At 58.4% G+C, this 57,361-nt stretch carries 53 protein-coding genes, 2 pseudogenes and 1 riboswitch; of the genes and pseudogenes, 29 read left to right on the top strand and 26 right to left on the bottom strand.

The window, feature by feature from the left end; genetic code table 11:
- Positions 1-54: 54 nt before the first annotated feature.
- From AABE10_RS32605 to AABE10_RS32575, 7 genes are all read left to right on the top strand, one after another.
- A complete protein-coding gene (locus tag AABE10_RS32605) occupies positions 55-1,215 on the top strand; it encodes a toll/interleukin-1 receptor domain-containing protein (RefSeq protein WP_342937222.1) in 1,161 nt (386 codons plus the stop codon).
- 2 nt (positions 1,216-1,217) lie between these two features.
- Entirely contained in the window at positions 1,218-1,880 is a 663-nt protein-coding gene (locus AABE10_RS32600) for a hypothetical protein (RefSeq protein WP_342937221.1), read from the top strand.
- Between the two features lie 196 nt (positions 1,881-2,076).
- Positions 2,077-2,544, top strand: a complete 468-nt coding sequence (locus tag AABE10_RS32595; protein ID WP_073426886.1) for a TIR domain-containing protein — start codon at positions 2,077-2,079, stop codon at positions 2,542-2,544.
- Positions 2,484-3,170 carry a hypothetical protein gene (locus AABE10_RS32590; RefSeq protein WP_428983422.1) on the top strand — a complete coding sequence of 229 codons (687 nt, stop codon included), beginning with the start codon at positions 2,484-2,486 and terminating at the stop codon, positions 3,168-3,170. The genes AABE10_RS32595 and AABE10_RS32590 overlap by 61 nt, the downstream gene beginning before the upstream one ends.
- Positions 3,171-3,173: 3 nt before the next feature.
- Positions 3,174-4,313, top strand: a complete 1,140-nt coding sequence (locus tag AABE10_RS32585; RefSeq protein ID WP_342937220.1) for a nucleoside triphosphate pyrophosphohydrolase family protein — start codon at positions 3,174-3,176, stop codon at positions 4,311-4,313.
- Positions 4,310-4,972, top strand: coding sequence for a uracil-DNA glycosylase (locus AABE10_RS32580; protein WP_342937219.1), 663 nt, complete (start codon positions 4,310-4,312; stop codon positions 4,970-4,972). Before AABE10_RS32585 ends, AABE10_RS32580 begins: the two co-directional genes overlap by 4 nt.
- A 106-nt stretch (positions 4,973-5,078) precedes the next feature.
- Positions 5,079-5,459 carry a hypothetical protein gene (locus tag AABE10_RS32575; RefSeq protein ID WP_342937218.1) on the top strand — a complete coding sequence of 127 codons (381 nt, stop codon included), beginning with the start codon at positions 5,079-5,081 and terminating at the stop codon, positions 5,457-5,459.
- 870 nt (positions 5,460-6,329) lie between these two features.
- Here AABE10_RS32575 and AABE10_RS32570 read toward each other — a convergent pair.
- Positions 6,330-6,806: a hypothetical protein gene (locus AABE10_RS32570; RefSeq protein ID WP_342937217.1), complete on the bottom strand. Its 477-nt coding sequence runs from the start codon at positions 6,804-6,806 to the stop codon at positions 6,330-6,332.
- Between the two features lie 604 nt (positions 6,807-7,410).
- Here AABE10_RS32570 and AABE10_RS32565 point away from each other — a divergent pair.
- From AABE10_RS32565 to AABE10_RS32535, 7 genes are all read left to right on the top strand, one after another.
- A complete protein-coding gene (locus AABE10_RS32565) occupies positions 7,411-8,154 on the top strand; it encodes a hypothetical protein (RefSeq protein WP_342937216.1) in 744 nt (247 codons plus the stop codon).
- 117 nt (positions 8,155-8,271) lie between these two features.
- Positions 8,272-9,600 carry a caspase family protein gene (locus AABE10_RS32560; RefSeq protein ID WP_342937215.1) on the top strand — a complete coding sequence of 443 codons (1,329 nt, stop codon included), beginning with the start codon at positions 8,272-8,274 and terminating at the stop codon, positions 9,598-9,600.
- 40 nt (positions 9,601-9,640) lie between these two features.
- Entirely contained in the window at positions 9,641-10,579 is a 939-nt protein-coding gene (locus AABE10_RS32555) for a DUF4384 domain-containing protein (protein ID WP_342937214.1), read from the top strand.
- Between the two features lie 65 nt (positions 10,580-10,644).
- Entirely contained in the window at positions 10,645-13,650 is a 3,006-nt protein-coding gene (locus tag AABE10_RS32550; protein ID WP_342937213.1) for a tubulin-like doman-containing protein, read from the top strand.
- Between the two features lie 36 nt (positions 13,651-13,686).
- Positions 13,687-14,427: a tetratricopeptide repeat protein gene (locus AABE10_RS32545; RefSeq protein ID WP_342937212.1), complete on the top strand. Its 741-nt coding sequence runs from the start codon at positions 13,687-13,689 to the stop codon at positions 14,425-14,427.
- Positions 14,427-15,194 carry a TPR end-of-group domain-containing protein gene (locus tag AABE10_RS32540; protein ID WP_342937211.1) on the top strand — a complete coding sequence of 256 codons (768 nt, stop codon included), beginning with the start codon at positions 14,427-14,429 and terminating at the stop codon, positions 15,192-15,194. Before AABE10_RS32545 ends, AABE10_RS32540 begins: the two co-directional genes overlap by 1 nt.
- A gap of 55 nt (positions 15,195-15,249) precedes the next feature.
- The gene (locus AABE10_RS32535; RefSeq protein WP_342937210.1) at positions 15,250-15,543 is read left to right on the top strand and encodes a TM2 domain-containing protein; all 294 of its coding nucleotides are present in this window, start codon (positions 15,250-15,252) and stop codon (positions 15,541-15,543) included.
- 154 nt (positions 15,544-15,697) lie between these two features.
- Here the strand turns inward: AABE10_RS32535 and AABE10_RS32530 are convergent, their stop codons facing one another.
- From AABE10_RS32530 to AABE10_RS32520, 3 genes are all read right to left on the bottom strand, one after another.
- Positions 15,698-16,003: a transposase gene (locus AABE10_RS32530; RefSeq protein WP_342937209.1), complete on the bottom strand. Its 306-nt coding sequence runs from the start codon at positions 16,001-16,003 to the stop codon at positions 15,698-15,700.
- Positions 16,000-17,637: a P-loop ATPase, Sll1717 family gene (locus AABE10_RS32525; protein WP_342937208.1), complete on the bottom strand. Its 1,638-nt coding sequence runs from the start codon at positions 17,635-17,637 to the stop codon at positions 16,000-16,002. Before AABE10_RS32525 ends, AABE10_RS32530 begins: the two co-directional genes overlap by 4 nt.
- Before the next feature lie 564 nt (positions 17,638-18,201).
- Complete coding sequence (locus tag AABE10_RS32520; RefSeq protein ID WP_342937207.1) at positions 18,202-19,599, bottom strand: hypothetical protein; 1,398 nt, start codon at positions 19,597-19,599, stop codon at positions 18,202-18,204.
- 205 nt (positions 19,600-19,804) lie between these two features.
- Between AABE10_RS32520 and AABE10_RS32515 the strand changes: the two genes are divergently transcribed.
- The gene (locus tag AABE10_RS32515) at positions 19,805-19,999 is read left to right on the top strand and encodes a hypothetical protein (RefSeq protein WP_342937206.1); all 195 of its coding nucleotides are present in this window, start codon (positions 19,805-19,807) and stop codon (positions 19,997-19,999) included.
- 64 nt (positions 20,000-20,063) lie between these two features.
- On the opposite strand, the gene AABE10_RS32510 is transcribed toward AABE10_RS32515, so the two are convergent.
- The gene (locus AABE10_RS32510) at positions 20,064-20,894 is read right to left on the bottom strand and encodes a sel1 repeat family protein (protein ID WP_342937205.1); all 831 of its coding nucleotides are present in this window, start codon (positions 20,892-20,894) and stop codon (positions 20,064-20,066) included.
- Positions 20,895-21,338: 444 nt separating this feature from the next.
- Between AABE10_RS32510 and AABE10_RS32505 the strand changes: the two genes are divergently transcribed.
- The 4 genes from AABE10_RS32505 to AABE10_RS32490 all read left to right on the top strand — a co-directional run bounded on the left by AABE10_RS32505 (position 21,339) and on the right by AABE10_RS32490 (position 23,411).
- A complete protein-coding gene (locus AABE10_RS32505; protein ID WP_428983421.1) occupies positions 21,339-21,863 on the top strand; it encodes a PRC-barrel domain-containing protein in 525 nt (174 codons plus the stop codon).
- 347 nt (positions 21,864-22,210) lie between these two features.
- Positions 22,211-22,513 carry a hypothetical protein gene (locus AABE10_RS32500; protein WP_342937204.1) on the top strand — a complete coding sequence of 101 codons (303 nt, stop codon included), beginning with the start codon at positions 22,211-22,213 and terminating at the stop codon, positions 22,511-22,513.
- A 208-nt stretch (positions 22,514-22,721) separates the two neighbouring features.
- The gene (locus tag AABE10_RS32495) at positions 22,722-22,925 is read left to right on the top strand and encodes a hypothetical protein (protein ID WP_342937203.1); all 204 of its coding nucleotides are present in this window, start codon (positions 22,722-22,724) and stop codon (positions 22,923-22,925) included.
- A 351-nt stretch (positions 22,926-23,276) separates the two neighbouring features.
- Positions 23,277-23,411: a hypothetical protein gene (locus AABE10_RS32490; RefSeq protein WP_342937202.1), complete on the top strand. Its 135-nt coding sequence runs from the start codon at positions 23,277-23,279 to the stop codon at positions 23,409-23,411.
- A 233-nt stretch (positions 23,412-23,644) separates the two neighbouring features.
- Here AABE10_RS32490 and AABE10_RS32485 read toward each other — a convergent pair whose 3' ends face one another.
- The 5 genes from AABE10_RS32485 to AABE10_RS32465 form a co-directional block, all read right to left on the bottom strand.
- Positions 23,645-24,484, bottom strand: a complete 840-nt coding sequence (locus AABE10_RS32485; RefSeq protein ID WP_342937201.1) for a hypothetical protein — start codon at positions 24,482-24,484, stop codon at positions 23,645-23,647.
- Positions 24,485-24,516: 32 nt separating this feature from the next.
- A complete protein-coding gene (locus AABE10_RS32480) occupies positions 24,517-24,780 on the bottom strand; it encodes a hypothetical protein (protein WP_342937200.1) in 264 nt (87 codons plus the stop codon).
- A gap of 294 nt (positions 24,781-25,074) precedes the next feature.
- Entirely contained in the window at positions 25,075-28,140 is a 3,066-nt protein-coding gene (locus AABE10_RS32475) for an efflux RND transporter permease subunit (RefSeq protein ID WP_342937199.1), read from the bottom strand.
- A complete protein-coding gene (locus tag AABE10_RS32470) occupies positions 28,137-29,261 on the bottom strand; it encodes an efflux RND transporter periplasmic adaptor subunit (protein WP_342937198.1) in 1,125 nt (374 codons plus the stop codon). The genes AABE10_RS32475 and AABE10_RS32470 overlap by 4 nt, the downstream gene beginning before the upstream one ends.
- Complete coding sequence (locus tag AABE10_RS32465) at positions 29,251-30,684, bottom strand: TolC family protein (RefSeq protein ID WP_342937197.1); 1,434 nt, start codon at positions 30,682-30,684, stop codon at positions 29,251-29,253. Before AABE10_RS32465 ends, AABE10_RS32470 begins: the two co-directional genes overlap by 11 nt.
- A 142-nt stretch (positions 30,685-30,826) precedes the next feature.
- Between AABE10_RS32465 and AABE10_RS32460 the strand changes: the two genes are divergently transcribed.
- Positions 30,827-31,489: a response regulator gene (locus AABE10_RS32460; RefSeq protein ID WP_342937196.1), complete on the top strand. Its 663-nt coding sequence runs from the start codon at positions 30,827-30,829 to the stop codon at positions 31,487-31,489.
- Positions 31,486-32,823 (top strand): ATP-binding protein, encoded by a 1,338-nt coding sequence (locus tag AABE10_RS32455; RefSeq protein ID WP_342937195.1) that lies wholly within the window; start codon positions 31,486-31,488, stop codon positions 32,821-32,823. The genes AABE10_RS32460 and AABE10_RS32455 overlap by 4 nt, the downstream gene beginning before the upstream one ends.
- Before the next feature lie 423 nt (positions 32,824-33,246).
- Here AABE10_RS32455 and AABE10_RS32450 read toward each other — a convergent pair whose 3' ends face one another.
- Positions 33,247-33,678, bottom strand: a complete 432-nt coding sequence (locus tag AABE10_RS32450; protein ID WP_342937194.1) for a hypothetical protein — start codon at positions 33,676-33,678, stop codon at positions 33,247-33,249.
- A gap of 70 nt (positions 33,679-33,748) precedes the next feature.
- Positions 33,749-34,489: a hypothetical protein gene (locus AABE10_RS32445; RefSeq protein ID WP_342937253.1), complete on the bottom strand. Its 741-nt coding sequence runs from the start codon at positions 34,487-34,489 to the stop codon at positions 33,749-33,751.
- Between the two features lie 890 nt (positions 34,490-35,379).
- Between AABE10_RS32445 and AABE10_RS32440 the strand changes: the two genes are divergently transcribed.
- A complete protein-coding gene (locus tag AABE10_RS32440; RefSeq protein ID WP_342937193.1) occupies positions 35,380-35,760 on the top strand; it encodes a hypothetical protein in 381 nt (126 codons plus the stop codon).
- Positions 35,761-36,356: 596 nt separating this feature from the next.
- Here the strand turns inward: AABE10_RS32440 and AABE10_RS32435 are convergent.
- The 5 genes from AABE10_RS32435 to speB are packed head-to-tail and all read right to left on the bottom strand — an operon-like array spanning position 36,357 to position 42,049.
- On the bottom strand, positions 36,357-37,214 hold the full coding sequence (locus tag AABE10_RS32435; RefSeq protein ID WP_342937192.1) for an IclR family transcriptional regulator: 858 nt from the start codon (positions 37,212-37,214) through the stop codon (positions 36,357-36,359).
- Positions 37,215-37,254: 40 nt separating this feature from the next.
- The gene (locus AABE10_RS32430; protein ID WP_342937191.1) at positions 37,255-38,796 is read right to left on the bottom strand and encodes a long-chain-fatty-acid--CoA ligase; all 1,542 of its coding nucleotides are present in this window, start codon (positions 38,794-38,796) and stop codon (positions 37,255-37,257) included.
- Position 38,797: 1 nt separating this feature from the next.
- Positions 38,798-39,661, bottom strand: coding sequence for an enoyl-CoA hydratase/isomerase family protein (locus tag AABE10_RS32425; protein WP_428983420.1), 864 nt, complete (start codon positions 39,659-39,661; stop codon positions 38,798-38,800).
- Positions 39,662-39,672: 11 nt separating this feature from the next.
- Positions 39,673-41,070: an aspartate aminotransferase family protein gene (locus AABE10_RS32420; protein ID WP_342937190.1), complete on the bottom strand. Its 1,398-nt coding sequence runs from the start codon at positions 41,068-41,070 to the stop codon at positions 39,673-39,675.
- A gap of 19 nt (positions 41,071-41,089) precedes the next feature.
- Complete coding sequence (speB, locus tag AABE10_RS32415) at positions 41,090-42,049, bottom strand: agmatinase (RefSeq protein ID WP_342937189.1); 960 nt, start codon at positions 42,047-42,049, stop codon at positions 41,090-41,092.
- 174 nt (positions 42,050-42,223) lie between these two features.
- Here speB and AABE10_RS32410 point away from each other — a divergent pair, with 174 nt between their 5' ends.
- On the top strand, positions 42,224-43,495 hold the full coding sequence (locus tag AABE10_RS32410) for a M20 family metallo-hydrolase (RefSeq protein WP_342937188.1): 1,272 nt from the start codon (positions 42,224-42,226) through the stop codon (positions 43,493-43,495).
- A gap of 63 nt (positions 43,496-43,558) precedes the next feature.
- Here AABE10_RS32410 and ubiA read toward each other — a convergent pair whose 3' ends face one another.
- The 5 genes from ubiA to AABE10_RS32385 form a co-directional block, all read right to left on the bottom strand.
- Positions 43,559-44,416, bottom strand: coding sequence for a 4-hydroxybenzoate octaprenyltransferase (gene ubiA, locus AABE10_RS32405; RefSeq protein WP_342937187.1), 858 nt, complete (start codon positions 44,414-44,416; stop codon positions 43,559-43,561).
- Positions 44,417-44,489: 73 nt separating this feature from the next.
- The gene (locus tag AABE10_RS32400; protein ID WP_342937186.1) at positions 44,490-45,608 is read right to left on the bottom strand and encodes an alcohol dehydrogenase family protein; all 1,119 of its coding nucleotides are present in this window, start codon (positions 45,606-45,608) and stop codon (positions 44,490-44,492) included.
- A gap of 22 nt (positions 45,609-45,630) precedes the next feature.
- A complete protein-coding gene (locus AABE10_RS32395) occupies positions 45,631-46,437 on the bottom strand; it encodes an ABC transporter permease (protein WP_342937185.1) in 807 nt (268 codons plus the stop codon).
- Positions 46,434-47,696, bottom strand: coding sequence for an ABC transporter permease (locus AABE10_RS32390; RefSeq protein WP_342937184.1), 1,263 nt, complete (start codon positions 47,694-47,696; stop codon positions 46,434-46,436). Before AABE10_RS32390 ends, AABE10_RS32395 begins: the two co-directional genes overlap by 4 nt.
- Positions 47,697-47,709: 13 nt before the next feature.
- On the bottom strand, positions 47,710-48,801 hold the full coding sequence (locus AABE10_RS32385) for an ABC transporter ATP-binding protein (RefSeq protein WP_342937183.1): 1,092 nt from the start codon (positions 48,799-48,801) through the stop codon (positions 47,710-47,712).
- 334 nt (positions 48,802-49,135) lie between these two features.
- Here AABE10_RS32385 and AABE10_RS32380 point away from each other — a divergent pair, with 334 nt between their 5' ends.
- From AABE10_RS32380 to AABE10_RS32360, 5 genes are all read left to right on the top strand, one after another.
- Positions 49,136-49,957 carry an IclR family transcriptional regulator gene (locus AABE10_RS32380; protein ID WP_342937182.1) on the top strand — a complete coding sequence of 274 codons (822 nt, stop codon included), beginning with the start codon at positions 49,136-49,138 and terminating at the stop codon, positions 49,955-49,957.
- 418 nt (positions 49,958-50,375) lie between these two features.
- On the top strand, positions 50,376-51,455 hold the full coding sequence (locus tag AABE10_RS32375; protein ID WP_342937181.1) for a polyamine ABC transporter substrate-binding protein: 1,080 nt from the start codon (positions 50,376-50,378) through the stop codon (positions 51,453-51,455).
- 71 nt (positions 51,456-51,526) lie between these two features.
- Positions 51,527-51,621, top strand: a riboswitch (glycine riboswitch).
- A 135-nt stretch (positions 51,622-51,756) separates the two neighbouring features.
- Positions 51,757-53,013, top strand: a complete 1,257-nt coding sequence (locus tag AABE10_RS32370; RefSeq protein ID WP_342937180.1) for a D-amino acid dehydrogenase — start codon at positions 51,757-51,759, stop codon at positions 53,011-53,013.
- A 140-nt stretch (positions 53,014-53,153) separates the two neighbouring features.
- Positions 53,154-53,645 carry a cupin domain-containing protein gene (locus AABE10_RS32365; protein ID WP_342937251.1) on the top strand — a complete coding sequence of 164 codons (492 nt, stop codon included), beginning with the start codon at positions 53,154-53,156 and terminating at the stop codon, positions 53,643-53,645.
- 43 nt (positions 53,646-53,688) lie between these two features.
- Positions 53,689-54,669 carry a LysR family transcriptional regulator gene (locus tag AABE10_RS32360; RefSeq protein ID WP_342937179.1) on the top strand — a complete coding sequence of 327 codons (981 nt, stop codon included), beginning with the start codon at positions 53,689-53,691 and terminating at the stop codon, positions 54,667-54,669.
- A 602-nt stretch (positions 54,670-55,271) separates the two neighbouring features.
- Here the strand turns inward: AABE10_RS32360 and AABE10_RS32355 are convergent.
- The 3 genes from AABE10_RS32355 to AABE10_RS32345 all read right to left on the bottom strand — a co-directional run bounded on the left by AABE10_RS32355 (position 55,272) and on the right by AABE10_RS32345 (position 56,306).
- Complete coding sequence (locus AABE10_RS32355; protein ID WP_342937178.1) at positions 55,272-55,442, bottom strand: hypothetical protein; 171 nt, start codon at positions 55,440-55,442, stop codon at positions 55,272-55,274.
- Between the two features lie 226 nt (positions 55,443-55,668).
- Positions 55,669-56,058: a type II toxin-antitoxin system VapC family toxin gene (locus AABE10_RS32350; RefSeq protein ID WP_342937177.1), complete on the bottom strand. Its 390-nt coding sequence runs from the start codon at positions 56,056-56,058 to the stop codon at positions 55,669-55,671.
- On the bottom strand, positions 56,055-56,306 hold the full coding sequence (locus AABE10_RS32345) for a type II toxin-antitoxin system Phd/YefM family antitoxin (RefSeq protein WP_342937250.1): 252 nt from the start codon (positions 56,304-56,306) through the stop codon (positions 56,055-56,057). Before AABE10_RS32345 ends, AABE10_RS32350 begins: the two co-directional genes overlap by 4 nt.
- Before the next feature lie 248 nt (positions 56,307-56,554).
- Between AABE10_RS32345 and AABE10_RS32340 the strand changes: the two are divergent.
- A pseudogene (locus tag AABE10_RS32340) lies at positions 56,555-56,695 on the top strand (IS110 family transposase); the annotation flags it as partial.
- Between the two features lie 39 nt (positions 56,696-56,734).
- On the opposite strand, the pseudogene AABE10_RS32335 reads toward AABE10_RS32340, so the two are convergent.
- Positions 56,735-57,271: pseudogene (locus tag AABE10_RS32335) on the bottom strand (IS110 family transposase); the annotation flags it as partial.
- Positions 57,272-57,361: the final 90 nt, after the last annotated feature.

Below are 57,361 nucleotides of genomic sequence, written 5' to 3'. Positions count from 1 at the left end.
ACGATATTTCCTCACGGATCGAGGCCGCGGCGAAGGCCGCGAGTCACTGAGCTTATGAGCCTGTACGAACTGGCTATCCTGGGCAGCCCCACGGCTGCCGACCGGCATCGACTGAGCGCAACTATCGAAGGCATGATCGGTGATTTCGGCATGACTCTCGGTGCCGACGTAGTAATCCACGACGGGGCGTCCGTCCCTACCCGTGATGTCCGTGCTGCGTTTGCAGCAGCCTATTTTGGCGGCGCGCCGCTGGGGGATGTCGAACCGGCGCGGGAGATCGTCGCCGCAAGCGCGCCTGTGATCCCGACCGTTTCGGCCGGTCAGCCGTTTGGTGCAGTGATTCCGGACTTCCTCCAGTCGGCAAATGGCCTGACGCGTCGCGACGACGATGCCGAAATGACCGCGCTTGCCTCGGCGTTGCTGGAATGCGTTGGGCTGCTGCGTCGCCAGCGAAGGGTATTTGTCAGCTATCGCCGGACCGAGTCGCGGGCAGCGGCCCTGCAACTGCATGACCTGCTGTCATCGCGGGGCTTCGATGTGTTTCTCGACACGCACAACATCCGGCCCGGTGATCCGTTCCAGGATGTGCTCTGGCATCGACTCGTCGACTCGGACGTCATGGTCATGCTCGATACACCCGAATATTTCGACAGCCGATGGACCCGTCAGGAAATCGGGCGGGCGAGGGCCAAGGAAATTCAGGTTCTGCGCGTCATCTGGCCGGAGCACGTCCCGACGAAACTCACTGACCTGTCAGAGACCGTGTACCTTGACGTCGGCGATCTCGAAGGGGCTGATGGCCCTATCGCGCATGCAACGGCTGATTCCATCGTATTGCGGATCGAGCGACTGCGCAGTCGCAGCATTGCTTCGCGGTACATGTCGATCACCGGAAAGTTGCGCGCGGATGTCGAAAAGATCGGTGGCTCGATAGAAGCGATCGGCGCGCACCGCGCCATCGCGCTACGCCTGCTTGACGACAGGAAGATCTGGGCCTATCCGATAGTTGGGATTCCAACTGCGGAGACGCTTCATGATGTCGCAGACAAGGCGCAGCGTGCAGCGCAGCGCGAAGCCCCTGTGCTCGTCTATGACCACATCGGGATCCGCGATGCCTGGACTTCGCATCTGCGCTGGCTTGACGAGCATATCCGCGCGGTTCGCGCGATCAAGGTCTCCGAGGCGGGGTGGACACTTGCTGCGTGGGGAGACTGATCATGAACGACGCCATCTTCCTTTCGGCCGGGGTCCCAGATCCGCGCAGGGGACCCGACTATGCGGCGACTGCCGACAGCGTGGCGGTCGCCGCTGCCGTCTCGGCGCTCGTGCATGTGGTCCTCGGTCGCCGGGAGCTCGTCTGGGGCGGTCACCCCGCCATCACGCCGATGATCTGGGTCGTCGCACAGGATATTGGCGTCCAGTACGAGAAGTGGGTCCGCCTTTATCAGTCGAGCTTCTTCAGGGATGAGTTTCCCGAAGAGAACGCGCGATTTCAGAACGTCACGTTCACCGACGCCGTGGAGGCGGACCGTGACAAAAGCCTGCTCCTGATGCGTGAGCGCATGTTTTCCGAGAACCAGTTCAAGGCGGCCGTGTTTATCGGCGGTATGGGCGGGATCTTAGAAGAGTATGAACTGTTCCGGCAACATCAGCCGCACGCCAGCGTGATCCCGGTGCTCTCAACGGGCGGCGCGGCACTGCGGCTGGCTGAACGCATCGGGCACCTGCCGGCGGACCTGTCGAATGATCGCGACTATGTCGCGCTGTTCCATCGACATCTTGACATATCGGTAAAAGAGGAGCGCTATCCCACGCCTGAGATGCAGCCGGATACGGTGGAGGATCGTTTCTGGACACCTCCTATGAAGAAGGACTCCTGATGGATGGCATCATCCGTGCGGGAATTGGCGGCTGATGACAGTCGTCGCGCCGGTCCGGATCAAGTTGTCTGTGCTTCAGGGAGCGGCCGATGGCGGCCAGTTTTTGATCAGATTGAAAGCAGTTTTCCAAAATGCAGTCGATCGTGCAAAGCGGTGACGATCGTCGATGTTTGTCATACGTCTACGGGGGCGAGAAGTGGCGGAACAAAGAAACGTATTTATCAGTCACGTTCATGAGGACGATGCGGGGCTCCAGAAGTTCAAGGATCTGCTGGCGCCAAAAGGCGTTGATGTCCGGGATTCCTCGATTCACACGGGGAAATTCAACAACGCGACCGACGAGCACTACATCAAGACGCAGATCCTCGCGCCTGCGATCAACTGGGCCGGCGTGTTCGTCTGCTACGTCTCCCCGCTCACGAAGGACAGTGAATGGGTGAACTGGGAGATCGAATATGCGGCCAAGCAGGGGAAGCGTATTGTCGGCGTCTGGGAGCATGGCGAGAAGGAATGCGATCTTCCCGAGGCGTTGAAGCAGTATGCCGATGCGATGGTGGGCTGGAATGGCGATGCGATCATCGATGCGATCAACGGCAAGGACACGTGGGAAAAGCCGGATGGCGGCCCCTGCGATCCGGTCCCCCTCAAGCGGCATCCCTGCTGATGGCCCGCGTTCACTCTTACGTGGTGCGATACGACAGCGGCTTCGCACCCAATCCCTTCTACGGCTACTGCACACTCGCCACCTGCAAGCCCTCGATCCGGCGCAGCGCGTCCGTTGGCGATTGGGTGGTTGGCAGCGGCAGCAACGATCGAAGCGTGCGTCGTGGCGGGCATCTGGTGTACGCGATGCGGGTCACGGACACGCTCACATTCGATGAATATGGCGCAGATCCGCGTTTCGGCCCGAAGAAGCCATTTCGTCACGGAAGCCGCAAGCAAAGTTGTGGCGACAACATCTACTTCAGGGACGGGCCGCAGGCACCGTGGCAACAGCGTGATTCGTTTCACTCGCTGCCCGACGGCTCGCTCAATCCGGATCACGTGTGTAGGGACACGGGTGTAAACCGGGTGCTGGTCAGCGACGACTTTATCTATTTTGGCGGCGAGGGTCCCGCGTTTCCCGAAGACCTGAAAGACCAGCAAGGTCGTCTGCTGTGCAAGTCGGGGATCGGCCTGACGACGTTCGACGATCCATTGCTGGTCGCCGGCCTTGAACAGTGGATTCGCAGTCTGGGGGCGACGGGGTATCAGGGCGCGCCGTTCGAATGGCTGACGCTTCGCAGGTGATCGATGAAGAAGGACGGCACCCTATTGTTGTCCGACTACGCGGCGCAGATTGCACCCACGGACGTTCTTGGCCGGAGCGATTTCAGCCCCGTGCTCCAGGGGCTGTATGGCGAGGTCGGCGGGATCATGACGACGGCCAAGAAGCACGTGCGCGAGCAATCCGCCTTCCCGGGATTCCGCAAGGCGGCGGAAGAAGAATTCGGCGATACCCTGTGGTATCTGGCTGCCATCTGCCGACGTCTCGACGTCCCGCTTGAAGAAGTGTTCGCCGAGGCGGCGAATCACGGCAACTTCAGAAACGTGGGAGCGGCGAGCGATGTCATGGAAGGGGCGATGGCCTACATCGCGGTGCCGGTCGCCGTTCCCGTTCCGCTTGACACGACGTTGGTGCGACTGGGACAGTCGGCCGCAGCCCTGCTCGGATCGGTCGCTCCGGATCGCGCCGGTCTGGTCGCATTTGCCCGGGCCTATCTGGATGCGATGCATGCGGCAAAACTCGCTTTCTCGGACGTGGCGCGTGGCAATATCCGGAAAGCGCGCGGGGCGTTTCTGGAGCCCGGGACGGCCGATCTGGCCAGCCTTGATTTCGACAGGGCGTTCGGACGCGAAGAGCAGTTGCCCAGGGAATTCCGGATCAGGGTCAACCAGCGCGGCAGCGGCAAGAGCTACCTTCAGTGGAACGACGTTTTCATCGGGGATCCTCTGACCGACAACATCGCGGACCGCGATGGTTACCGGTTTCACGACGTCTTTCATTTCGCGTATGCGGCGATATTGCACTGGTCGCCAGTGATACGCGCGTTGATCAAGCATAAGCGAAAGAGCAATTCGAGGTACGATGAAGAGCAGGATGGCGGGCGGGCGATCGTTGTTGAAGAAGGGCTTACGGCCTGGATTTTCTCGAAGGCCAAGGAACTCAATTTCTTCGAGAACCAGAAGAAGGTTTCTCTTGGAATCCTGAAGACCATCGGTGAATTCGTGAATGGCTACGAAGTCGAAAAATGCCCGCTCAAGCTTTGGGAGCGGGCGATCCTGGACGGCTATGCGGTATTCCGTCAAATGAAAGAAAATGAAGGTGGCTGGATCGTTGGTAGTCGGGAACAACGTACCATTGCCTATCTGCCACTTGAGCCAAAGGAATGAAGATCCATCCGTTTGTTGAGGCAGTGGCCTCGCTGCAGTTTGAAGACTGTTTCAATCCCTATTCGGATCGTTGCGAAGTGCATGACCGGCGTGACGCGCCGCGTCGCCGCGCAGCCGCGCTTTCCGCCATGGTGCGGTGCGCGGTGCAGGAGCCAGTGGACGCAATTTGGATCGGGCGGGACCTCGGATACCGGGGAGGGCGTCGTACAGGGCTGGCGCTGACTGATGACGTTCATATCAGTCAGCACGCCAGACGATGGAATCTTGAGCTTTCCGAAGAGCGCCCAACGAAAGGCAGCGCGGTGTCGGAACGGACTGCTGCGGTGATATGGAACATGCTGGAGCACATTGATGCCCGCATTTTCCTGTGGAATGTCTTCCCGCTTCATCCGCATGATGCGGGCGATCCCTTCTCCAACCGGCAACATAATGCCCGCGAACGACGTGCCGGGGAAGAACTGCTGCAGCAACTCATCTGCCTGCTACGGCCGGCCCGGATCGTCGCCATCGGCAACGACGCCGCAGCCGCGGCGAATCGCATTACCGGTTCCGTGCCTGTGATCTGCGTGAGACACCCCAGCTATGGAGGACAGACTCAGTTTCAGCAGCAGATCGCCGATCTGTATGGGCATTCGGCGCGGGCGGACTCACTGTTTTGACCCGTTACTTCCCTTGACGAATACGGGGTCGCTCGACAGACGCGGCTAGCGTCCATGCTGCAGCTTTCCCTGCGATCGATGACGACCTGGCCACGACGTCGCCCCAATGAGGCTGCGTGGATGTTGTCCGCAGTGCGGTGGCGACCGGTTCGTCGAATTCAACCGCTCATCAACAGGATATCTCAATGGCTTCCATGCAACCTCTTGCAGGCGTATGTGTTCACGCCATCGCGGGAATTGGGGCAGATGCTCGACCGAACTGAAGGCAGAAGCCGAAAGTATCCGGAGTGAACTGGAAGCCGTACGCGACGACGAACAGGTAGCTTTCGACAACATGTTCGCGAGCAGGCAATCCGGCGAGCGCTGGCAAAATGTGGAAGCGTCCATCGACAACCTCGACACGGCCATCTGTGCGCTCGATGAAATCGAAGACCTGACGGACCTCGTCGATGGCATCGAAGCGCTCGGCAATGCGGAGAACGGATAACGTCTCCAGGGTTGTTGCCCGGCCTGGGGCGGCGCGAGAGACTCGGCATCAGGGGAGACTCCGCCCGGCGCTCCCGGCCGCGTCGTTTTATGAAAGGCGTGTGACTGGTTCCGAAAACAATCCGGTTCCCTGACGTCAACGAATCCGGGCCCGATTCGTTTTGACAGTGGACGACGCAATGATTCGTCGCCTTCCCCCCACTCACTGGAGACTCCAATGAAGAAGCTTGCTGCCGCCCTGATTACATCGCTGTTTGCTAGTGTCGCATTCGCCCAGGCGTCCGCACCTGCTGCGACCGCACCGGCAGCCGCCGCTACGGCGCCGGCCACGGCCGCCACGACGCGGGCGCCTGCACACAAGACGACGAAGCACATGCACAAGGTGAGTCACCACGTGACGCACAGGAAGGCGGCGCAATAAGACACAGCTTTGGCGCGAAGTATCAGAACCCTGCTTCGGCAGGGTTTGATGCTTTGAGCGATCGGCCCTGAACAGGCAATCGTGTAGACCTCGTCAAGGTGTTCGCGGCAGTCGGTGGGCGCGGCCCGCATTGGGCTCTCTCAAACAACGCTGCCTGGTGCGAATGCGAGCACCTTGCCGCCAAGGCATTCGCGGCGGCCCGTGGGCGGGGCCGTCAGAGTGGACAAGCTGGCGCTTGTGCCTCTCAGAATCCCGCAAAAACGCTGCCTTATGCGAGCGCGAGTGCCTTGGCTCTTCACGCCTTGCGTCGCGCATCGAATGCACGCACTGTGGCACTGTGCAGATTACGATATTGAAAATTCCGTGACGAGGGTTGTGCGCGCGCTTAACGCTCTTCGGCCCTGGCGGGACAAGTTCGCGCTAGCAAGTGAGAGGGTAGATCAAAGACTTCTACATCAGGCGTGAGCTGACGGGCAGGTCGTCGGCCAAACCCGCCGTTGGGACGAGCATCGGCCAACGGCTGCTGTGGTCGGCATTGCCGACGTCGACCTCGAGACAAGTTCGAACGGCGGCTTGGTTCCCCTTGGAGGTCAGCAGACGACCCGCATCGGGGTATTTGTCCTTTTCGTGCATTTTGTGGCGGTAAAGGCGCAAGAAGCCGCTTGCAGCAAGGCTGAGCGGTCCCGCACGTTTTTTCACTTTGACGGATTTTCGACTGGTTGATTTGAAAGCGCTTTGCCGTGCAAACCGCCAGAAAATGCACGGAAAGGACGAATACCCCGATTTGCGTTGGTCAAGGAGGCGGGATCGAGGGTCTTGTCGTTCATGATGGTGATATGTCGGAAAACATATTGTGATTACCTCATCAATGGCCTTTAGATCGCATCGAGCACGGACACCGGCATCCTGGTTTTGCAAAACTTTCATTCGCGTTTGCCGGCATCGTCCACGTCGCACTTCACTCACGATTGAAAAAGGAACATGGGGGCGATCTCTCCGCTCCCGCGAGGTACTTAGCCCGATTCCGTGTACATCGTGACGTTTTTCCTTTCGCACGCTCCTGAGCAGCAAACTCGTCGAAATGCACACGTCGTACGCGCAACGCCTCAATAGGCATCGTTCCTTGGTGTCCCTTTAACTGGGCGGTCGCTGGCAGAGGTCGGAATGCAGTATCGGTATATATCGAAAATATCCATGCCGAAGATAGCCTGGAGTTTTAGGCAAGCCTCTCGTTCTCTCGTTAAGCGGCAGGGTCGGTTTCGTTAAGGGCAAACGTTTGCTTTTATGGCCGGATGTTCGCCTTTCGCTTGTCAAGAGCGTGTAATTGGAAATGCAAAAAATATAACCTTCCAGCTCGATGACGAATTCATAAGCAAGGTGCTAAAGTTCAAGCCGCCTTGGCCGAAATACATTCAGAATTGCGGCGAACCTTGAGAGGGGGCGCCAAACGGCTTCAAGTGGCGTAGCTAGTCGCGGCAACGAGTAGGACGTCGTGATGATGCTGCATGGGCGTTTCTAAAAAAGTAAATCCATGACCAAAAACATGACATTGCGCGCAGCGGCGCTGACCGCTGTGGCGACGGGGATGCTGATTCTGTCCAGCGGGGCACAGGCGCAGGAGTCGGCAAACGACGATCTCAATTCGTGCGTCCATAAGGAGCAGATCCTCACAACGGCCAAAGGCGCGGGCATTGGCGCGTTGACGGGATTCGCGGCGATGCTGGTATCCAACAAGAAGGACGATGCTGTCAAAGGAGCCGCTGTTGGCGCGGCCGTCGGCGCTATCGCTGGATTCGCCACGGCCTATTACACTGCAATCGACACCTGTTTCAAAAAGAATCCCGCCTGGATTCCTGAGTCGAATTTTCAGCGCACCAAGTCATTCGAGAAGGTCAAGAAGGACCTCAAGTACAAGTCGAGCCAAGGCGTCGTCGTCAAGGCCAATTCGGTCACAATTGATGGGCCGGTCAAGGCGGACGGGCAAGCCGTGGTCAACAGTACTTTTGATCTTATGACGCCGGATGGCGCGGAGAAGTCGATCGCGATCGAGCGCAAACTGTATGTCATCGGCGACGACGGCAAAGAGACCCTGGTTCCATTTCCGGGGCGAAATACTGAAGAACACGTGTTCGAAGCGGGCGAGCAGACAGATACAGTCCGAGTTCCGGTCCCGCACGGCGCTAAGGCAGGCAGTTCCTATCGTGTCGAATTCAGCGTGGCAGCAGATAACAAGCCCGCTTCTGTAGCGTCCCAGAAATTCACTGTCTCCGAATAATGTCCGACCGTCCCGAATCACTGGGATGAGGGACAGTATCGTGCAAGCCCTGACGGTCACTGCCAGTCTCAATTGCCGGCAGTGACTGCTCATGGGTCGACTTGGCGTCTAGAACTGATGAAATCGTACCTTCAGCGCATCGGGATCCTGGTAGTCTCAATTTTGCTGTCCGCGTGCGCAGCAAGCAGTTTGCCCGGCTACCAGAATGCCTACCATTCGTACAACGTTCCTCAAAGTCTCGTCGACAGGATCAAGATCAAGTTTCATGAGCACGGCCTCGCTCGCGCGTCCGTCGCGCGGGACAGCACAGGAAGAATCCAGCTGATCGGCAGTTACCAGAATGAAGACGAGGTGGACGAGGCGTTCATCATCGTGCAGTCAATCGTCGGACTGAAGTCGACGTCGCCCTTCTACCCGCAAGATATCAAGCAAAAGCGTTGGGAAATCGCAGCTGGAAAGGCATTGGACGCCTATACCCGGGATGGCGGACCTCGTTCGAGCGTTCCCGTCAAGCGGGCATTGGTCGTTGGATTAAATCATTTCGGCGATCCGTACCACATCAAAGAGATTCAGGGCCGTGACGATGCGATAGTAGTGCAAGACTATTTGAAGCGTGCTGGCTACAACGTTACAACGTTGTTGGACGACCGGGCGACGAAGGCGAACATTGAAGGCGCACTTAATGCGCTCGACCGCAGTGTTGGCCCTAACGACGACGTCTTTATCTACATCTCCAGTCATGGTACTCCGCCGGTGCCTACCTCAGGTGGTGGCGACCAGCGAAAGATGTCGATTATTGCCTATGACTCCGGCGGTCCGAAGACGATGTCGATGACCGACGAGACCGAGTTCAACCTATACATCCAGCGCCATTCAGTACCAGACACATTGGTGCAAAACGTTGCTCGTCGGCCGAGCCACACAACCCGCGTGGTGATCGACACATGTTTCAGTGGCGACATGCTGGACGATATCCAGGACGAAAGCACAGCCTACATCCGGAAGACGAACGGCGGCAAGCCAGAGAAGGCTGGGATTTCGCTCGCGTCATGGACGACATCGGATTTCACGTCAAAGGGAATCCAGTTCGTGGGCGATCCAAAGGACAAAGCAGCGAGCGGACAGAAGAAGTCGCCTCCGACAGCTGTCGACAGGAATCGCAATGGATACACGATTATCACGGCAACGAGTCCCGATGAAGAGTCCTTGGGGCCTAAAGCCGGTCGCACATTCCAGAGCCCGGTTGACGGCCAGCCGTTGAAGGGTTCTTTCTTTACGCAATCGCTATTCGCGTACCTCGGAACCAACAACGGTCGGCTGGGTCCGGCGTTCCGGGAAGCGCAGACATTTACATCAGAGAAAGCGGTCGAGGTCACGAAAGGCGTGGGGCACCAGACGCCGAGGCAGTTTTCGACGATTTCTGACGAGCAGAGCGCCGTCGACTAATCGATCGCGTCTGTCAGATACCTAATAACTGGAGAGAAACATGCGATATCCCTTGGTCGCACTGACCTTGGCTGCATTGGCCACGCACGCTTTCGCGGAGGATGAATATTCCGCAAAGTCACTCTTTTTTTCGGCAAGTGACTCGGTTGTCGCTGTAGGCACGGGTCCGAAGGCAGGAAGTGATTCCACCACCCAGGTAGCGACGTCGACTGATCCGGCTGCGCAGGCTGCACCAAACCTCACACCGACCGTCACCAAGGTTTCCCAGAAGAAAAAGCGGTCTACGCAACTTGGCGCCAGCTACTTTATCAGGCTGAAGGATGCAGATGGCTCGACGCACGATGTGCTTACCCGGCGGATTTTCAAAAGCGGAGAAAAGTTTCAACTCGGCGTAAAAGTGAATCGCCCATCGTACGTCTATATCCTCAATGAGGCGCCGGACGGCACGATTACCCAGATCTATCCGCAGCCGTCCCAGGATAACTTTGTGGATGCCATGGGCATCGTATTCTTCCCAGCGAAGGGGGCCTTCCAGTTTGATGACAAGCCTGGAATGGAGAAGCTCATGGTCTACCTTTCTCCGGAACGCGCACATGGCGACGTGACGCGACGCCTTCGTGCAGTGGCACCGGACCTTGTCGCAAATCCTGTACAGAAGACGGCTGATGCCGGTTCCTGCCCCGCCACCGCCGCCACCGTAGCAGCAGCACCCGCCGCCGCGTCGGACTCGCCGGCGATGCAATTGGCGAGTGCGTCGACGGACTACGCGGCGAAGGGCATCAGCTTTGCCGCTGATCAACCGGGCGGCTGTGCGGTGCAAACCGCGCAAGCGGATACCGATGGGTACGCCGCGAAGGGAATTGTGTTCAGTGACGATCAGTCGCCGGCGGGCGGCGGGCAGGTTGCGTCTTATGTTGTGAAGCACACAACGAAGGCCGATCCGACACTGTTCCTCAAAATCAATCTCGCGCACGAATGAGACACGGCCCCGCTGCGATCAGCGGGTCAAGACGAATGCCATTGAGCTACTGAGAAATAGAAGCTATGGAACATAACCATCTGATTATCGGCCTGGGCGGTTCAGGCGGAAAAATCATCCGTCATCTGCGTAAGACCATTGAGCGCAATATCGATGCGCAGGGAAATAGCCCGTCTGAGGCACGGTTCGAGTACCTGTATGTCGATACATCGAGCGACGAAATCGACAAGCACGATGAGTGGAAGGTGTTGGGCAAAGAAATTGACCTGGCACGCAGCCAGTACATGATCAACACCGCGAGCAGCATTCGTCCGGTGCTTGACGATCCCGCATCATTCCCGGGATTGCGTGACTGGGTTGAACCCCGCAGCATCTTTGATTTTGTCAATCCGAGCACTGCGGGTGCAGCTCAGCGCCGCAAACTCGGCCGCCTCGTATTTGCGCAGAACGCATCGCAGTTTGTCAGGGCGGTGGAAGACCGCATGCATGTGCTGCAGCAGGGACCCGGCCGCGCGAGCGCTGTGATCCATGTGGTCTGCGGTCTCGCAGGCGGCACGGGCAGCGGGTCGGTCGTGGATGCCGTTGCGCTGATCCGCAACAAGTATCCTAATCACGATCAGCACCGCATCATCATCTATGCGCTGCTGCCCGAGAAAGACTCGAGGCGTGTAAGGGACGTGGCTGGCTTTTCGAACTATTATGCGAATGGCTATGCGGCGCTTGCCGAACTTAACGCGATGGCTGTCGGCAAATACCATCCGATGAACGTGCTCGATGGATCTTCGCTGGCACATGATGTGTACTTTAACGGTTGCTATCTGGTGAGTAACCTTAACGAGCACAACATCCAGTTTGACGTTGATAGCGAGCTACCCCGCATTGTTGCTGAGTTCATCTATCAGAAGACCTTGAACAAGGAATGGGAGGGTCTTGGTCGCGCCGAGAAAGGCGAAAACGACATCAAGAACTTCGAAAGCGAGGACGACGGTAAGGCTCGCGCGAAGTTGTTCCTCTCGTTCGGTGTCGAGCGAATCGTCGTCCCGGAGCAGGAGATCAAGGAATATCTGGCGTACGGTTTTGCCGAGCAGGCAACTCGTCAATTGATGTTCAATAACTTCCGGCAAGGCGAGGGTTACGCGGAAGAGCCTGTTCAGAAGGATTGGGGAAGCGAAGCGCGCAAGCCTGATACGCTGCAGAACATGCTTCTCAGCGACCAGCATTTCATGCTTGAGGTCGGGATTCTCGAGGACGATGCAAGGAACGCCGGCTGGAAGCCAGCAAAGGAATTCTGGAAGCAGGTGGTGGGCGTTATCGCACCTGAAGTGCGAAATGATCCGACGGTCGAGCAGACAACCTGGGCGGCGGCACTGAACACGCGGCTGGCGAAGGTGTTTGATGAAACCTATCGCAAGCTCGGCGGCGTTCGCAAATTCTACGAAATCAAAGGCAACGCTCGTCTTGAGATGGCGCGCCATATCGGTCGGCAGATCGAAAAGGACCTGTTTGCGCGCTGGAAAGTCGGAACTCACTCGTTGATCCAGTTGCGTCAGTTCACGGACGCGATTCTGGCGCTTCTTGACGAACGTCAGGCGGTGCTGGCCGAGGAGCTCACAAAAGCGCCGGCTGTCCTGGCAGAGGTCCAGAAAAACATTTCTGACCTCGTGACCAGGTTCAACGATGTCGGCTTTTTCGGGCAGCATCTGACCGACAAGCGTGGCTCATTGTTCGCAGAAATTGCCGCGCGGCATCAGGACAGTTATGCGATGCAGACACTGCAGGAAGGTCAGAAGTTCGCGATCAGTCTGATTCCGTTCGTCAAGGACGAATTGACGACGCTGCGTGGACATATCGACGCCATGCACCAGACGCTCGCGGCTGCTACCGAAAAGGTCCACGAGGAACAGGCGGCGCGTCTCGCGGGTGCTGACTCGACCTATCAGCAGCGAATCTTTGACCGTACGGCAATCGCCAACATCATGAAGGCCGTGATTGTTGACGAGCCGAGCCAGATCGCCCGTACCCAGAGGGTGCGCCAATCCGTGATTGACCTCGCCGGCACTGAAGTCGATTCGTTCGATAAGCTCGTGCGCGGCGTCTCGTTGGGCGCAATCATTTCGACGATTTCGCAGACGTCGGCCACCATTGTTGAGATGGCACATGCAGAAATCTCGAAGAATCTGCCTCCAGTGTTGCAAGTCAACATCGTCGAGAGACTCCAGAAGCAGTATGACGCGAATCCGAACGGGTTGAAGACGTTCGTGTCCGGGCTGTATGAGAAGTCTGGCACGATGATCCAGTACAACAAAACGGAGGTGGACCGGTCGGTTTCGAACAATGCGGGCGGCTCGCGCGGAACGGCTAATACCGTTGCGGTATTCCTGCCGGAATGCGAAAGTCAGAAGGACTTTCACGCAACGCTCACTAGACTTTTCGAGCAACAGAAAGATCCCGCGTCCGATACCGTCGTTGCCCCTGGCAAGCTGTCAAACGAGGTGGTCATCCTGAAGATTGCCTCGCTGATGCCCGCCCGATTCATCGAACCGCTGTCAATGATGAAGCGTCACTACGATGGCCTGCTGGCGGATTTCAACGAGTCACACCTCCTGCACAGCGATGGTGACGGCAAGAAGCTGCCGCCCCTGTACGCACGTTCGTCGGCTGAAGTCAGTGCACTGGCGAAGCGCAAGCCATTTCTGCTTGTTGCACGCTTGATGGATATGATCAAGGAGCGTCAAAACAAGACAACTGGTGAACAGGAGTGGGCATTCGTCTACAAGGCCAACGGTCTGCCGGCGTCGAAAGTGTTGCGCGGCGCGACGTGGCAATCGATCCTCGATGAGGATCATCCTGCCGAAATTCAAGGTCTCATTGAACGCGAAGTCGGCCGGAAGGTCGATGCGGACCTGAAGCACAAGGATGAGAAGCAAAAGGTGTTCGACCGATATATCGAATTTGCGACGGCGCGTTTCACGGAAGCCGGCGAAGACGATCAGGATCCGGAATTCCTCGCCCTGAGCGCCATGCAGAAGCCCGTCCGCGAAATCATCGGTCTGCCGGCCGTTGCAGAGTAACTGTTGTCTTGATGGACAAACTGAAGAACCTTACCTATGCCAACCTATAAATGTCCAACCGTCGGTGATTGTGAGAGGGCGAACAACGGCGAAATCTTTGTACGTTCGCCTGGTGAAGATCTCAAGTGCCCGGAGTGCGCGACCCTGCTCGTCCCGCAGATCGCTACGAAGAAGACGGAATCTAATCCGAAGCTCATCATTGCGGCTATCGCTGTTGCCGTTGTCGTGATCGGTGTCGCGGGCGGCGGTCTGTATTACAAAAAGACGCATTCCGGAAGTGTGGAGACCACGGCAGCGGTCGCGCCCGAGCCCACGTCCACACCCACGGTTGCGCCAGCGGCCGCCAATGTGCCGAGCCAAGCGACAAGCGGGGGTATCTCACCGTCTGACGCGGATATTAGCGCTCAACGCAAGGAAAGCGACGCAAAGCTGAAGCAGGGCGATGCGTCGGGCGCGGAGTCGGCCAGCAATCAGGTCGCTGCGAAGGAGATGGTGAAGGTCGCTATCGCGCAGATGTCACAAGGAAAGCTCGACGACGCGGAGAAGGAACTGAACAACGCAGCTGCTCGGGATCCGAAGCAGTCACTCGTGTACTACAACCTTGCTGTCCTTCGACTGAAGCAGGGTCGTACCAACGATGCATTCAAAGAACTGGAGGCGAGTTTCCTGAACGGCTTCACGTACTTTGACGAGATGCAGAAGGACCCCGATCTGGACGCGATTCGTAACGATCCGCGTTTCACTGCGCTCATCAAGAAATACCGTACGACTACCTGATGAAGCTGAGCTTCCGCCATGTCGCCGTCTCACTCACGGCTCTGACATTGTTCTCGGCGTGTTCGAAGTCGTCTGGACCGTCCATTTTGGGCCACTGGCACGCGGAACACGTCAACGTGTACAGCCTCCAGCTGCCGGTCGGTCCCGACATTGTCGTATCGGATAACCAGATTCTTAGTCCGGATACTGGTGCCAGCATCCCGGTGACGCGCATTCAGAACAAAGACGATACGGCGACTGTCGACCTCCCGCTTGGCGTCGGACTTACGTTCTATTTCGACGGCGCGGACCGGATGTACATGAAAGTGCCTCTGGTCGGCCGGGTTTACTACCGGCGGGTCGCAGAACCGGCACAGGCTGTAGCTTCGCAGGGATCGATGCGTGCAGATGTGCAGAAGCCTGCGAGCGCGGCGCTTGTGACGGGGAGGGTCATGCCGGCGGAGCCATCGACGGGCGACATCACCGGGCAAATCGGAAAGGCCGTGACGTCGAAAAGCGCTGATGTGAACAAGCAGCCTCAGCAAGGTAGTCAGCCTGATAAGCCCTCGGCGACTGGTACCCGCCAATTGGAAGCTGATGCTGGGAGCGCGGAGTACAAACTCGCGCTGGTTGCTGCCAGCGAAGGAGATACCGACTCTGCGATTGGTCACCTCAGCGATGCATTCAAGGACGGATTCAGGATGTTCAATCTCTTGGAGTCCGCGCCCGAGTTCAATACATTAAAGAAAGACGTGCGCTACCAGGCACTTGTAGCTCGATACCGTTGAAAAAACGAAAATCAGGCAGGCGCCATTTTCGGCGCTATTTTCATAGGGGAATGAAATGAACGAAGCCGCACGCGAGATGATGTTGTACGACGCTCAAAAGAAGAGCGTCGGCGTTGCATATTTGCTTTGGTTTTTCATTGGAACGTTGGGCGGTCACCGCTTCTACGTTGGCCGGAAGGGAACTGCAATCATCCAGCTCCTGCTCACGATTGTCGGTGCATGCACCGCCTTCATCGGTATCGGCTTGTTCATCATTGGTTGCGTCGGTCTGTGGGTACTTGTCGACGCGTTCTTGCTCCCCGGCATTGTTCGCACCTTCAATCTGACACTAGCAAACCGCCTTGTGTGATCTGTTGTGTTGGCTCGTGTGTGCCAGCACGGGGTATGCGTACTTTTCGTGCTGAATGTGGCGGTTTTACGGTGGCGAACTGCCCGCAGCAAGGCTTTGCCCCAGGGTTAACCTCCATTTTCGGCACGAAAAGGACGAACATCCCATTTCTGGATCACGGGTGCCGGAACCGTTCTTTGTGAAACTCGATCTCACAGAGATCCTCTGGAGACCGTACTGTCGCGACCGCCGTCGGTGGCGTATGGCTGGCTGCTTCAGCGACGACATCCACAGACAACATCGAGGGTGCCTGCGGTGTCGGTTTCGGCGCCACACCCTCCGGCAGTGTTGGCAAACCATACTCTCCTGCCAGATAGAGCCGGCGCCATTTGAACAGCAGGTTCGCATTGATATCGTTGCTGCGTGCGATCAACGCTACCGACGCACCTGGGCGACGAGCTCCTGAATGAAAGTCTATCAAGTGTCTTTGAAATTGGTATGGAGCGCCTGATAAAACATGGGATGAATTTGTGCTTTCGTGTTTGGTTTGATTTGACTCGCGATTAAAGCGCTTCCGCTGTCAGCGGACCATACCGCTCCAGTTCCCCCCTCGAATCGCAAACCGACAAGTCCGACGTCAAAAAACGTCCGGAACAGATTGGCAACCACACCATGTTTGCTTGCCGTAGCGGAGTTCATAAACGATATTGCCGCTTCGCACGCGGGATCACGAGGTTCATAAAGCCCTGCGACATCTTCGATGACTCGGTCAACCAGTGACTTGTCCAGACTTCCTATTTTGAATTCAATAGTCGTCCTTTCCACAAGGGGAAGTGCCGGCTCAAGCGAAGGAAAAAGTGTCTTCCATTCGTAAACAAGCGCTCTGAGCCGTCCCGCTGAGTAATCTCGCTCCGCTTCGAAAACTGCTTGTGCCCGAACTTGGCTAGCCTGCTCTGATAAGCCTAAACACGCGTTAACGAATAGGATTGCGTCCCGTGGACGCATGGCAGTACGTTGCATCAAATAGTCAAGAAAGAACGTACGGCCGATCCGTTCGGGAAACAACTCTTTCAAGCCGACCACGCGCGCCGTGTATTGTTGCCGCACCAATGTTGATACGCGTCGGTCGAGCAGACGTTCGATTTGCCCTCGATTCCACTTAAGCCTCAAGATTAATGGTTCGTATTTTTCTTCCTGGAATCCGGCGTCTGCAGTAGCGGAAAATACTCGTCGGAGAAGGTCGTAGCGAAGCGCTACCACGACCTTCACATTTTTAACCTTCTGAAAGCTCCGAACTGCTTCAATGAGCGCCCGAATAAGCTTAAATCTGAGACTATCGTCAACCCAATCTTCGTCGAGTTTATCAATTGTGACGTAGTAGGGCTTCTGATCGTCAGTGAAGACATCTTCGTTCAAGAAACGAATGACGTCGGCAAGCTCCTTCAACTGAACTGCATTTACAACTTTCTGGCCGCGGTAGACGATCTCTTTCTTTTGCTCTTCTGTTAGAGATCCTTTTCCGCCAATCTTCGCAGTGATGCCACCGCCGCTACCGCCTAGTTCAGCATTAAGCTCCGATGCAAGTTTAGTTGTCAATTCCTTGACGCGGGATTCAGTTTCGATCCAAAACTTGTCACCCCAGTCCTTCAAATATGCGAGAGCGCGAGCCTTCGTTTGATCCTTCTTCCGAAGCGAATCCATAATGGACCCGAGCCAACTGGTTGTTCTCTCCTCGGTAATCAACGAGTATTTTCTCTTAAGCAACTCCACTGCTAGCATATGCTTCCAAAGCAGGGAATAGAACGGATCGAGCTTGACCCCTAATTCCTCAAAGAAACGAATGACATCGTTGTTGGATATGAAGTTCAGTGAGAGCTGATCCGGCTCTAGCTCGACAACGTGCTCTTCGTTATGGCGGAGGTAGCGCAGAAGTGCAGTCTTCCCGCTTCCAGTGCGACCGACGATGATGCGCTTCGGTGCCTTGACGTCGCGAATTTCCTCATAGTCGCCAACGTCGACGAAACTTTGAAAAAGAAACTCGTCGTCGAGTTCGGCCCCGGCCTCCCCGATTCGCGCGTGACGCTTGAAACGGAAGGGTATCCCCTCATTTGCCATAATTTCTCGCCCTAGCATTCGTCCGAGGTATTTTACAGTAGGTGCCGCGAGTCTCGGATCGGGCGCGGGCTCGTACGGCGTCAAGCTAATGTTTGCGCACGACTACTGTTGTCGCTCGCGGATTCAACCGGTCGATGCAACGAGTAGGTGAAATCGGTCGGCCGGTGTATTGAGGGTTGAGTGCCTTTCGCGGATGACCGTTGAGCGGCCGTAAGCGGGCAACCCAGCGTCGAACCACCAACGTCGGCTTTGGCCGATCAGCCGCCATGCCTGTCTGGCAGAGGGTAGGGGGCGTACCGCCGCTTGACATAAAAACCGCCGGCCGGCTTTCATCAGGTAAACGGCGAGCGCGCTTGCGCACGATGAACGCGGACGGCTCCAACGTCCCGCCGGCAGAAGGCGTCGTTCCGGGCGTCCGCGGTTGCATCATCGGGTGGTGGTGGTGCAAATTCGTGAGTCACGGTGACAACCGTTTCCCGTCTCACAGGGGGCCTCATGCAATCCGGCGCCAATGCAGACGACCAGGCGCTCACGGCGGATCGGCCGATCGACGTCGCCAACGACTTACAACAGGACCGCCTGCTGTAAAAGTTCCAGCGCTTTCAATTCGTCCAGCCGACCCGTGCGTGCCTTACCCGCCAGCGTCTTGATCAATGCTTCCGCTATCGGTGCAATACCGTGGAGATTGTCCAGGCTGGTCACGGTAGTGAAGGACAGCGGAGCCGGACCTTGCTGCGGGTGCGCGGAGACGGGTAACGATTCGGGCATCGACCCGGAGGGTGCAGATGTGGCTGCCGGGACCGCTTCATCCTTTTCTTCGAATGAACTGCTGGCAAGGTCGTCAGGGAAATCATTGACATCCGCTCGCGGGCTGACGACGATCGTCTCCCTGTCTTCCGCGACGTCCGCCGAAACAGATGCGGCGCTTTCCGATGCATCCAGGGCGGTCGCACGCTCGCGCCTCGTGCGCACCTTCCCGTCGACGCGTTTTCCCTGTACGCCATCGTTCGTTGCCAGCGCAGGCGGCTCATGTTGTTGAACGGATGCGCGACCGCGTGGAGCAGGCGCAAGCATGCGCGACACCGACTCTGGAATGTCGGCTTCCGTGCGCGGACTGTCCAACCAGCCAGCTGGCAATCCGAGTCGCTCCGTGAACCGGTTTGCTTCCACACTGTCCATGCGCTTCTTGCCATGTAGCCGGTCGGCGATGTTGAAGCCACTCATCTCCATCACCACGCCGAGTCTGACTTTCGATCCGTTGCGCCTGGTGAGAAGGTGGAGGTTGGCGCGTCGGATGTTCTCCACCTCGGCGCTGTCGCTCAATGCCAGCGGTTGCTGTTGCGGCGTCTTGGGAGACGGCTTGTCTTTCGAACGCGAAGCTTTGCGCGGCGCACGAGGTTCAGGCTGTTCAGGCATGTCGCTTCGACGATTCTTGACGGCTCTCGGCGAACCGCCAGCTACTTTCTTTGGCATTTGCGCGTCCTCGGACAAACGATCCTCAGGAACTGGTTGCTGGTCGACGGTCCTGGCAGGAGCCGGCTCAGGTGCTTCGGACTCTGCGTCGAATCCTTCACCGGTCTGAACGAAGTCGAGCGGTGACTTCAGACGGGCGATGGTCTCGTCCGCGAGCGCAGGATGGGGCTGGTCAAAAAAGCCATGCGGTAACCCGAGCGTGGTTTCCATGTGAAAGGCGGTCTCGGGCGTGAACCGCTCGCCTTTCATCAGTTCGGCCACGCGCGTCATGTTCGATTCGAGTGCGATGGCGATATTCTCTGCGCCGACCGCATCGACCAGAAACTGAAACGATCGTGTCTTGAAGATGGAGGCAGTCTGGGTGGAGTCTCGGGGAGGCGCCTTCACATACGGTGGTCCCGGCCGTTGGGGCGGAGGCTTTTTCTCGTGGTGAGGTTGACGCTGGCCGTTGCGCCGGGGTCCCGCATATCGCCCGCGGGCTTGACTCATATAGTAGGACTCCATGCGACGTTGATTCTTGACCTGTTGATTATAGACGAGGCGATGCCGGCATTTGACGCCGTCCTCATGCTGTCACATTTCGGGATTAAGCTTTTCGCCCTCGGTAGTCAGCCCACGGTCGTGGGCATCATGCAGCGCCCGTCACCGTAAAACCTGACGACCGGCGTTTCTCTCTTTGCATCAGGAGCCTCCCGTGTTGAGCGCCCACGAATTCGCCACATTGATGCTGGTCAAGGACTCCGCCGATCACATTGCTGATCGGGAAGAACCTGGTGCGTTGCTCGAACGCCAGCTTGTCGCCCTGGAGCGACTTGCGGGCGGAGCAGTACGCCCTCACATCACGGAGGACGGAGAGTCTCTTCTCCGCAACCTTGCCTTTATCAACTGATGGGAACTATCCGTCGGGTGCCGCCTGAAATCTGCCAACCGCACGACTCGCGGGCGGCAGGACCTCAACGCAGCGCTGCCAGGCGGCGTTGGCAAATTTTGTCATCTCCACCGCGTCGATAGCTCTGCATGGCCTTTGTACGGTCCGGGATGAATCCGTTGTCGTCCGCACCCCACAGGCCTTCCCAGAAAAGCCCGAGATTGTATGCCGCGGCCTTGTGGCCCAGTTCAATGGCCTGCTCGTAAAGCGATCGCGCGCGGCTCACATCAACCTGCATACCCCGTCCGAGCCGGGCGCTGTCGGCCAGCGCGGCGGCGGCCATGCCGCGCAGACGATCTTCCGCGGTTTCATCCTTCATCACGTCTTCAAGGATCGCGTTCCCTCTCTCAAAGTCCGCCGCGCCACCTGTCGGCGTGACCAGGGAAATGGCCATGGCCATTCGCCAGGCTGGATGACGATTGACGCCAATGCGCTCCAGTAACCAGCGACCCAGATGCGGGGCATGGCTTAAGGTGCTGGTGAGTAGCGCATTTGCGATGGCGGCGAGCGACTCGGGTGACAGGAAACCGGTCTTGTTTGCCGCAATGACGTGACGGGAGAACTTTTCAACATCGAGTGCAGGGTCGGCGCGACGCAACTGATGCCATTCACGCTCAATTGTTCCCACCCAGCTTTCCATTTGCATGGTGAGCAATCCGTTGGTGAAGAATGCACCTGATTCTAGTTCACCTTTGACCGAAATTGCAATTATCGGTTTTTGTTGCGGTTCCGCCGTTTCCAGCCGACCGTGAAGAATGCCTCGGGGACGACGGGGAATTGCTAGTTGGCACGGAAGCGCAGGTACCCTGTCGAGCTTGCCATGGAGCCTTCGCGCGAGGCAGCCAATGCGATCCATTGGCCACGTCACATGGTGGCGCGGCGCGAAACTTGCTCAGCTACCCTTGCGCAGCACCATAAATTGCGAAAGACGGAGAACGGGCATGACAGCGCGAGGCAAGACGAGTGACAAGACGGAGCGAGACCGGCACGCACCGCAGAATGAAGAGGAAAGGACTGGCCCGACCGATGTTTCCGGGTCTTCTGACGAAGGCACAACGGTGCGCGAGGCGCGAGTGTGGGAGGATGATCTCTCGCAAATAGCACACGAGCCGGACGATTGAGCATCACGCCATGGAGCGCGGCTGTGCCGATGTCAGCATGTCCGTCATGGATCGCTGATCGAGCGCTACGTTTTTGACGCACGACCTACGGATCACCAACTATAAGAGATCGTCGTGACTATCCCACCGGGTGCTGCCACGTCCTTTCGATCCGTTATTGATAGATAAGGAGTGCTATTTTGAATCCAACCCATCAGTCCGCCATTGAAGGCGGAGCACAGGTCACGCGCACGAGCGCCGAACCGGCCGACGGGCCGGGTCCCGATGTGATGGCTGCCGCGGCACTCGATGGCAATACAGTGCTGAGCGCAGACGGTGACGACGTCGGCAAGATCAAGGAGATCATGCTCGACGTGCGCACCGGCCATATAGCGTACGCGGTGCTGGCAAGCGGCGGGTTCCTCGGAATCGGCGGCAAGCTGCTCGCGATCCCGTGGGCCATGTTGACGCTCGACGCGTCGCGCGAACGCTTTGTAGTGTCGGCATCGTCCGAGCAGATCAGGAACGCACCTGGCTTCGAAAGGGATAACTGGCCGGCGATGGCCGATCCGGACTGGGCCACCAGCGTGCATGCATACTACGGCAGCAAGCCATACTGGGGAGGTCGCACGGAACTACCCGTCGACGAGCGCGGCGACATGCGGATTGGCGAAAGCGTCGCGGATTCGCCTGCTTCGCCAGAGCGAGGGGACGTCAAACTTTAACACTGGCGATACGTGCGTCGCCCGGCCTCACGCGAGCGCTGGTCTGCGCAGGTACTACTCAAGCCAGCTGGCCGGCTCCAGGCGACCATGCAGGATGCGGACAACAAATACCATAACGTCCTGCAGACAATAAAAGATGGGATACCGGCCTGCCTGGGATGAAAGGCCCCTCTCAGTTCATAAAAAGCATTCTGGCGATGAGCGTGCGAGACTTGATGACCAGGTGCGTGGTGACGGTAAGCTCCGACGACATGATCGAAACCATCATGGGGAGCTTTGAGCAAACGGGGTTTCATCACCCCGCGCGTGACTGGTCAACCCGCCCCGCTATCGTGTGGTGACCTGACATGAACGACAGGCGGCGAAAGATCATCCATGCGCAGAGGCAACGCCTCGAAGCGCTGAAAGTCAAGGTCGAGGAGCTGAAGGCGGAAGCCGGGAGGATCCGGAGCGAACTGGAAGCCGTACGTGACGACGAACAGGAAGCTTTTGACCACATGTCCGCAAGCAGGCAATCCGGCGAGCCCGGACAAAATGCGGAAGCGTCCATCGACAACCTCGACACGGCCATCAGTGCGCTCGATGAAATCGAAGACCTGACGGACTTCGTCGATGCCATCGAAGCGATCGGCGAAGCGGAGAACGGATAACGTATCCGCGGTGGTTGCCCGACCTGGGGCAGGCGAGAGACCCGGCATCAACGAAGACGCCGCCCGGCGCTCCAGGTCGCGTCGTTTCAGGAAAGGCGTGTGACTGGTTCAAAAAATCCGGCTCCCTGACGTCAACGAAGCCGGGGCCGATGCGTTTTGACAGTGGACGACGCAATGATTCGTCGCCTTCCCCCCACTGGAGACTTCAATGAAGAAGCTTGCTGCCGCCCTGATGACATCGCTGTTTGCCACTGTCGCGTTCGCCCAGGCGTCCGCTCCTGCCGCGACCGCACCAGCAGCCACCGCTACGGCTCCGGCCACGGCCACCACGACGCCGGCGCCTGCACACAAGACGACGAAGCACATGCATAAGGTGAGTCACCACGTGACGCACAAGAAGGCGGCGCAATAAGACACGGCCTCGGCGCGAAGTATCAGAACCCTGCTTCGGCAGGGTTTGATGCTTTGAGCGATCGGCCCTGAACAGGCAATCGTGTAGACCTCGTCAAGGTGTTCGCGGCAGTCGTGGGCGCGGCCCGCATTGGTCTCTCTCAAACAACGCTGCCTGATGCGAATGCGAGCACCTTGCCGCCAAGGCATTCGCGGCGGCCCGTGGGCGGGGCCGTCAGAGTGGACAAGCTGGCGCTTGTGCCTCTCAGAATCCCGCAAACGCTGCCTTATGCGAGCGCGAGTGCCTTGGCTCTTCACTTCTTGCATCGCGCATCGAATGCGCACACCCATCGGCAGGCGTATGGAGCCGAACATGCGTGATTACGTCGACGCCCGTAAAGCCGGGGTTTCCAGCGATTTCATCGTGCCTACCGACACGATTCAGGTCGAGGTACTTCGCATGGGCCGCAGCGGCGGCCAGGCCGTCGTCCAGTGCCATAGGCGGTAATCCGGACTTCTTCGCGACGGCGTTTACATAGTCGAGTGCGGTGGCCCGGCCGACCAGGATGGTATTGGAAGGGCCAGGCGCGTGGCGCAACCGGACGACCGGTCCATCATAGGGCGACTCCGGGTTCACGACTATTGTTGCATGCGCAACCAGCGGGGACGGCTAGTGCAACGAAGCATGCGGCGATTGTTGTGTGCATCAGATGTGTGCCGATTGGTCTATGCGTTTGCCACTTACCAGGACAACGGCTCAAGCAGCGCAGGTTCGCCAAACTCGACGAGTTGTGCGTTCGAGCGCGAAAAATATCCGCCCCAGAACTGCTTCAGATCCATCAGCGTCTTTGGATCGCGATAGCCGTTACGCTCGGCAGTCGATCCATCGGCTCCCGGCTGCATGACACCTGCACCGAGAACGTAGATGCGCGCCGAACCAAAGTCGCCAAAGAGGTTGTTGTCCTGCGCCTTCTTCAGTTCAACGGTGGGATTAATATGGCGCACCGTGTTACGTGCGTAGAAACTCGTCACGCTGGAGTTTTCCAGCCCGTCTGTGACGATGAAAACCAGCTTGTGTGCAGCCTTCTCCTGTGCAACGGCGGGCGAAACGCTCTTCAGTGCCATCAGGATGTCCGACTGGTCCAGGTTCGATGTTCCCGACTTCAGAACCTGGGCGGTCGTTGCGAGCGCGAGTCTCTGTCCGTACACCAGTTGCTGCTGCATGCAGGTGTGGAAATCCCGCAGACGGCTCATCACGACGTTGCCTTCCTCGCTTGCAGGAATCGGACGTTCGATGACTCCAGCATGGAGGACGTTCAGATAGTGGCCCTGCGAGAACGCGGAAAATTCAGCAATGACGAACTTCGTACCACGCTTCAGCATCGCCTGGACATTGTCGAGCACGGATTTCTGCAAGGTCGCGTCGAGCTGCACCGTCTGATCGATCAGCACATAGAGGAGCTGATCGTACGGGATCTGCGGCGCCGCGATTTTGTTCGCTGCGTAGCAACTGGGGACGTCGTTCGTAAGGCCGGCGTGAGCGGGCAGCACACCCGACAGCGCGAGGCTGGCGCTGAACACAAGCGAACGCAACGCCTGAACCGATCGGCGCATCAGATATCTCCGAGAATGTCGTCTTCCAGGCGCGCCTGTTCGGCGGCCGCCTTGCGATGCGCCTTGAGCGCCTGAACGGAGGCGAGAATCGAACTGCGGCGCTCGGTCGAACCCTCTGCGGCAATATCAAGAATCACTTTACGACGTTCCTGATCGGACTCGTCAAGGATGCGTTCAGCAATTCGTGCGACGTCGTTAAAGAGCGGGAGTGCCTCAGCCGCCTGCGCGATGGTGGCGGATTCCGGAATGATGGCCTGCTGCATGGGGTGACCTTGATCTACGTGCGATTTTCCGGTTAGGGTGATCTAGACTAGACGCTGCCCTGCGAACCGCCCCCAATAGATATTGGTTGTAAATCAAAGGGCTGCTGTCTAGGTGCTTGGCCGGTAGAGAGCGACCGGGGGGGGAAGAGGGGGCAGCACGATCCACATCGGTATAAGATCCAAACTCTTGCCCAGCACGCTTTGCGGGCTGACTTCGGCAAAAAAGCCGTGCAGACATGAAGGCCAGGAAAGGCGAACATCCAACCCTCATGGTCTGCGTCGAAAAGCCGCCCATCAGCCCGTCCCGCTCCCCGGAACGCGCTTTTTCATCAGCAACTGGAGGAGCACGGGCAGCAGCAGAAGCACGAGCGGCAACTGCACGATGAGCCCGGAGATAATCGCAATGGCGAGCGGCTGCTGCATCGCCGAGCCCTGGCCCAGTGCAAACGCGAGCGGCAGCAGCGCGAGAATTGCCGCGATGGTCGTCATCGCGATGGGACGCAGACGGTTGCGGCCCGCTTCGACGAGCGCGCGCTCGAATGGCAGGCCTTCGTCGCGCACAAGTCCCTGCAGTTCCGACACGTAAAAGATGGCGACCTCGGTCACGATACCGATGATCATCGTCATGCCCATCATCGCGGAGATGTTCAGTTCGATGCCCGTCATCCATAGCCCGATGAAGACCGCGCCCGCAGCGAGCAGTGGCATCGCCATCACCGCGAGCGCAACGCGAAAGCGCTCGTAGAGAAAGAGCAGCAGGCCGAACACGAGCGCCACGGCCGCGCCGAACACCGTGACGAGCCCCTTGAACGCGATCTGCTGCTGCTGGTACAGACCACCAAGCTCGTAGTAGACGCTCGACGGCAGCAGTTGCGGTTCACCGAGCGCCCTTTGCACATCGGCGACCGTCGAACCCAGATCGCGCCCGTCAATGCGTGCCGTCACGGCCACCATGCGCTTCAGGTTGTCGCGGCTGATCTCCGGCTGGCCTGTGACCTTGACCATATCCGCGACGCGGCCAACGGGAAACAGATGACCGTCCGGCGCGCGCACGAGCAGCTGGCCGAGTTGGGTATCGGTGAGGCTCAGGGCGTTCGCCACACGCACGCGAACGCCGACCGTCTTCGGCCCGCTCTGGAACTGTGTGGCGACGCTGCCTTCCAGCATGTCGGAGATGGTCTGTGCGACCGATTGCACGTCCATCCCTTCGGCCGCTGCCGCATCGGGGCGAATCCGCATTTCGAGCGCATCGCCGGCGGGATTGATACCGTCGTTCACATCGACGACGCCCGGAATCTTGCCAATGCGCGCCGCGACCTTGCGGGCCGTCGTGTCGAGCGTGTTCTGGTCGTCGGAATAGATCTTGATCTGCACGGGTTGCGGCACCGCTGTCAGATCGCCGATCAGATCCTCCATCAGTTGGGCGAGCTCGACGCTCACGCCCGGCACCTGAGTCTCGATCTGCGAACGGATTTCTTCCATCACCGTTTCGATCGGCTCGCGACTGCCGGACTTCAGCCGCACGAAGAAATCACCACGATTCGGTTCGTTCAGGTCGCCACCCAGACCCGCGCCTGTACGGCGCGAGTACGTCGAGACATTCGGATTGGACTGCACGATCGTCTCGATCTGCTGCATCAGGCGGTCCGTTTCGGTGATCGACGTGCCGGGCGCCGTGTGATAGTCGAGCACGAAGCCGCCTTCGTCCATCGTCGGCATGAAGCCGCTGCCGACCTGCGTGAACGCGAACGCGGCGACAGCGATGAGCGGCACGAGACCAGTCAGCACGAGCCAAGGCTTCGACGTCACATGCTCGATCAGATACGCGTAGCGCCTGTTCATCCACGATGCAAGGCGCGTTTCCTCGTGTTCTTCCGCGTCCTTCGCCTTGAGCCAGTGATCACACAGAATCGGTACGGCGAGCCACGTCACGATGAACGAGATGAGCAGCGCGCTTGCCATCGTCACGGACAGCGCCTTGAAAAACGCGCCTGTCACGCCGGAAAGAAACGCAAGCGGCACGAAGATGATCAGCGTCGCGGCCGATGAGCCCGCAAGCGGGCGCGTGAATTCGAGCGCTGCCGACATCACGCGGCCATGGAACGCCTGCGCGCCCGCTTCGCGCATGCGTCGCACGATGTGCTCGATCATCACGATCGCATCGTCGATGACGAGACCGACGGCGGCCGCCATGCCGCCGAGCGTCATGATGTTGAAGCCCATGCCGAACACGTCGAGCAACAGGATTGTGGCAGCCATGACGACGGGCACGAGCGCGACGGCAATGGCCGTGATCTTCCAGTTGCGCAGAAACACGAACAGCGTGAGCGCGGCCAGCACAACGCCGATCATGATCGCGTCGCGTACGCTCGACGCCGACGCGACCACCAGCTCGCTCTGGTCGTACCAGTTTGCGAGGTGCACACCGGTTGGCATCTTGTGCTGGAAGTCCGCAAGTCTCGCGTGAATCGCGCGCGCCATCGCGACGCTGTTCGCCCCCGGCTGCTGATAGATGTTGATGAGCACGGCATCCTTGCCGTCGGCTGTCACGCGCATCCATTGCGGCACGACGCCCTGCTGCACCGTGGCGATATCGCCGAGCCGAATCTGCGTCGGCCCATTCGACGACACGACAACGTGCCTCAGTTCATCGATATGCGTGATCGTCGTGTTCGCGATTACCAGATACAGCTTGTAGTGATCCTCGATGCGGCCCGTGGCCATCAGCACGTTGCTCGTGCCGATCGCTTTCGATACGTCCGCGAGCGAGAGCTTGTATGCGGCAAGACGCGCCGGGTCGATCGCCACTTCGAACTCGTCCTGGGCGCCACCCATCACGTCGACACGCGCCACGCCTTCCACCGACGACAGCAACGGGCGCAACTGGAATTGCGCGAGATCGCGCAGTGCCGACTGCGACTGTTGCTGCGAAGTCAGGCTGTAGGCCAGTACAGGAAACACGGTCGGGTCCATGCGGCGCACCTGCATCGACGTGCCTTGCGGCAGCGTCGCGAGGATCTCGCTGATGGCCGACTGCGCCTGCAGCGTCGCCTGTGCCATGTCCGTGCCCCAGTCGAAATTGATCGAGATCTCGGCGGCGCCGCGGCTCGTTTTCGATTCGACGTCACGCACGTTCGGCACGCGGCGCAGCGCTTCCTCGACGGGCATCGTGACGAGCGTCGTCATCTGTTCGGCGGGACGGTCGCCGGCATCGAGCGATACGACGGCGCGCGGAAACGCGACGTTCGGAAACAGCGAAATCGGCATGCGGAACGCGGTGAGCGCACCGGCTATCGCAAGCAACGCGACGACGAACAGCAGCGAACGACGATGCCTTTGCATCCACTGGCTGAAGTTCATCGCGTCGTTCCCTTCCTTGCGTTAGGCCCGATGCCCGGCTCATTCGTCCCATCGATATGCACAGCTGCGCCATCCTGCAGTTCATAGTTGCCGACAACAACGAGCGGACGTGCCGCGTCGATTGCGCCATCGACGCCATAACGGTCACCGTCCTCGACGACTTTTTTGACGTTCACGCGATGCGCCTTGTTGTCGCTGCCCGTCTGATACACATAGTCGCCATGCGCGTCGCTCAATACGGCGCTGCGTGGCACGATCCAGTGCGTGCCCGATTGCGTCGCGATGTCGGCCTTCACGCGCGTGCCCGGAATGAAAGCGCTTTGCCCGAACGGTACGCTCGCGCCGATATTGACGAGCTGGCTTTGCGCATCGATGGACGCACCGACCATTGCAACACGTCCCGCGACGCGCGCCGTCTGAAGCGCCGTCGAGAGGCCGCTGACGATGATGGCGTCGCCGGGATGGATCGATGCGGCATCGGCGGGTTCAACGCCGAGCGTCACGTTCGGCCGTGAACTATCGCCGCGCGAGTCCGCCGACAGCTGCAGGATCGGCGCGCCCGCCTGCACCTGATCGCCCTGCGCGACGGTCACCTGCGTGACGACCCCGTCATGCGGCGCGACGATGGTCGTGTGCCCGGCGCCGATGCCGAGTTGCTGTTGCGCGTCGAGCGCCTGTTTTGCATCGAGCGCGGCCTTGCGCGCGCTGGCCAGCTGCGATTGCGTCGCGAGTGACTTGTCATAGAGCGATTGCGTGCGTGCGAGTTCGTCCTGCGCGAGCCGCGCCGCGCTCTTCGCCTGCGTTGCCGCGACCACGGCTGCGGGATCGGCCTGCACGACAAACAGCGGTGCGCCGCGCTTGACGGCCTGACCGGCCTGCACGCGCATCTGGTCGATGCGCGCGACGTACGGCAGATCGACGGTCGTCACGCTCGACGATGAACTCGCGACCACGCCGTATGCATGAACAGGCTGGGCAATCGTCCCGCGCGTGGGCGTGACCGTCTGCACGGTGGTGACGGGCGCTTCATCCGCATAGGATGAAGCACACAACACTGAGAGGACTGCCGAGATGCCGGCAGCGACGAGGCCGGAATAAAGCCATGTGCGGTTATTTCGCATCGGATTCGTTGAAGGTTCTGTCTGAGGAGTAAGCATCGGGGATCGCGCTGCCGAGCAACGCCTGCAAGCCGACGCGCTGTTCGGCAAGCGCCTCGCGCAGCGTCGCCACGTCAATGCGTTTTGTGATGGACGCGCTTTGCGCATCGACATATGCGCCGAGCGCGAGGTTGTGTTCCGCGTAGGCCGCGGTGGCGTGCGTTGCCGCAGCGTCGACATCGGGCAGCGCCGATTCGGTTGCTTGCAACTGGCGCGTGAGGATCGCGGTGTCCGCGCGCATTTGGGCGACGTCCGCGTAGGCCGTGTTGAGCCGGTCCTGATACTCGTCGCGCAGACGTTGACGCGTTGCTCGCTCGATCGCAACGTTGCCCTGGTTGCGATTGAAGACCGGCAGGCTCAGGTTGATCTGGAAACCGCTCGTGTAGATGTTGGACGTGTCTCGTGCGCGTACGAAGCCCACGGAGAGGCTCGGAAACTGGCTGAGAATCGCCGCGCGATACTTCTGCTCCTGCGCTTCGTAGCCCGCCCGGAGCGCGAGCAGATCCGGTCTGCGTTCTGGCAGCGCGGAGAGGGCGGCGTCGAGGGTGTCGTCAGCGAGCGGCACGTCGTGATCGTCGCCCGTCAGTTGCAACTGCACGTCCTGTGCGAGACCGAGCAACGCATTCAGATCGTGATGCGTCTGCTGGGCGGCACGTTGCGCATCGGTGTACTGGCGGTTCGCGTCCGTGTATGACGTGAGCGCAGCTGTCAGCGTGTCTGCGGTCAGATTGCCGGCGCGCTGCGCTTCGGCCATCCGTTCATAGCGCATGCGAGAAAGGTCGCTCTGCTGCTGCAACAGCGGCAACGTCTGCTGCTGGAAGCGCGACTTGATGAAGAGCTGCCTGGCCTGTGCAACGGTCTGCCACTCCTGCCAGAGCAGCCCGAGATCCGTCTTCGCAACAGTCGCATCAGCGGACTGCCTGTTCGCGCTGCGCGTGACGATCGCCATCACGTCCATGCTCAAGCCGTAGTTGAACGCGCGCGTCGCGCCGTATGCGCCCGGATAGTCGCTTGAAATGCTCAGTTGCGGATCGGGCAGCAGACCTGCGGAATAGGCCTGTGCACAGGCGATATGCAGATCGTCGCGCGCGAGCTTCAATGCCGGATTGTTCGCGACGGCGAGCATCGCGACCTCTTCGATATCGAGTCCATCGGAAGGATCGAAGCGATGCGCGGCCAGTTCAGGCAATGGCATACGCGACGGGTCGATCTGGATGCGCTCGAGTTGTGTGGCAGAGGTACTGGTCGTATAGGGCGAAAGCGGTTCGCGGTGATACCAGGTGCATCCTGACAAGGTCAGGACATAGACGCCCGCGATGGCCGCAAACGGCATGCGTCGTGAACCGAAGCGCGTGCGGACAAAACGGGCGGCAGAGTGGAAGGACAAGGCATACTCCTGAGCGGGGCCGCTCGGATGAAGATTGCGTCGAGTAACGGGCGGATTGTCGGCAGCACGCGCTTAAGAGACCCTTAAGGGCGCGTTAAGCAAAAGGCGCCGACAATGAAGGCTATTCAGGAGAACTGGCGCCATGCGCTTGCTGCTGGTGGAAGATGACGAGATGATTGGCGAGCCCGTCGCGGGCACGATGCGGCGCGCGGGCTATGCGATTGATTGGGCGCGCGATGGACGCGAGGTCGAACTGACGCTGGACCACGATGTCTACGACCTGGTTCTGCTCGACCTCGGCTTGCCGGAAGCGGATGGCATCAATGTACTCAACCGTTATCGCCGGCGAAGCGGCAATGCGCCTGTGATCATTCTCACGGCGCGCGATGCCGTTGAAAGCCGCATCGGCGGACTCGATGCGGGCGCGGACGACTACCTCGTCAAGCCTTTCGATCTCGACGAACTCGCTGCGCGTGTGCGTGCCTTGCTTCGTCGGCGCACGGGGCAGACCAGTCCCGTCTATTCGCATGGCGATCTGACATTGAATCCCGCCACTCATGAAGCGACGTTGAAAGGCGAACCGCTTGCTCTCGTGCCGCGCGAATTCAGCCTGCTGCAGGCGTTGATCGAAGGACCGACGCGCGTGTATACGCGCTCGGAACTCGAGGAGAAGCTGTATGGCTGGGGCGAGGAAGTTGGCAGCAATACGATCGAAGTGCACGTGCATAGCCTGCGTCGCAAGATCGGGGCAGAGCAAATCGTGACGGTGCGCGGCGTGGGCTATCGCCTGAAGAGGTGCGAATGACGTCGATCCGGCGCTGGCTGCTCGGCTGGCTGATCGCTGGCCTGGCTGTGGCAGCGTCGATCGCGGGTTTTGGCATCTTTCATACGGCACGTGAAGAGGCGAGCGAACTGTTCGACTACGAATTGCGTACGGTGGCGCTTTCTGTGCCCGCGAATATCAGCCGCGTCGATACGCTCACGCGGCGCACGCCGGATTTCGAAGGTCTGTCCGACGATCGCATTCTTATCGAGATCTGGGATCAGGCTGGCAGGGGCGTTTATAAATCGCTGGGCGGTATCGATCTTGCGCGCTTTCCCGAAGGCATTCGCACGATTGAACGCGATGAATATCACTGGCGCGTGTTGGGTGTTCAGGAGGGCGATCGTTTCGTACAGGTCGCTCAGCCCGTGTCCGTGCGCGAAGATCTGGCCTTGCGGCTGGCATTGCGTACGCTGTGGCCACTCGGTCTGTTCTTTCCCGCGATCATTCTGATTGTGCTTTGGGTGGTCAACCGGGGACTCGCGCCGCTTGGCAGCATTTCCCGCGCATTGTCGACACGCTCACTGGATTCGCTTGAACCGCTGCGGCTCGATGGCCGCATGCCCGTCGAAATGAAACCGCTCGTCGAGGCACTCAATGATCTGCTGCATCGGTTGAACATTGCTTCCGAAATGCAACGCACGTTTGTCGCCGATGCCGCGCATGAATTGCGCTCGCCGCTGGCCGCGCTGAAGCTGCAATTGCAGGCCGCCGAGCGCGATGGTTCACTGGTCGGCAGCAAGCCGGCGTTCGCGCGCATCGAAGGGCGTCTGAACCGGTTAATCCACCTCGTACACCAGTTGCTGGCGCTGGCACGTGAAGATGCGCCACGCAGCGCGAAATTCGAAGCCGTGAGTCTGCGCAGATTGTGCGAGCGTGCGGTGGGTGACTTCTCATTGCTCGCCGAGGCAAAGCAGATCGACCTGGGGCTTGAATGCAACGGCTCATCGACGAAAGCCGACGATGCCTACATGGTGCGCGCCGAGTCGCAGGGACTCGAAGTGCTGCTCAATAATCTGATCGACAATGCGATCCGTTACACCCCCCGGGGCGGGAAGGTGGATGTGATCCTGACGCGTAGCGGTAGTGAGGTCAGCATGAGCGTATCGGATAGCGGCCCCGGCATTCCGGCGGCGGACCGCGAGCGCGTTTTTGACCGGTTCTATCGCAGCACGGGCCACAAGGAACATGGCAGCGGCCTGGGTCTCGCCATCGCGCTGAAAATCGCTCAGCGTCATCACGCGACACTCTCCTTCGACAGCAACGACGACCGTCCAGGTCTGCGCGTCACGCTCTCCGGGTTGCGGACCGGGTAACTGTGGCCATCCTGTCACCATGCGAGCTGTTTCAGCGGCCACCCACGTGCGGCGTTCTTCGTCAGAAGGAGCGATGGATGCCGTTCACCGGCATCTATGCTTCACCACTCCCATCGATACAGTATGCGGCATCCTGATGCATTCGAGTCTGGCTGTCACGACGCAGGGCATCGCATTGGGACTCGCAGCAACCAGGTTCGCGTGCCGATTGAGGAGAACGTGCAAAGTCTACGGCAATCGACAGCACTGTTTGGGCAGCCGCAGCGTTGTTTTCATGGCGGAGATCGCGAAAACGATATTTGCTAACTTTCTGTCATGGCCCATGAGCTGGAGACCAATTCCCTGGTGCGAACCGGACCTTTGATGAAAACGCGCTCGCATCCCGCGACGAAAGCGCGTTTCACCTTTCGTATTGAAGCCTGCTCAACCTTTCCCACTCATCTGATCCATCATCGCGATCAGATCGGCGAGCGCTAACTTGCACCTGGCCTGTTCGGGCGACTTCTCGCGCAGCGCTTCGAGCGCGTTGTCGATGGCCTTGTCGAGCTTGTGCCAGTCGGCGGCGGCGCGCGGTTTGAGCGAAGGCTCAGCATCATCCCACGATGTTTCGAGTTCCTTGATCCGCTTTTTCGCGCCGGCCAGATCATTCGCGTCGACGAGCTTCGACGTGTCGGTCGCGATGGTTCGAAACTTCGACAGATCGCCGAGCTTCGATGGTGCAGTAGCGGCATGTGCCACCGAGATCGGCGACAGCGCAGCGAGACGTTGCGACATTGAAGCAATATGCGAGCCTTCGATCGTACAGGTTGCGAAAGCGGCAACTGCGAGTACAGGAACTACCATGCGCCGGTTCATAACCGATCCTCCGTATGAAGATGCAATAGCTTCGCCAGATCTGGCGGCGTGAACTGAAACCCGATGTGTGCTACGTGGCCTGACCCTGGCGCGTTCTGGCCGAAGCGTGAATGCCCACGAGCACGACGATGACGGCGAGGAATACCGCGCTGGTCATGACGGTGCCCATGCCGAGCCCGCCATAATCTCTCGACTGGGACAGCAGATCGCCAAGCGACGCGCCGAAGGGCCGCGTCAGAATGTAGGCGAACCAGAAGATCAGTACATGGTTCGCGCCGAGATACGCCGCGCAGCCCATAAGCAGGAGCAGGATGCCGAACACAACGACGCCGAGGCTAAAGCCGAGGCCGATCGCTTCTGTCGCGAGATCGCCGGCTGCCGTACCCAATGCAAACGTGACAAGAATCGCGGTCCAGTAGAACAGCTCGCGCTTGCTTGTTACGATCGCGTTAATGGAGAGCGTTCGTTCCTTCCGATACCAGATAGCGAAGACGCCGCAGAGCAGAATGGCAAACACCACGGTACTGAAGTACAGACTGACACCGAGACCGTCGGTCAGTACGTCGGTCAATTGCGTGCCCACGACGCTCACGAGCACCACAGTGAGCCAGTAGATCCATGACACATAAGCGCGTTTGCGCAATTGCGTGACCAGCGAAGCCGCAAGCAGCGACAACGTGATGGCAATCGTGGTGGTGGTGCCGAGCCCGACATGGACGGCAAGATAGTCGGCACCTGTTTCACCGACCGTCGTGGACAGGATCTTGATCGTCCAGAATGCGGCCGTAACTTCAGGCACCTTGTTTTGCATTGGTGTGACGTGCGCGTCAGGCATTCTCCCCACTCCTTTGTTCAAAGGCGTTGATTTACCGCGTTCGGCTTCATTGAGTCCAATATGAAGTCCGTTCTGTTGCGCCATACTATGACGGCGCGAACCTTATCGAATGCTTACGTTGAGTGTGCGTTTGATGCGTGGTCTGATTGACGTAGCGCGAAAGTCGTTGTTCGCCGATGCATGGTGCCCGACGTCCCGGCTATGGGCGGGCAATAAACATTCGATGTGTGTAAGGTGGTGTGAGCGTAATCCGCAACGCGAATGGTCGGGTATTCAGACAAGAGCCCGTCAAACATTAAGGTTGCCTTAACCGGATGGGGATTTCTGAAAAATATAGTTCTCAAGTGATCCGGTAAGTTTGCCGATAGACCTGCTGCCGAAATACGGCGTAACTTTTGGAGAGAACCATGTCAATCCAGGCAGTCGGCCAGAACTCGACCCAGTCTGTCACCACACCTCCATCACAATCTGCAGGGGGTACACCCTCAACCAGTAAGACGACGTCGACGTCTTCCCCTGCCTCGTATACCGTCAGTATCAGCGGCGCGGCGCGTGCGGCGTTGCTTGAAGCCACCGAGACGTCGGTTCAAACCGCGCAGGAAGCGAATCGCGGTGACCTTCAGGCAAAGCGGCTACTGGCAAAGGAACAGGCGTCAAAAGCGCTCTAGTCTGCGCCTGATCCGGACTGCGTCACAGCGCCATATTCGTTCGTAGTACCAGCGGAAGCGCTCGGGAAAGGTCCAGAGACTTCCGCAGCACCTTGACCCTGACCGGCCTCGTCCCATTGTTCGGCACGATGGCGCATTCTTCGTTTAGGCGCATGACGACGAACTGGATTGCGTTCGAGACATTGCCCGTGCCAGACGTTGAGCGCCAGCGCCTGTGCAAAGTTGTCGAATGGCGAAAGCTATCTCTCGCCACGCGAACAGGCTTTCTACGATCGCCTGCTACAGGATTTGCCTGATGTTCAGGATGACACTGCCGCGCAGAAGAAGATCGGGGGTGCATGCAGGGCGGCAGGGCAATCGGTTGATGCGGAAATTATCGAGCAACTTCTGCTTTGGCACGGCGGTCCTCGTAGCAATGCCCGAGTCATTCACGCTGTGGACAACGGCAACAGGCTCGTGCAGGAAGCCGGCGCGACAATGAGCGAAGCGCCGGAAAGCGTCGGCCGTGTGATGCTTTGGCGCGGTCTCCAAGTAGAACGGGCCCGCGGAAGGGAAAGACCGGGCCGTGGAATGTGGTAACCGCCGAGGTGTCGTTCGCGGTCGTCGCTGGAAGCGTGCGCTTCCACGCCATCTTCGTCGGACTTCGGTGTCGTCTCGCTTTCGTGTGTCGTCGCTGATGCCATCAACGAGTATGTCGATACGCAGTTCGCCGGCAATGACGCGGTCCATATCGGCAAGAATCATGGACACGATCGAATGTGTCGCTACTTGTCGCGGTCGTAATCTCGAACACCATAGATCAAGAAGGGGGTGACCTTGATGTGCGTGCAGTTTTCCGGTTAGTGCGCTATCGAGTACGTGCGGGTTTGCGACCTGCCCCGAATTAATTTGTTTGTGAAAACAGTAGATTGCTGTCTGGGCCACAATGTAGATAAGTTCTCGGCCCCTGTCGTCGGGAACTGAGCAAGCGAAATTGGCGAATGCAGGTTTGGCGGCGACAGTTCGCACGTTGCAGACCGAAACACGCCAGCCCCATGCACAAAGCGCAATTCGTCCGTCGCTTGTGCGAAAAAGAGGGCAGCGCGACGGGTAATCGCGCTGCCCTTAAACTCGCAAACCTACAAGGGAGACAACTGCTTAGGTCGGTCAGGCTGTTCAAAAACAAGGGGCAGGGGTCACGGTCGTGCAAGTAATCGAGACAGTCTTTGCGCCGTTGAAAGGAGGCAGGTCACTATATGGTCTTGTGGGAACGCCATCAACAGCCTCTCCTTCAAGCCAACGAGGCCAATCGCGTACAGAACACCCGCGCCCTCTATCTCAATCGGACAGCTTATCGAGAACACGCCTGCGTCATACTCGTCATCGTTGATCGCATATCCCGCAGCTTGCACTGCCCTGAGACTTGCCTTGACCTTTGCGGGATCGGTGACGGTGTTGGGCCTGAATTTCTCGTGATGGCCTGATACGAAACGGTTAACCAAATCTTCTGGTTGAAAGGCCACGAGCGCTTTTGCTGTCGAGGTTGCATGAACCGGGAAGTCAGCACCAGGGTAGACGAGGGTACGGGCGGGGTCCTCTGGCGGAACTATCACAACCAGTTCGATCTTTTCTCCTGTGATCTTCGCCAGATATCCGACTTCGCCAAAGCGGTTGGCCACGATCTGAATTTCGCGACGGGCGAGTGTTTTTGAGGATGTGCCTATCGCGCTGCAGCGAAAGAGGTCGAGTATGCGAGGGCCAATGAAATAGTTGGACCTACCTCGCTGACCAGCCACAAATCCTGCCTCGACCATGCCATTGAGCAGCCGGTGAGCCGATGGCATAGGCAACTGTGTCCTGGACGAGATCTCGGCGAGCGACAGGCCGGCCGATGAAGTCGAAATGGCTTCAAGAATGGCGGCGACTCTTTCCAGCCGGCCGGCCTTTTCACCCATTGTCTGCGTCGGCATACCCTGTCCACCCTGTTCGCTTGCCTCATTGTTGCGCTGTCTCGCGTGCATATCACGAGAAACGGTGACCTGAACGCTTACCATTGTCCGGCTCCGATAGAGTCGGACAATGGCGACTCTTCATTCACGAGCCGGCGTTTCGGAGTTCCCGCTTGAGCACTTTGCCCGTGGCGTTCTTTGGCAACTCCTCAATGAACTGCACGACCGACGGTTTTTTATAAGAGGCCATGTATGCCTTGCAATGCTCGATAACGTCAGCAGCGTCGAGGCGATGACCAGAACGCAATACGACGACCGCCTTGACGAGTTCTCCCCACACTTCATCGGGCACACCAACCACGGCGACTTCTGCCACCGCAGGGTGGGAGCAGATAACCTCTTCGACTTCGCGTGGATAAATGTTCGAGCCACCAGAGATGATGAGATCCTTTTTGCGGTCGGTCAGAAAAAGGTATCCCTCGTTGTCCAGGTAGCCGACGTCGCCGGTGTGTAGCCAGCCGTTGCGCAGCGTCTCGGCCGTCGCCTCGGGACGATTCCAGTAGCCTTTCATGACGAGGTCGCTTCGCACGCAGACTTCTCCAAACTCGCCAACGCCCACTTCCGTGTCGTTGTCATCCAGAATCGCGATGCGCACACCGGGCATCTCACGGCCACACGAAGCAAGTCGTTTGATCTTTGCCTCGTCGTCGCCGACCAAATGCGCCGCCTTCGGCAGTGATGCGACGGTCATGGGGGCCTCGCCCTGTCCATAAATCTGGACGAAGACATTCCCGAAGACGTCGAGTGACTTCTGGAGCTGATTGACGTACATCGGGCCGCCCCCATAGATGACGTTCTTCAGCGACGACAGATCATATCCGGTGTGCGAGTCGGACTGAAGCAACATCGTGATCATCGTCGGTGCCATAAACGTCGAAGTCACGCGGTACTTCTCAATGGCCTCGAATACTTTCTCCGCCTTGAAGCTTTTCGATAACGGGAATGCATTGGCTGCCCCGACCGCCAGGTGCGGCATCATGCAACTAGCAGTTCCATGTGATATCGGCGCGACGTGAAACATGACATCACTGGAAGCGACGTCCGGAACGACCCCTAACAAGAACTGCTGACACATCGTAACGAGATTCCGATGCGTTTCCATCGCACCCTTCGGCTTTCCGGTCGTCCCCGACGTATAGAAAAGCCAGGCGATATCATCGTGGTCGATGACGACGCTGGGCGGCGTGGTGGGAAACTGGAGAAGGAAATCCTCATAGTCGGTGTCCGCGCTCCGATGCTCGGCACCGATGCATACCCAGAGCTTGACCTCGGGTACCAAAGGCTTTAGCTCGGCAACGTGAGCAGCGAAGTCTTCACTGTAGAAGACGACCTGAGCGCCGGAGTCAGAAATGAGAAACGCATACTCCTGTACATGAAGCCGGGGATTCATGGGGACAGCCGCGCATCCGGCAGACATTGCGGCCAGGAACGCCTCGAGTCCCTCAAAGCGGTTCGCGCACAGGATCGCCACGCGTGCGCCTTTCCCTGCGCTTGCGAGTAGCGCGTTGGATACCCGATTGATCCGGCTCGCGCCGTCCTTGTAGGTGATCCTACGGTCTTCGGAAATCCACAAGATGTTGTTCGGCGTGCGCAGCGCAGACCGCTGAACCCAATGACCCGCGTGCATATCATTCTCCCGACTTCAAGATGCGATTCTTGCTTCCCCAACCGGCTTCCTGATATGTACCTCGCTCGGAAGACGGGAATCTCGCGCCGCGCTTTTCCTTGACCGACTGCATGCCTTCCCGGGCGTCCTCGTCAACGAAGTTCAGCATTTCCATGGCGACCGACAGGTCAAAGATCGGAGCGACGGGCTTGTACCAGTGATTCAGAGCCCGTTTTGTCCAGCGAATAGACAGTTGACTGCCCTTGCTTAACGTATCTGCGACGGCCAAGGCGCGGTCCAGCAGTTGTGCGTGCGGAACACACAGACTGACTAGGCCGATCCTTTCGGCTTCGGGACCATCAATGAAATCGGCCAGCAGCAGATGATATTTGGCCTTCGCCATGCCGCACATTAACGGCCACAGCATCACTGCGTGGTCACCCGACGCCACACCCAGACGCGTATGTCCGTCGCTCAGCCTCGCCTGGTCGGAGATGATGCTGATGTCGGCTGTCAGCGCAGCTGCCAGGCCAGCACCCACGGCAACGCCGTTAATCGCGGAAATGATGGGCTTCTCAAGATTCATCATGTTGTTCACGATGTCCAGCGCTTCCTGACCGGTACGAAGCACGCCCCAATAATCTTCCAGGTTCCGTTTGACCATGTCGAGGTCGCCTCCCGCACAGAAGGCTTTACCCGCTCCGGTGATTACGATCGCGCGCGTCTCCGGGTCGTCACCGATCGTCAGCCAGACCTTGCTCAATTCCCAGTGCAGTCGCTCATCGGTGGCGTTGTATTTCTCCGGCCGATTAATTGTGACCAGAAGAACACCCGGCGACGGTCGGTCAAATTTCAGGTGCTGATATTCGCTGTAAGCGATTGACATTCTCCGTCTCCCTATAAGGCACCGGCGCGGTGCAGTTCGTCCGTGAACTCGGCCAACGTAAGTTCCAGTCGCGCCATCATGTCGTCCACCTGCGCGACCGTCATAGTGAGTGGCGGGGCAGTCATGAACCACTCTCCAAAGCGGCCGCCGCTGGTGCGGCGCGCGTAGATCAAAAGGCCGTGCTTCATGCCAATCTGACGAACGCGGTCAGCAGCCATCATCTCGGGCGGCAGCATCTCGCGGGTTTCCTTGTTCTTCACCATTTCCACGGCGGTCAGCATGCCTTTGCCACGCACATCGCCGATGATCGGCGAGCTCTCCTTCAGCGCCAGCAGACGCTCCAACAGATAGCCGCCGACGCGGGCTGCATTACCTATGATGTCGTGCTCAACGGTCTCGTCGAGAACCGCGCATGCACCCGCACAGGTAATGGGGTTGGCGTTGTATGTGTGGGCCAGATTGAACCCGGTGAGTCCTGCCAGTTCATCCACGAGCGTCGCGGGCGCCAGAACTGCGCCAAGCGGGGTATATCCGGACGCTAGTCCTTTGGCGAGAACGACAAGGTCTGGCTTTGCCTGCGGCCAATGACTATTGGCGAGGAATTTTCCGGTTCTGCCCGCGCCGCACATCACCTCGTCAAAGATGAGAAAGACGCCATACTCGGTGCAGACACGCCGGATTTCAGTGAAATACTCAGGTGGAGGAACATTCGCGCCCGTCGACAAGCCTCCAATCGGCTCGAAGATAAAGCACAGGGTATTCTCTGGGCCAAGACGGAGGATGGCGTCTTCGAGCGCTTGCGCGCACTGCATTGCATACTGGACTACGCCCATGCCGTCGGGGCGCCGGTATGTGAACGGCGTCGGGATTTTCTCGGAGAACTGAACCATGTCCCGGTAGATGGGGGCGAAGTCCAGGTCGCCAGTTACAGCAATGGTGCCAAGCGTGCCACCGTGGTACGACGGCATGCACGAGATCACGCGTGTCTTTTTGTGCATGCCTTTTGCAAAGGCGTACTGACGACAGAACTTGATGGCCATTTCGTTAGCCTCAGAGCCGCCAGATGTGAAGTGGCACCGTTCGAAACCAGGCCCCGCGAGTACAGCTACCTTGCGAGAAAGCTCTGCGTTCGGTTCGTGACGGGATACGCGCACGTAGCTGAAGGACAGCTTCTTCCCTTGTTCGTACATCGCCCGCAACACCCGCTCGTTACCCTGGCCTATGTTGCTTACAATCGCGCCGGATGAAACGTCGATAAAGCGGTCGCCAGCGTCGTTCCAAAGATAGATTCCTTCACCCCGAACGATCGTAGGCAAATCCTTCGTGTTTTTACGGCTGTAGAACAGGTCTTGAGGGCCGCCGACAGGGAACTCCGACAGAGCACCATCGCGGTTAAAAGTTTGCGCCATGATTTTCGACCCGGGTCAGTTAGCGTTTTGCGTTCGACTTGGCGTGTGCGGTCACACACAGGATCTCGAACATCAGATTGGCCGCATTGAGCGCCGTGTGACCGGATGGGTCCAAAAGGGGAGCGACTTCGCATACGTCACCGCCGATAACGTCCAGGCCAAGCGCGCTACGAATGATGACCTGACAGTCGCGCATCGAAAGTCCGCCCGGTTCAGGAGCGCCCGTACCAATCGCATAGACGGGGTCCAGCCCGTCAATATCGAATGTGATGTACACCGGGCCGCCCGCCACCGTCTCAAGCATCTTGCTGATGACCGCGGCGCGTCCCATCTCCTCATAGTCGTCCATGGTGACGACCGCCATCCCGGCGTCGTAGGCGTACTGGATGTCGCCTTCGCTGAAGCGGGTGCCACGAAGCCCGATCTGGATGACGCGTTCCGGGTCGATGATGCCGTCCTCCACACCGCGGCGGAATACCGTGCCGTGGTTGATTCGGCTCCCGTACAGCTCGTCGAGGGTGTCGGAATGCGCATCGAAATGGATGACGCCCAACTTCTGCCCCTTCGGCGCCAGTCCACGCAGAATCGGATAGGTCACCGTATGGTCGCCGCCGCAGGAGATCGCGGCGATGCCGCGATCGCGAAGGCGCGCGTAGTACGCCGTAATCGCGTCGAGGGTTTGTGCATTGTCGAGCGGATTAACCGGCGCATCCCCGATGTCGACGACCCGCTGCAGTTCGAACGGGCAAATTCCGCTTTGCGGATTGATCTTCCGGATGAGCCGTGACATTTCCCTCACTTGCGCAGGGCCCTGCCGGGCACCGTTCCTGTTGGTGCACCCGAGATCGTACGGAACGCCGACGAGCGCGATGTCCACATTCTCAAGCTCGCGTGTATAAGGCGCACGCATGAAAGTCGCAGGCTCGGCGAAACGGGGAATGATTCCGGAGTCAAGAAATTGGTCAGCAGTCGAGTTCATCGCGTCTCCTATGGGGGTGGGGCCGTTGCAAGATTTCACTTTGTTGTCTAAACTTCCGTTAAATGAAATCTAGCAAGGATTTTTGGAAATTGCTAGTGGCAAAGAGAAATCTTCGGGCGGTTTCCGCAAATGCTGCTCTGGACGGGCAATCACTTCTCTCATCAGGTGTCGCAGATGAAACTCAACTTCACAGACCTTCTTACTGACCATGTGTCGCAAGAACGACTTGCGGGCCTGGTTTCGGCTCTTGCCGAGATTGGCAAATCGGACGGGGGCGGTGTCAATCGGCAGGCACTGACATCGTCGGACGTAGCCGCCCGCAAATTGCTGTCGGAAGTTGCAGCCAGGTTCAGATGCGAGGTCTATCGGGATGAGGCAGCCAATGTTTTCTTTCGACGCGCCGGAACGACGGACGGCCCTCCGGTAGTGACGGGGAGCCACATCGATTCACAACCCACTGGCGGAAAGTTCGACGGAGCGTACGGCGTATGCGCCGGACTGGAAATGATCGCCGCACTGAACGATGCGGGCGTTGTTACCGAGCTGCCGCTCGAAGTGGCAATCTGGACAAACGAAGAGGGTTGCCGGTTCGCTCCAGGTTCAATGGGATCTGCGGCGTTCGTAAGGCCCGAACTGCTAGCCACTTTTCGCGAAAGTTCGGATTCGACGGGCGTGCGGTTCGCCGAAGCGTTAGACGATGCAGCGGCGGCGCTCCAGTTCATCCCACTGGTGCCGCTGAAACGCCCGTTTTCCGCGTTCGTAGAGGTGCATATCGAGCAAGGTCCGGTGCTTGAGCGCGAGGGGAAAACACTTGGTGTTGTCAGTGGAATTCAGGGAGTTCGCTGGTTCAGGATTTCAGTCCGAGGGCAGACTTCCCACGCAGGCACAACGCCCAGAGAGTTCCGGAAAGATGCAGTCCTTGTCGCGACCGAGCTGGTACAGCGGGCATACGCTGCGGCCAACGACAGTGACGCTGATTTGCGCTTGACTGTCGGACGCTTCGAAGTCTCGCCTGGTGCAACGAACACGATCGCAGACGAAGTTAGTTTCACAATTGACCTACGACACCCGTCCGATGATGTCCTGGATGACTTCGAGGCCAGGTTTCGTTCCTGGACGCGACGACAGTCCGCCTGCACGATTTCGCTCGAAGAGCTGATGCGACATAAGCCGACACCGTTCTCGGAGACCGTCAGGGCGACCCTCGCTGAAGCAGCTGAGCAATGCGGAGAACCGTGGCGAGAACTTCTCTCGGGCGCCTTTCACGATTCAATGTACCTGGCGGAACACTGTCCAACAGGTATGCTGTTCATTCCGAGCAAGGATGGGCTGAGCCACCACCCTGCAGAGCTGTCAGCTGCCCATGAATTGGCCTGGGGGGCCAAGGCGCTGACGTTAACGATGTATAGGCTCGCAAATCCGTCACTCGAACGGTCGGCCCCATAAGCGGGCTGGCTGTACGCGACGCGTCCCCAGAGTAAGGCACTTCGTGGGCGCGTCCCGAACGGTTCAGGTCAGAGCCACTGCGAGGCCTGTCAACATGCAGAGGCCCGCACGGTGAGCGCGATTGAACGCCTGAAAGCACAGCGCCGGATCGCGGGATCTTATTTTGAAGTATTGGTCCACGACGCACACAAGCGCCCCTGCCCAACCAAGCCAGAATGCGGTGGTCCATTTCGAAGCGATAGCCAGTGCGGCGAATATGCCCAGATATGCGGCAAAGCAGAAGCCGGAGGCTAAGACCTCATACCGACCAAAGGTAATCGCGCTGCTCTTGACGCCTATCAGAAGGTCATCCTCCCGATCGACCATCGCGTAGGCAGTATCGTAACCGATGACCCAGAACAGGTTAGCGGCGCACAGCCACCACGCGACGGCAGGGACGAAATCCAGGACGGCCGCGAAAGCCATCGGGATTCCAAAACTGAACGCCAAGCCCAACACCACCTGGGGCACGCCAAAGATGCGCTTGCCAAAGGGGTAGCAAAGGGCGATCGCAGACGCACCGAGAGCGTACAAGCCAGTCAATGCGTTCAAGGGAAGCAATAGAAGGGCAGCGAGCACCAGCAACAAAGCAAGAAAGCGCCGCGCCTGCTTGCGCGATATCGCGCCGGATGCAAGCGGGCGCTGCTTCGTCCGCGTGACGTGAGTGTCATAGCGCTCGTCGGCAAGATCGTTCGCGACACATCCCGCGGAACGCATCAGGAAGCTTCCCAGGATAAATGTAACCAGCAGATGAAGCGGTGGATGCCCGCTCGCGGCAATCAAGAGGGCGCCCAAAGTCGGCCATAGCAGGAGCAAGGTCCCGACCGGCTTCTCAACGCGGGCCAAACGAAGGTACGGACCCGTCCAGTCAAAGAAGTGCATGTGTCTGGATGTCTGTGGAATTGAAAACGGCCCCATCAGCGGGGCCGGCGCTTCGAGAGGATAAAAGCAGCGCTTACGCAGAGGCGTTCACGTCAATGACAATTTTCCCAACGTGAGACTTTTTCATGAACTCGGCTTGCGCGTCACGTAACTGCGCAAGCGGGAAAGTCTTATCCACCATCGCCTTGATTTCTCCACTTTCAATGTACTGCACAAGGTTCCCCGTCGTATTGGCCACCGGATTTGCGATGCCGTACATTTCAAGGTCTTTATAAATCAGGTCACGCAAATCTACCTCGGAAATCGGGCCTGCAATCGCGCCACCTGTCGTGTATCGACCGCCGCGCTTAAGCACACGCAACAGCCCCGTGATGGAGTCTCCACCGACCACGTCCGCAACAACATCGACGCCACGAGGCCCCACCAGCTTCTCAACCTCTGCCACCAGGTTAGGGGTTTCGCGTGGGATGAAATGGTCCGCACCCAGTTCCAGAAGTTTGCTTCGCTTGCCTTGCCCCGCAATTGCAATCACCACACAGCCACGGCGCTTTGCCAGCTGCACATTCGCGCTTCCCACCCCGCCCGCTGCCCCCGTGATGACGACGACTTCACCAGCTTTCAGGCGAGCCCGCTCAAGCATCTCCTCGGCCGTCGTGAAGGCGCAAGGGAAGGTCGCCAGCTCGACATACGGGATGTCGGCATTCACCGTGAAGGCATTCTCGACCGGAACCGCGGCATACTCCGCATAGCCCCCGTCGCATTCACTGCCAACGAAACGGATACCTTCTTCGCGCAACGGTGCCGACGGGTCGCGAATTACGGGATCGACCATCACGCGGTCGCCGATTCGCTGCACATCGACTCCCTCGCCAACCTCGACGATGCGGCCCGCGATTGCGGCACCCTGGATTCGGGGAAACGCTAGACTCGAGCGGTCCCAGTTACCCAGATCGGCAGTATCCGGGTCAATGCCCTTGCTGCCAATTTCTTCCGTCATGCCTGAGCGGACATTTGGGCTATACCAGCCGGTGCGGGTATTCAAGTCAGTGTTATTGACACCGCACGCCCCGACACGAATCAGGACCTCACCTTTTCCAGGTCGAGGCGTTGGGATATCTTCGTGGTACTCGAGCTTGTCAAGTCCGCCGTGGCCCATAAGCACTACGGCGCGCATTGTTCGGGGAATATTCATTACCTGGTTCTCCACTCAATTATCAAGCGTTGCTGAACTTCGATGACCATGCCCGGAGGTACTCGACAGTCAGCAGCATGCATATCGAAACCATTGTGAGAATTACCGCTGCTGCGAGGATTGTCGGGCTTAATTCTTCGCGGATTCCGCTCCACATGACCAATGGGATCGTCCGCTGGTCGACGCCGGCAATGAAGAGCGCCATAACAACCTCGTCCAGTGACGTAGCAAATGCGAAGATGGCACCCGACGCTACGCCCGGCGCAATGAGCGGCAAGGTCACACGAAAGAACGTTTCGACCGGCGACGCTGAGAGGCTCAATGAAGCCTTTACGAGGTCGTAGTCGAAGCGGGCCAACGCGGCGCTGACCGTAATCACCACGAGTGGAACTGCAACAATTGTGTGAGCGATCACAAGACCCGGAATGCTCTGTGTGAGGCCCCAGCGCGAGAAAAGAAAATAGATGCCGGCCGCTGTGACAATAACCGGCACGATCATCGGCGAGAGAATCAGCGCCAGCAGAACCTTCTTGAACGGTGTGTCGCGCCGACTGAGGCCAATTGCCGCCACCGTTCCGAGCGTCGTCGCAACGAGTGTCGTCAGTGAGCCGACGATCATGGAGTTGACGATCGCGTCACGCCAGACTTCGGAGCCGAAGAAACTTGCGTACCAGCGCAGAGAAAAGGCGTCGCGATGAAGCGCTAGCATCCCTGGGGTGAACGTAAGGTATCGTTGCGCATTGAATGAGAGTGGGACGCATATGAGAATTGGCGCCATCATGAAGAAGAACACGGAACCGCAGATGAAGTAGTACGTTTTCCGGATCATTTTGGTGCTCCCACAAGTTCAGCGCTGGCGAGCGTTCTGAACATCCAGAAGATGTCCGCAACCAGCACCAGAAGGCCGACTGATAGCGCTGCAGCTAACCCCCAGTTCAACGACGATTGCATGTGGTAGGCAATCAGGTTCCCGACCATCTGTCCTTGACTCCCACCGACAAGGGCGGGCGTGATATAAAAACCAAGGGCAGAAATGAAAACCATCATCGCTCCAGCGGCAATCCCTGGGACGACCTGAGGTATGTAGACGGAAAAGAATGCCTTGACGGGTCCGGCACCGAGAGAGCACGCGGCCCGCACATAGTCCTTCGAAACTCCTTTCATTACGCTGTACAGCGGCAGAATCATGAACGGCAACAGGATGTGTGTCATCGCGACAATCGAGGCGAAGCGCGTGTAGGCCAGCTGGGGTCGGGCGTTATCTGAAAACACGTGTAACCAAACAAGCAGGTCCACGAGCGGACCGTTGGTCTGCAGTATGACAAGCCACCCTGAGGTGCGAACCAGCAATGACGTCCAGAAGGGAAGCAGCACAAGCATCATCAACACGGTGGCTGTGCTTCGGCGCGCGGTGGCGAGCAGATGCGCCACCGGAAATCCGAGTAGCAGGCATGCGAGTGTCGCGCTTACGGAAATCACGAGCGTGTTGATGAAAACGGCGACGTACAGTCGCTGATCCGCGGGCTGCAAAGCGACGCCCCCGGTCGCGGTCTGGCGCAAGTCCACCGCCGAGAGTAGATTTTGCGCAGTGATTTTTCCGGACGAATGCTTGATTACACCCCAAGGCTCAGCTGTCCCCCAGCGCGGGTCGATAGCGACAAATCTGCTTTTCCAGCTTCCCTGGGTAACATCGCTTCCCTCGAGTTGGCGTACTGTCTTGCGCAGCAGGCCCTCGAACCCCGTGTACCGATAGCTCAATTCCCGAACGACTGGCCCCAGCTCGTCACGGTCGTCAAGCGCCGTCAGGTCCTTTCCCAGCGCTCGATACGCAGCTTCAGGCGGCTCGCCTTCTCCGCTCCAGTTGCTCAGTTCCGTGTGAACCTGAGCGAGCGGCACCGCCACAGCACTTGTGTCAACCGAACGGTACAACATCTGGACGATCGGGAACAGGAAGAAGGCGACGAGGAACGCGACGAGCGGCAGTATCAGCGTCAGCGCGCGGACCTGGGCGCGCAACTTCACGTGCCGATACTGTCGGTCGGTGGGCAAGGGGGCGGCCGCAGGCGGGACGTATGCGGTATTTGACATGTTCATTCTCACCTCACGGAGCTGATCGGAAAGCGATACAGTCTTCTGACCGGAAGCCAACGGTCACCATGTCGCCAATCTGCACACGTTCGCAGTCGCGATTGTTTGCAAGCTTCGCGATCAATCCGTCACCCTCCTCGCGTGCTAGACGCACCCGGATGTGGTCGCCCTGATAGGTTCGGTCTGTGACACGGCAGTTGAAGCGGTTGTTCAGGGAGTCTGCTTCCGCGCCGAGGACAATGCGTTCTGGGCGGATAGACAGCTTTAGCGAATCACCGATTGCGGCGGCAGTACCGACGCCAGTCGCTGTGAGCTTGCCCATTCCCGGGCTGTCTACTACCCAGTTTTCCGAACGGATTTCGGACAGCCGTCCGCAGAGCTGATTGTTCTCACCAATGAACGAAGCCACGAATGAATTGCCTGGCTGCTCATACAGGGCGACCGGAGAGGCAAGTTGTTGCACGATGCCCTCATTGAAGATCGCAATGCGGTCAGACATGGTCAGTGCTTCGCCCTGATCGTGAGTGACATAGACAATCGTAATGCCGAGGCGTGCATGCAGTTGTTTGATCTCGTACTGCATGTGCTCTCGCAATTGCTTGTCGAGAGCGCCAAGCGGCTCATCCATCAGGACGATGCGTGGCTCGAAGACGATTGCGCGGGCAAGGGCGACGCGCTGTCGCTGGCCGCCCGACAACTGGGCCGGAAGCCGATCACCAAGCCCCTTCAGTTTCACCATATCGAGCGCGGCACCCACTCGTTCAGCGACCTGGGCGCTAGGTACCCGCCGAACCTTCAGCGGATACGCAACGTTATCGGCCACCGATAGATGCGGAAATAGCGCGTAGCTCTGGAACACCATTCCGATGTTTCGCTTGTGAGGCGCGACGCTGGTGATTGCGACGCCGTCCAAGAATATCGAGCCGCTGCTGGGAGTCTCGAACCCGGCAAGCATCATCAGCGTCGTGGTCTTCCCGGAACCCGAAGGTCCAAGGAGCGTGAGGAACTCGCCTCGATGGATGCTCAGGTTGAGTCCGGCAACGACGGGTGTATGTCCGTCGTAGCTCTTGCGGACGTCCCGGAATTCGACTATCGCGTCTTTCATTTCGTGCTCCTGCGGGAACTGGCGGTGGGCTTCAATATTTCTAAAATTAAACTGGAATTCCGTTTTTTAGTCAACGAGAACAAAAGTAGGTGTTTGTACTCAGCTTGGTTTCGAAAAATCTCCCAGGGACCCGGGATCGATTCACTTTCCGACGATCGCAGGCGCGCGCCGAGATAGAGCTTTGCCGCCTGGCGGCCCCGGAGCGCAGCAGAGAAGCTGATTTAGGTTTCTTGGCAATCACCCGCAGCGCGCGACCCGGGGCAGCAAGGGGCTTGACATTGCGTTTTTCGACGTATGATTACGGAATCCGTGCATCCGCAAGGCGTAAATCAAAATGTCCGATTCCGATATCGATAAAAGCGACAGAATTCCGCGGCTCGAAAGGGTTGCGATGATTCTCGAAGCGATCAACAGGTCAGACCAAGGGCTAACCCTGGTCGAAATTTCGTCGCAGACTGAGATGCCGATGCCGTCAGCGCATCGGCTAGTGAACAACATGCTCGATGCCGGCTTTCTCGTTGGGAAGCGTGGGAGGTCGCGCTACCGGATCGGGCCGCGACTTATCCGCATATTTCAAAGTTCGCTGAGCCTCGAGACGCTTCAGGCTCTGGCCGAGCCCACCCTGCAACGGCTTGCTGACAGGTTTGGTCAGGTGGCGTATCTGGTGAGACTGGTCCAGGACTCCATTCAGCTTGCTGTCACGGTGCTGCCATCCTCGCCCAGCCGCAACCTGATCTATCCGGGCAATGTGTTTCCGCTCAATGCCACCGCCTCAGCAAAAGCGCTGCTTGCGTTCCAGTCCGAGGCGGTGATCGACCAGCAGCTGGTGGGGCCGCTCGAGAAATATCGCCCTAACACGATCGTTGATCCCGACAAACTCAAAGCGAAGCTGGCGGATGTACGGGAGCAGGGCTACGCGATCAGCGATGATGAATTCGATCCGGGTGTTTATTCGATTTGCTGTCCGGTGCTGATCGGGTCTGCGGGCGCGCTATACGGCGTCGGTATCGTGGCCCTCAAGGAAAGACTGCTGATGAGCTTTGATACAGAGACCGTCGTACAGAGCCTGAAAGAGGCTGCTGGCGAGCTACGCACGACTTTGCAATCGACGGGTCTACATGCCGTAAGTGACGTTGAGAGCGAAGTTGATGCTTGAGAGTCAGGCTTCGGATGCCCCGTGATTTACGGGGGCAGATCGCTGCGAAAGCGTAGGCGATGCCCCCGATCCGACGACATTGCCGTCCCGCCCGTTCCCTGCTGTCCTTACCCCAATCGAATGCAGTTGCGGTTTCCGTCCGCTCGCTCGGAGTGAACCTCAACTGCCTCTCACGCCTGCACGACGCACCGCGGTTCGGCCCGATTTCGAGAATCGAGAGCATAGCGATGCTAGGTTCCTAAATCGGTGATGTCAGCCCTCCTTTTAGCGTGACATTGCGAAATCGCATAGGTAAATTCCATTATTGTATTCAAACTTCCGTTTTCCGATACTTTGGATACGGCGGAGCTATGAGGCGCCATCGTTTGCAACGTTCGTATTGACTCGATGCAGTTTCTTCATTTGAAAAGGTGATGCAATGAACGCAATGAGAAGGATGGTGATCGCGAGTGCCGCCTTGCTTATCTCGATGTCTTCGATGGCTCAGGGCGGCAAGGAAATAACGGTTGCATCCTGGGGGGGAAGCTACACGGAAGCCCAGAAAAAAGCTCTGTTCGACCCCTTTACGAAGGCGACCGGGATCGCCGTCAAGATCATTGAATATAACGGTGGCCTGAGTGAGATCCGCGCGCAGCAACAGGCGGGGAAGGTGGTCTGGGATGTAGTCGTCTCTGACATTTTCGACGAGCGTCGGGCGTGTGAAGATGGACTGCTGACCAGATTCAACGCATCAACGCTCCCCGCTAATGCAGATGGCACTGCGGGTGTTTCCGATTTCGTACCAGGCACAACGTCCAAATGCAGCCTCGGGTCGATCTCGTGGGCACGTGCCATTGCCTACGATGCGAACGCGCCGAAGCAGCCAAAGACTATCAAGGATTTCTTTGATACAAAAAACTTCCCGGGAAAGCGCGGGTTGCAGAAGTCACCCGTCGCGACGTTAGAGTGGGCACTGGTCGCCGACGGAGTTCCACGAAAGGACGTCTATACCGTGTTATCGACGCCGGCTGGTGTTGACCGCGCCTTTCGCAAGCTCGATACCATCAAGGAAGATATCGTGTGGTGGGAAGCTGGCGCCCAGCCGCCACAATTGCTCGCGTCACATGAAGTCGTTATGACGTCTGCTTACGCGGGCCGGATTTTCGTCGCTCGAATGGAAGGCGCACCGTTCCGGATCATGTGGGACAGTGATGTCTGGTCAACGGATTTCTTCATGATTCCAAAAGGCGCTCCACATACGCAAGAAGCCCTTGAGTTCGTGAAGTTTGCGAGCAACCCTGACCGTCAGGCAGCTCTGTCGACCCTGACATCGAATGGACCGACGCGACGCTCGGCAATCGTGCTCGTCGGTAACTATCCCGGCACCACGGAAAGCGTTGCGCCGCACATGCCCACCTACCCAGCCAATATCAAAGACTCGATTCAGGCAGGCGCAGATTTCTGGGCGGAGAATCAGGACGCACTGAAGTTGCGCTTCACGCAGTGGCTTTTGCAGTAGCAGGTTAGATAGGGTAGGCGGCAGTTGCTCGCCGCCTATGCCGACATTGAAGTAAGCTTCAAGTGTGCAGGAAACGCGCTGCAGGAGAGACCGCAGTCACAAAGGCTGCGGCGCCGACGGAGCAACCGCCCCGGAAACTCTCAGGCAAAAGGACTGTAGCGCGTTCAAAACTCTGGAGAGAGGCATGAATGCATGCCCACCGAAGGGGACGGCGAGTTGTTCCGCCTAAGCTCTCAGGTACCGTGACAGATGGGGTATGCGCTGAAGGACCGGCGAGATCTATCTTTTCACGGACTCAAACATGCCCCATATCATTGTTATCGGCGCCGGCATCACCGGCGTTACGACTGCATACACGCTCTCCGAACTCGGGTATCAGGTAACTGTCATTGACCGACACCTCTATCCAGCGATGGAGACATCGTTCGCCAATGGCGGGCAACTTTCGGCGTGTAACGCCGAAGTCTGGAACAATACCGGAACGATCCTGAAGGGGCTGCGATGGATGCTCAAGCAAGACGCTCCGGTCCTTTTCAATCCAAAGCCGTCATGGCACAAATACTCATGGGTTGGTGAGTTCATCTCCAATATCGCGCACTACCGCGATAACACAATAGAGACGGTAAGGCTGGCGATCGAGGCACGGAACCATCTTTTCGCGATCGCCGAGCGCGAGCAGATTGATTTCGACCTGCAAAGGCGAGGCATTCTGCACTTCTACCACGACAGGAAATCGTATGACGCCGCGACTCGAACCAATGAACTTTTGGTGTCGGGCGGTCTTGAGCGGTTTGCCGTAACCCCGGAAGAAATCAAACAGATCGAACCGACGCTGCGAGGCCAATACTACGGGGGATATTTCACTCCATCTGACTCGACGGGGGACATCCACCGGTTCACCCGGGGTCTGGCATCTGCTTGCGAAAGGCGCGGCGTACGATTTCGGCAGGGCGTAACCGTTGAGAATGCCGAGTGCCTGCAACGCGGTGTTCGATTTCTGCTTTCGAACGACCGAGCGGATCAGGAAGTGCCAGCGCAGAAGCGTCTCGAAGACGTGGCCGCCGATGCTGTCGTGGTCTGTGCGGGCGTTGGGAGTCGGAGAATCGCGAGTTTGCTCGGCGATCGCCTGAACGTCTATCCGGTAAAAGGCTATTCGATCACTGTTCACCTTGAGGACGAGGGCAGTGTAGCGCAGGCCCCATGGGTCAGCCTCCTTGACGAGAGCGCGAAAATCGTTACAAGCCGCCTTGGTGCGGAGCGACTTCGGATCGCTGGCACGGCAGAGTTCAACGGACGTAACCGCGACATCCGAATGGATCGCATTGATCCGCTGGTTCGTTGGGTCAATCAGAATTTCACGGTCAATACTTCACGTGTGATCCCGTGGTCGGGACTTCGACCAATGATGCCTAACATGATGCCCCGCGTAATGAAGGGCAGGGCACCACGTGTTTTTTATAACACGGGTCACGGTCATCTTGGTTGGACCTTGTCAGGAGCTACGGCAGCGGCGGTGGGCAAAGTCGTGTGGGAGCACTTACCGACGGACGTGAACTGAACTCCCGCGGTGGGAGTCCTTTACTGACGACGGTCCTTGCGTTGATGGCAGTACAGCCGGATGTGGTTTCCAAAGATTTCGGACCAGTGGACATCAACGCTGACGCCAACGATACACGTCAGAAATGCGGAAGACAAAGCATGTTCGAATCCCCGCGTGAATTGTTGAAAGCGGCTCATATCGACGCATTAGAGCCGCAGCGCTCTGTTCATCCGTTGAACGACAGAGCAATACGGCTTAAAAGGCCCCTCAGCGAACTGACCGGCCTGACCCAGTTCGGATTCCACCTTGTAACGATTCAGCCAGGATGTGAGTCCACGGAATATCACCGGCATCTCTACGAGGAAGAATGCATCTACGTCCTGTCGGGTACCGGTGAGGCGATCATCGATGAGCGGGCATACGAGATTGGCGCAGGAGATGTCATGGGTTTCGCACGAGGAGGCGCCGCCCACACCGTGTTCAACACCGGACATATTCCGCTTGAGCTTATCGTCGCGGGTCAGAGACTGGAGCATGACGTTTGCGACTACCCGCAACAGGGCAAGTGTCAATACGTCGCCGGAGCGACCTCGGTGCTGGTGGACCTTCCAAAACAGGCAATGAATCCGGGCTCCGAACGGACGACCTGAGTGGGACAGGAAAATCAAACCTCGTGAACATGGCTATGCGAATATGAACGTATCGTTGCAGCAACTGAAGGTGTTCGCCGCTGTCGCGCGTCAACGTAGCTTCACCCGTGCAGCACGTGAGTTCGATCTCACGCAGTCGGCCGTAAGCCGATGCATACGTGAGCTTGAGGACACGATCGATTTGCGCCTTTTCTATCGGACGACGCGCCAGGTCGAATTGACGCCCGTTGGTGCCCGGCTTGAGCAGCGCGTCGGCCGGCTGATTGAGGAAATCGAACTGACCTTCCGCGAGGAGCGCGCGGCGCACAACAGGCGCACGGGAACGGTCCTGATCGCGTGCGATCCGATAACGTCGTCGGGGTGGTTGCCCGAACGGCTCGCGGGCGGCGCCGCACATTTTCCCGACCTGACCATAGTCGCAAAGGAGCAGCCTCAACACGCCGTACTCACCGCCGTTGAGCAAGGCGAAGTGGACTTTGGCGTGCTGTCTGACACGAAGTTCGGCCGCGAGACGGATGCTTTCGACATGCATCCGCTCACGTCGACGCCGCTGTGCGCGGTGCTGCCGCACGCGCATCCGCTTGCTTCCGGCGCGGCGCTGCACTGGGAAGCGCTGCGTAACGCAAACACGGCTTCGCGACTCGTCACACTCAACGCGGAAGCGGGCATGCGCGATGTGATGGAGCGCGCGTTCGGCGAACACCGGATCGATGCAACTCGCGCCAATGAATGCGGCCACCTCACTGTCGCACTGCGCATGGTAGAACTGGGTATCGGCGTTGGTGTGCTTCCAGTTTCCTCCTATCCCGACGTGCTGCCGGCTTCTCTCGTCGCACGTCCGCTCTTTCCTGACGTGTCCATGACAACTGTGCTCGTGCGGCGTAGCAAGCGCGCGTTGAGTGCGAATGTGGAAGTCGTGTGGAAGTTGTTCGTTAGCACTGAGTTCCCTACCCATGTTGGTACATCGCGCAATAGAGGCGCGATAGCGACGAATCAAGCGGTAGATGCAGTAACAAAGATCTGATTCCGGGCCGAAGCGCTGAACGAGGACTAGGCTGATGCCTTCTGATTGAATAGGCAGATCACAAACGATGCAAAACCATCTTGAGGCGAGACGACGATGAACAGCAAAGAGAAGGAAACGCGACAAAACTGCGGTAACGACCAAGGTTTGGCGGACGCCGGAAGAATTATGGCCAGAGAGGCCGGGCGAATCTCGACTCGCCCGGTACACAACTGGGCTTGGACGACGATGCATAGTCACTACGACTGGTTGGATTCGCACTCGCCATTCAATCTTCTGGACCAGTAAGACGGCCGAGCACCGCGCCGACGGAGACTGCAACCTGATCGCGCGCTTTTGGAGCTGCCACGCGATCAGAAATTCGTTCCGATGCCGCATCATGCATGCGGCCGATGAACGATCAACGAGGAAGGAATGATGCTCAGCGGGAAGTCTCTGCGCGTTCTGGTAGGCGAGTGGATCGGAGCCGGGCAGATATTGAAACTGACGCGGCCACCGAGATCGCGCAATATGCCTTGGCGAGTGGTTAGGGTTGAGATCACAAGGCCAACCGAAACAATCGCTGTCGCCTTCTTTCGACACGGCCGCGGTTCGTGGTGTGTCTATCCGCCGCCGAGACGTATGCCGTCGATGCGCTTGACGTAGTTGTAACGCTGGCGCGTTTGTATCACCGCTCCAGCAAGCGTGGCTGCCTTGGCATCATCGAACATGAGCGTGAAACCGATTGTGATGTATCGCTGCGAGTTTGGCGCCCGCGCTGGCATCTCCTCCACGTGGGCGTCCTTTTTATTATCGCCTTGGTCCGATATTCGAGGGTTCGATTCGTACCCCTACGTATTTGACATAACCTTGTTTAGCGAATTTCGGTTTGGATTACTGACGAAAACGTAGCGGGGCGGGGCTGGCTTCAATGATCCCTTCGACGCTTCGATGCACGTCGATCACGTTACGCGCGCGGAAGTCGTCCGGATTGCTCGTGAGCCGCGTGCCGCACCGCGCTCAGACATACCGCACGGGTGCGAAGTCATAGCGCTTGATCTGGTCGTCGTGCGTGAGAAGCACAATACCCTCAGAGATCGCCTGGCCCACCAGCAGCCGGTCAAACGGATCCCGGTGCAGTGCGGGGAGGGTGGCGACTTCAAACGCGTGATGCGATTCGATCGAGAGCTCCTCGTAGCCGGCGTCGATGAGGCTGCGGCGAAGCACCCGGGCATCAACCTGGAAGTCTTCGCGCCCGAGCGAAGATTTGATGACTATCTCCCACATGCTCGCCACACTGAAATACAGCTGGTTGTCTTCGTCTTCGATAACCGCTCGTGCTTCATCGGGCAACGCCGGATGGTCCGCAGCAACCCAGAGCAGCAAGTGCGTATCGAGCAGCAGCTTCATCGGTCTTTTCCTTCGAACATGTCGGCGACGCTCTCGGCACCCATCGTGTCGAAATCATCCGGGACGCTGATCTGCCCTTTGAGGAAGCCGATGCGCCGCACTGGCTTTTCGGGCGCCGCGTCAAGCCGCACGACTTTCACCAGTGGCTTGCCAGCCTTCGCGATCACGAACGGCTCACCACCGTTCACGATGTCTTCGATCAGCCGCGACAGGTTCGTCTTGGCTTCGTGGATGTTGTAGATGTGCATGGCCATTTGAACTTAGTTCAGTGGACTTAGTTTATACCCTCAGCCGTTCCGATGCAAGGCGACTGACCCAGCATCACTCGCGACAATCACAGCGATTGGACATAATAATGATTATCAACTTTTATGTTGTAGGTCCTAAATAGATGGAATGGTCGCCTCCCGCCTTAACGGGCCGCTCAGCGCCGCAGGCCCGTGGGCTGACCGTGCCACATTGCTGGTTCGGCAGTCTTGCCGTCAAGGAGAACCAGATGGAACCCACGACCATTGCCATCGACCTGGCCAAGCGCGTTTTCCAGATTCACTATGTCGAACCTGAAACTGGCTCGATTCACAGCAAGGTTCTGAAACGTGCGCAACTCGTACCGTTCTTCGCCAACCGGCCCGTGACCTGTGCAACCGTGAATGTGATTACTGGCCTTGAAAGGTGATCAATGTGCGTGGGCTGCCTCATACGTTCGGCCGTACGCCAGCAGCGCCCAGATTGTTCGCGCCATCTTGTTGGCGAGTGCAACAGCAACGACGTTCGTTGGACGTCGGGACAGCATCTGGCGCAAACGCTCCGGCAAATGTCTGGCGCTCACGATGACCGATCGCGCGCCGTGGATCAGCAGCGTTCGCAGATACACGTCACCGCGTTTGCTGATCCCACCGAGCTTGATCTTGCCTCCAGAGCCGTTCTGTCGTGGCACGAGACCCAGATAGGCGGCGAATTCCCGTCCGGAGCGAAATGTCTTTGCCTGCCCGATGACCGATACCGCAGCGGTTGCCGTGAGCACGCCCACACCGGGAATCTCCGAGATGCGTTTGCATGCATCGTCATTACGGCGCCAACCGAGAATGCGCTGTTCGATCCGCGCGATCTCTTCGTCGAGTGCACAAAGCCTCGAGAACTGATCCTGCAGGCTGTCTGCAAGCATGGCTGGCAACTGGTGTCGATGGCGGTCAGGAACCGCGCAAATCCGGCGACACACAGTTGACGTGACGTGATAAAGGCGGTAACTGCAAGTTGCGGGGAAGGTCCTGACGCTGTGCGCGTCGGAAGGAGCCCGTAGGGC

The sequence above is a fragment of the Paraburkholderia diazotrophica genome (assembly GCF_038900755.1).
Classification (GTDB): domain Bacteria; phylum Pseudomonadota; class Gammaproteobacteria; order Burkholderiales; family Burkholderiaceae; genus Paraburkholderia; species Paraburkholderia diazotrophica_A.
This window is presented reverse-complemented; position numbering and strand designations above follow the sequence as displayed.

What these genes read in the sequence shown, in the direction of transcription:
- AABE10_RS32605 (WP_342937222.1), top strand. Translation starts at nt 55, where the DNA reads ATGAGCCTGTACGAACTGGCTATCCTGGGCAGCCCCACGGCTGCCGAC.
- AABE10_RS32600 (WP_342937221.1), top strand. Translation starts at nt 1,218, where the DNA reads ATGAACGACGCCATCTTCCTTTCGGCCGGGGTCCCAGATCCGCGCAGG.
- AABE10_RS32585 (WP_342937220.1), top strand. Translation starts at nt 3,174, where the DNA reads ATGAAGAAGGACGGCACCCTATTGTTGTCCGACTACGCGGCGCAGATT.
- AABE10_RS32580 (WP_342937219.1), top strand. Translation starts at nt 4,310, where the DNA reads ATGAAGATCCATCCGTTTGTTGAGGCAGTGGCCTCGCTGCAGTTTGAA.
- AABE10_RS32575 (WP_342937218.1), top strand. Translation starts at nt 5,079, where the DNA reads ATGAGGCTGCGTGGATGTTGTCCGCAGTGCGGTGGCGACCGGTTCGTC.
- AABE10_RS32570 (WP_342937217.1), bottom strand. Translation starts at nt 6,806, where the DNA reads ATGAAAGTTTTGCAAAACCAGGATGCCGGTGTCCGTGCTCGATGCGAT.
- AABE10_RS32565 (WP_342937216.1), top strand. Translation starts at nt 7,411, where the DNA reads ATGACCAAAAACATGACATTGCGCGCAGCGGCGCTGACCGCTGTGGCG.
- AABE10_RS32560 (WP_342937215.1), top strand. Translation starts at nt 8,272, where the DNA reads ATGAAATCGTACCTTCAGCGCATCGGGATCCTGGTAGTCTCAATTTTG.
- AABE10_RS32555 (WP_342937214.1), top strand. Translation starts at nt 9,641, where the DNA reads ATGCGATATCCCTTGGTCGCACTGACCTTGGCTGCATTGGCCACGCAC.
- AABE10_RS32550 (WP_342937213.1), top strand. Translation starts at nt 10,645, where the DNA reads ATGGAACATAACCATCTGATTATCGGCCTGGGCGGTTCAGGCGGAAAA.
- AABE10_RS32545 (WP_342937212.1), top strand. Translation starts at nt 13,687, where the DNA reads ATGCCAACCTATAAATGTCCAACCGTCGGTGATTGTGAGAGGGCGAAC.
- AABE10_RS32540 (WP_342937211.1), top strand. Translation starts at nt 14,427, where the DNA reads ATGAAGCTGAGCTTCCGCCATGTCGCCGTCTCACTCACGGCTCTGACA.
- AABE10_RS32535 (WP_342937210.1), top strand. Translation starts at nt 15,250, where the DNA reads ATGAACGAAGCCGCACGCGAGATGATGTTGTACGACGCTCAAAAGAAG.
- AABE10_RS32525 (WP_342937208.1), bottom strand. Translation starts at nt 17,637, where the DNA reads ATGGCAAATGAGGGGATACCCTTCCGTTTCAAGCGTCACGCGCGAATC.
- AABE10_RS32520 (WP_342937207.1), bottom strand. Translation starts at nt 19,599, where the DNA reads ATGAGTCAAGCCCGCGGGCGATATGCGGGACCCCGGCGCAACGGCCAG.
- AABE10_RS32510 (WP_342937205.1), bottom strand. Translation starts at nt 20,894, where the DNA reads ATGGATCGCATTGGCTGCCTCGCGCGAAGGCTCCATGGCAAGCTCGAC.
- AABE10_RS32500 (WP_342937204.1), top strand. Translation starts at nt 22,211, where the DNA reads ATGAACGACAGGCGGCGAAAGATCATCCATGCGCAGAGGCAACGCCTC.
- AABE10_RS32495 (WP_342937203.1), top strand. Translation starts at nt 22,722, where the DNA reads ATGAAGAAGCTTGCTGCCGCCCTGATGACATCGCTGTTTGCCACTGTC.
- AABE10_RS32490 (WP_342937202.1), top strand. Translation starts at nt 23,277, where the DNA reads ATGCGTGATTACGTCGACGCCCGTAAAGCCGGGGTTTCCAGCGATTTC.
- AABE10_RS32480 (WP_342937200.1), bottom strand. Translation starts at nt 24,780, where the DNA reads ATGCAGCAGGCCATCATTCCGGAATCCGCCACCATCGCGCAGGCGGCT.
- AABE10_RS32475 (WP_342937199.1), bottom strand. Translation starts at nt 28,140, where the DNA reads ATGAACTTCAGCCAGTGGATGCAAAGGCATCGTCGTTCGCTGCTGTTC.
- AABE10_RS32470 (WP_342937198.1), bottom strand. Translation starts at nt 29,261, where the DNA reads ATGCGAAATAACCGCACATGGCTTTATTCCGGCCTCGTCGCTGCCGGC.
- AABE10_RS32460 (WP_342937196.1), top strand. Translation starts at nt 30,827, where the DNA reads ATGCGCTTGCTGCTGGTGGAAGATGACGAGATGATTGGCGAGCCCGTC.
- AABE10_RS32455 (WP_342937195.1), top strand. Translation starts at nt 31,486, where the DNA reads ATGACGTCGATCCGGCGCTGGCTGCTCGGCTGGCTGATCGCTGGCCTG.
- AABE10_RS32450 (WP_342937194.1), bottom strand. Translation starts at nt 33,678, where the DNA reads ATGAACCGGCGCATGGTAGTTCCTGTACTCGCAGTTGCCGCTTTCGCA.
- AABE10_RS32445 (WP_342937253.1), bottom strand. Translation starts at nt 34,489, where the DNA reads ATGCAAAACAAGGTGCCTGAAGTTACGGCCGCATTCTGGACGATCAAG.
- AABE10_RS32435 (WP_342937192.1), bottom strand. Translation starts at nt 37,214, where the DNA reads ATGGTAAGCGTTCAGGTCACCGTTTCTCGTGATATGCACGCGAGACAG.
- AABE10_RS32430 (WP_342937191.1), bottom strand. Translation starts at nt 38,796, where the DNA reads ATGCACGCGGGTCATTGGGTTCAGCGGTCTGCGCTGCGCACGCCGAAC.
- AABE10_RS32425 (WP_428983420.1), bottom strand. Translation starts at nt 39,661, where the DNA reads ATGTCAATCGCTTACAGCGAATATCAGCACCTGAAATTTGACCGACCG.
- AABE10_RS32420 (WP_342937190.1), bottom strand. Translation starts at nt 41,070, where the DNA reads ATGGCGCAAACTTTTAACCGCGATGGTGCTCTGTCGGAGTTCCCTGTC.
- speB (WP_342937189.1), bottom strand. Translation starts at nt 42,049, where the DNA reads ATGAACTCGACTGCTGACCAATTTCTTGACTCCGGAATCATTCCCCGT.
- AABE10_RS32410 (WP_342937188.1), top strand. Translation starts at nt 42,224, where the DNA reads ATGAAACTCAACTTCACAGACCTTCTTACTGACCATGTGTCGCAAGAA.
- ubiA (WP_342937187.1), bottom strand. Translation starts at nt 44,416, where the DNA reads ATGCACTTCTTTGACTGGACGGGTCCGTACCTTCGTTTGGCCCGCGTT.
- AABE10_RS32400 (WP_342937186.1), bottom strand. Translation starts at nt 45,608, where the DNA reads ATGAATATTCCCCGAACAATGCGCGCCGTAGTGCTTATGGGCCACGGC.
- AABE10_RS32395 (WP_342937185.1), bottom strand. Translation starts at nt 46,437, where the DNA reads ATGATCCGGAAAACGTACTACTTCATCTGCGGTTCCGTGTTCTTCTTC.
- AABE10_RS32390 (WP_342937184.1), bottom strand. Translation starts at nt 47,696, where the DNA reads ATGTCAAATACCGCATACGTCCCGCCTGCGGCCGCCCCCTTGCCCACC.
- AABE10_RS32385 (WP_342937183.1), bottom strand. Translation starts at nt 48,801, where the DNA reads ATGAAAGACGCGATAGTCGAATTCCGGGACGTCCGCAAGAGCTACGAC.
- AABE10_RS32380 (WP_342937182.1), top strand. Translation starts at nt 49,136, where the DNA reads ATGTCCGATTCCGATATCGATAAAAGCGACAGAATTCCGCGGCTCGAA.
- AABE10_RS32375 (WP_342937181.1), top strand. Translation starts at nt 50,376, where the DNA reads ATGAACGCAATGAGAAGGATGGTGATCGCGAGTGCCGCCTTGCTTATC.
- AABE10_RS32370 (WP_342937180.1), top strand. Translation starts at nt 51,757, where the DNA reads ATGCCCCATATCATTGTTATCGGCGCCGGCATCACCGGCGTTACGACT.
- AABE10_RS32365 (WP_342937251.1), top strand. Translation starts at nt 53,154, where the DNA reads ATGTTCGAATCCCCGCGTGAATTGTTGAAAGCGGCTCATATCGACGCA.
- AABE10_RS32360 (WP_342937179.1), top strand. Translation starts at nt 53,689, where the DNA reads ATGAACGTATCGTTGCAGCAACTGAAGGTGTTCGCCGCTGTCGCGCGT.
- AABE10_RS32350 (WP_342937177.1), bottom strand. Translation starts at nt 56,058, where the DNA reads ATGAAGCTGCTGCTCGATACGCACTTGCTGCTCTGGGTTGCTGCGGAC.
- AABE10_RS32345 (WP_342937250.1), bottom strand. Translation starts at nt 56,306, where the DNA reads ATGCACATCTACAACATCCACGAAGCCAAGACGAACCTGTCGCGGCTG.